Annotated in this window: 58 protein-coding genes (2 of these 58 running past the window's edge); 13 read left to right on the top strand and 45 right to left on the bottom strand. The window is 35.8% G+C overall.

Going from position 1 to position 57,671, the window contains the following annotated elements; genetic code table 11:
- The 3 genes in view from nusG to rpmG are tightly spaced (at most 15 nt apart) and all read right to left on the bottom strand, a layout consistent with a single transcriptional unit that may run on beyond the window.
- Positions 1 to 483, bottom strand: the 5' portion of a protein-coding gene (gene nusG / locus RWM19_RS02235) for a transcription termination/antitermination protein NusG (protein ID WP_294020505.1). It extends 108 nt beyond the left edge of the window; 483 of the gene's 591 nt are visible here — the first part of the coding sequence; it begins with the start codon at positions 481 to 483; its stop codon lies beyond the left edge, outside the window.
- A 6-nt stretch (positions 484 to 489) separates the two neighbouring features.
- Positions 490 to 786, bottom strand: a complete 297-nt coding sequence (gene secE / locus RWM19_RS02230; protein ID WP_294026351.1) for a preprotein translocase subunit SecE — start codon at positions 784 to 786, stop codon at positions 490 to 492.
- A 15-nt stretch (positions 787 to 801) separates the two neighbouring features.
- Positions 802 to 957 (bottom strand): 50S ribosomal protein L33, encoded by a 156-nt coding sequence (rpmG, locus tag RWM19_RS02225; RefSeq protein ID WP_028078588.1) that lies wholly within the window; start codon positions 955 to 957, stop codon positions 802 to 804.
- Between the two features lie 110 nt (positions 958 to 1,067).
- Here rpmG and RWM19_RS09000 point away from each other — a divergent pair, with 110 nt between their 5' ends.
- The gene (locus RWM19_RS09000) at positions 1,068 to 1,664 is read left to right on the top strand and encodes a VanZ family protein (RefSeq protein ID WP_399553434.1); all 597 of its coding nucleotides are present in this window, start codon (positions 1,068 to 1,070) and stop codon (positions 1,662 to 1,664) included.
- 41 nt (positions 1,665 to 1,705) lie between these two features.
- The gene (locus RWM19_RS02220) at positions 1,706 to 2,311 is read left to right on the top strand and encodes a hypothetical protein (protein WP_294020502.1); all 606 of its coding nucleotides are present in this window, start codon (positions 1,706 to 1,708) and stop codon (positions 2,309 to 2,311) included.
- Positions 2,312 to 2,336: 25 nt separating this feature from the next.
- Here the strand turns inward: RWM19_RS02220 and RWM19_RS02215 are convergent, their stop codons facing one another.
- The 10 genes from RWM19_RS02215 to RWM19_RS02170 all read right to left on the bottom strand — a co-directional run bounded on the left by RWM19_RS02215 (position 2,337) and on the right by RWM19_RS02170 (position 10,131).
- Positions 2,337 to 2,795 (bottom strand): hypothetical protein, encoded by a 459-nt coding sequence (locus RWM19_RS02215; protein ID WP_313983140.1) that lies wholly within the window; start codon positions 2,793 to 2,795, stop codon positions 2,337 to 2,339.
- Between the two features lie 6 nt (positions 2,796 to 2,801).
- A complete protein-coding gene (locus RWM19_RS02210; RefSeq protein WP_294020499.1) occupies positions 2,802 to 3,638 on the bottom strand; it encodes a metal ABC transporter permease in 837 nt (278 codons plus the stop codon).
- Positions 3,632 to 4,315 (bottom strand): metal ABC transporter ATP-binding protein, encoded by a 684-nt coding sequence (locus tag RWM19_RS02205; RefSeq protein ID WP_294020498.1) that lies wholly within the window; start codon positions 4,313 to 4,315, stop codon positions 3,632 to 3,634. Before RWM19_RS02205 ends, RWM19_RS02210 begins: the two co-directional genes overlap by 7 nt.
- Position 4,316: 1 nt before the next feature.
- Complete coding sequence (locus RWM19_RS02200) at positions 4,317 to 5,318, bottom strand: metal ABC transporter substrate-binding protein (protein ID WP_313983136.1); 1,002 nt, start codon at positions 5,316 to 5,318, stop codon at positions 4,317 to 4,319.
- Positions 5,319 to 5,496: 178 nt separating this feature from the next.
- Positions 5,497 to 6,105, bottom strand: coding sequence for a sigma factor (locus RWM19_RS02195; protein ID WP_294020494.1), 609 nt, complete (start codon positions 6,103 to 6,105; stop codon positions 5,497 to 5,499).
- Positions 6,106 to 6,117: 12 nt separating this feature from the next.
- Positions 6,118 to 6,834, bottom strand: a complete 717-nt coding sequence (gene rlmB, locus RWM19_RS02190) for a 23S rRNA (guanosine(2251)-2'-O)-methyltransferase RlmB (RefSeq protein WP_294022627.1) — start codon at positions 6,832 to 6,834, stop codon at positions 6,118 to 6,120.
- 11 nt (positions 6,835 to 6,845) lie between these two features.
- Entirely contained in the window at positions 6,846 to 7,220 is a 375-nt protein-coding gene (locus RWM19_RS02185) for a Mini-ribonuclease 3 (protein ID WP_294020492.1), read from the bottom strand.
- Positions 7,220 to 8,551, bottom strand: a complete 1,332-nt coding sequence (cysS, locus tag RWM19_RS02180; RefSeq protein WP_313983161.1) for a cysteine--tRNA ligase — start codon at positions 8,549 to 8,551, stop codon at positions 7,220 to 7,222. Before cysS ends, RWM19_RS02185 begins: the two co-directional genes overlap by 1 nt.
- 278 nt (positions 8,552 to 8,829) lie before the next feature.
- On the bottom strand, positions 8,830 to 9,015 hold the full coding sequence (locus RWM19_RS02175) for a hypothetical protein (RefSeq protein ID WP_313983132.1): 186 nt from the start codon (positions 9,013 to 9,015) through the stop codon (positions 8,830 to 8,832).
- Between the two features lie 3 nt (positions 9,016 to 9,018).
- Positions 9,019 to 10,131, bottom strand: a complete 1,113-nt coding sequence (locus tag RWM19_RS02170) for a ribonuclease III domain-containing protein (protein ID WP_313983129.1) — start codon at positions 10,129 to 10,131, stop codon at positions 9,019 to 9,021.
- 517 nt (positions 10,132 to 10,648) lie between these two features.
- On the opposite strand from RWM19_RS02170, the gene RWM19_RS02165 reads away from it, so the two are divergent.
- Positions 10,649 to 11,488, top strand: coding sequence for a YdcF family protein (locus RWM19_RS02165; RefSeq protein WP_313983127.1), 840 nt, complete (start codon positions 10,649 to 10,651; stop codon positions 11,486 to 11,488).
- A 66-nt stretch (positions 11,489 to 11,554) separates the two neighbouring features.
- Here the strand turns inward: RWM19_RS02165 and RWM19_RS02160 are convergent, their stop codons facing one another.
- On the bottom strand, positions 11,555 to 12,193 hold the full coding sequence (locus RWM19_RS02160) for a cupin domain-containing protein (RefSeq protein ID WP_313983125.1): 639 nt from the start codon (positions 12,191 to 12,193) through the stop codon (positions 11,555 to 11,557).
- A 120-nt stretch (positions 12,194 to 12,313) separates the two neighbouring features.
- Here RWM19_RS02160 and RWM19_RS02155 point away from each other — a divergent pair, with 120 nt between their 5' ends.
- Both RWM19_RS02155 and RWM19_RS02150 read left to right on the top strand, forming a co-directional pair.
- The gene (locus RWM19_RS02155; RefSeq protein ID WP_313983123.1) at positions 12,314 to 13,093 is read left to right on the top strand and encodes a threonine/serine exporter family protein; all 780 of its coding nucleotides are present in this window, start codon (positions 12,314 to 12,316) and stop codon (positions 13,091 to 13,093) included.
- Positions 13,087 to 13,518, top strand: coding sequence for a threonine/serine exporter family protein (locus RWM19_RS02150; RefSeq protein ID WP_313983121.1), 432 nt, complete (start codon positions 13,087 to 13,089; stop codon positions 13,516 to 13,518). Before RWM19_RS02155 ends, RWM19_RS02150 begins: the two co-directional genes overlap by 7 nt.
- Positions 13,519 to 13,575: 57 nt before the next feature.
- Here RWM19_RS02150 and RWM19_RS02145 read toward each other — a convergent pair whose 3' ends face one another.
- The 4 genes from RWM19_RS02145 to RWM19_RS02130 form a co-directional block, all read right to left on the bottom strand.
- Positions 13,576 to 13,782 carry a DUF4339 domain-containing protein gene (locus RWM19_RS02145; protein ID WP_006525750.1) on the bottom strand — a complete coding sequence of 69 codons (207 nt, stop codon included), beginning with the start codon at positions 13,780 to 13,782 and terminating at the stop codon, positions 13,576 to 13,578.
- 15 nt (positions 13,783 to 13,797) lie between these two features.
- On the bottom strand, positions 13,798 to 15,867 hold the full coding sequence (locus RWM19_RS02140; RefSeq protein WP_313983118.1) for a helix-turn-helix domain-containing protein: 2,070 nt from the start codon (positions 15,865 to 15,867) through the stop codon (positions 13,798 to 13,800).
- A gap of 111 nt (positions 15,868 to 15,978) precedes the next feature.
- The gene (locus tag RWM19_RS02135) at positions 15,979 to 16,785 is read right to left on the bottom strand and encodes an alpha/beta hydrolase (protein ID WP_313983117.1); all 807 of its coding nucleotides are present in this window, start codon (positions 16,783 to 16,785) and stop codon (positions 15,979 to 15,981) included.
- A 105-nt stretch (positions 16,786 to 16,890) separates the two neighbouring features.
- Positions 16,891 to 19,032 (bottom strand): hypothetical protein, encoded by a 2,142-nt coding sequence (locus RWM19_RS02130; protein ID WP_313983116.1) that lies wholly within the window; start codon positions 19,030 to 19,032, stop codon positions 16,891 to 16,893.
- Positions 19,033 to 19,229: 197 nt separating this feature from the next.
- Here RWM19_RS02130 and RWM19_RS02125 point away from each other — a divergent pair, with 197 nt between their 5' ends.
- Complete coding sequence (locus tag RWM19_RS02125; protein ID WP_313983114.1) at positions 19,230 to 19,886, top strand: YoaK family protein; 657 nt, start codon at positions 19,230 to 19,232, stop codon at positions 19,884 to 19,886.
- Positions 19,887 to 19,915: 29 nt separating this feature from the next.
- Here RWM19_RS02125 and RWM19_RS02120 read toward each other — a convergent pair whose 3' ends face one another.
- The 10 genes from RWM19_RS02120 to RWM19_RS02075 all read right to left on the bottom strand — a co-directional run bounded on the left by RWM19_RS02120 (position 19,916) and on the right by RWM19_RS02075 (position 29,959).
- Positions 19,916 to 21,499, bottom strand: a complete 1,584-nt coding sequence (locus RWM19_RS02120; RefSeq protein ID WP_313983112.1) for an alpha-amylase family glycosyl hydrolase — start codon at positions 21,497 to 21,499, stop codon at positions 19,916 to 19,918.
- A 104-nt stretch (positions 21,500 to 21,603) separates the two neighbouring features.
- A complete protein-coding gene (locus RWM19_RS02115; protein WP_294020479.1) occupies positions 21,604 to 22,044 on the bottom strand; it encodes a DUF3021 domain-containing protein in 441 nt (146 codons plus the stop codon).
- Between the two features lie 11 nt (positions 22,045 to 22,055).
- On the bottom strand, positions 22,056 to 22,490 hold the full coding sequence (locus tag RWM19_RS02110; RefSeq protein WP_313983109.1) for a LytTR family DNA-binding domain-containing protein: 435 nt from the start codon (positions 22,488 to 22,490) through the stop codon (positions 22,056 to 22,058).
- 171 nt (positions 22,491 to 22,661) lie between these two features.
- The gene (locus tag RWM19_RS02105; protein ID WP_313983107.1) at positions 22,662 to 24,191 is read right to left on the bottom strand and encodes an FGGY-family carbohydrate kinase; all 1,530 of its coding nucleotides are present in this window, start codon (positions 24,189 to 24,191) and stop codon (positions 22,662 to 22,664) included.
- A gap of 7 nt (positions 24,192 to 24,198) precedes the next feature.
- Positions 24,199 to 25,023, bottom strand: coding sequence for a BtpA/SgcQ family protein (locus RWM19_RS02100; protein WP_313983105.1), 825 nt, complete (start codon positions 25,021 to 25,023; stop codon positions 24,199 to 24,201).
- A gap of 2 nt (positions 25,024 to 25,025) precedes the next feature.
- Positions 25,026 to 25,838 (bottom strand): fructoselysine 3-epimerase, encoded by an 813-nt coding sequence (gene frlC, locus RWM19_RS02095; RefSeq protein ID WP_313983103.1) that lies wholly within the window; start codon positions 25,836 to 25,838, stop codon positions 25,026 to 25,028.
- A 121-nt stretch (positions 25,839 to 25,959) separates the two neighbouring features.
- The gene (locus tag RWM19_RS02090) at positions 25,960 to 27,021 is read right to left on the bottom strand and encodes an SIS domain-containing protein (protein WP_313983101.1); all 1,062 of its coding nucleotides are present in this window, start codon (positions 27,019 to 27,021) and stop codon (positions 25,960 to 25,962) included.
- An 18-nt stretch (positions 27,022 to 27,039) separates the two neighbouring features.
- Complete coding sequence (locus RWM19_RS02085; protein ID WP_313983099.1) at positions 27,040 to 27,819, bottom strand: alpha/beta hydrolase family protein; 780 nt, start codon at positions 27,817 to 27,819, stop codon at positions 27,040 to 27,042.
- The gene (gene frlD, locus RWM19_RS02080; RefSeq protein WP_313983097.1) at positions 27,819 to 28,613 is read right to left on the bottom strand and encodes a fructoselysine 6-kinase; all 795 of its coding nucleotides are present in this window, start codon (positions 28,611 to 28,613) and stop codon (positions 27,819 to 27,821) included. Before frlD ends, RWM19_RS02085 begins: the two co-directional genes overlap by 1 nt.
- Complete coding sequence (locus tag RWM19_RS02075; protein ID WP_313983095.1) at positions 28,610 to 29,959, bottom strand: amino acid permease; 1,350 nt, start codon at positions 29,957 to 29,959, stop codon at positions 28,610 to 28,612. Before RWM19_RS02075 ends, frlD begins: the two co-directional genes overlap by 4 nt.
- Before the next feature lie 196 nt (positions 29,960 to 30,155).
- Here RWM19_RS02075 and RWM19_RS02070 point away from each other — a divergent pair, with 196 nt between their 5' ends.
- The 3 genes from RWM19_RS02070 (at position 30,156) to RWM19_RS02060 (ending at position 33,236) form a co-directional block, all read left to right on the top strand.
- Entirely contained in the window at positions 30,156 to 30,836 is a 681-nt protein-coding gene (locus tag RWM19_RS02070; protein WP_313983093.1) for a GntR family transcriptional regulator, read from the top strand.
- Positions 30,837 to 30,845: 9 nt separating this feature from the next.
- Positions 30,846 to 31,586 (top strand): GntR family transcriptional regulator, encoded by a 741-nt coding sequence (locus RWM19_RS02065; protein ID WP_294020468.1) that lies wholly within the window; start codon positions 30,846 to 30,848, stop codon positions 31,584 to 31,586.
- Between the two features lie 117 nt (positions 31,587 to 31,703).
- A complete protein-coding gene (locus RWM19_RS02060; RefSeq protein ID WP_313983091.1) occupies positions 31,704 to 33,236 on the top strand; it encodes an amidohydrolase family protein in 1,533 nt (510 codons plus the stop codon).
- A gap of 57 nt (positions 33,237 to 33,293) precedes the next feature.
- Here RWM19_RS02060 and gap read toward each other — a convergent pair whose 3' ends face one another.
- From gap to rapZ, 8 genes are all read right to left on the bottom strand, one after another.
- Positions 33,294 to 34,313, bottom strand: coding sequence for a type I glyceraldehyde-3-phosphate dehydrogenase (gene gap, locus RWM19_RS02055; RefSeq protein WP_294022713.1), 1,020 nt, complete (start codon positions 34,311 to 34,313; stop codon positions 33,294 to 33,296).
- A gap of 173 nt (positions 34,314 to 34,486) precedes the next feature.
- Entirely contained in the window at positions 34,487 to 35,137 is a 651-nt protein-coding gene (locus RWM19_RS02050) for a hypothetical protein (RefSeq protein ID WP_313983089.1), read from the bottom strand.
- 75 nt (positions 35,138 to 35,212) lie between these two features.
- A complete protein-coding gene (locus RWM19_RS02045) occupies positions 35,213 to 36,127 on the bottom strand; it encodes a GNAT family N-acetyltransferase (RefSeq protein ID WP_313983087.1) in 915 nt (304 codons plus the stop codon).
- Entirely contained in the window at positions 36,124 to 37,044 is a 921-nt protein-coding gene (locus tag RWM19_RS02040) for a phosphatidylglycerol lysyltransferase domain-containing protein (RefSeq protein WP_313983085.1), read from the bottom strand. Before RWM19_RS02040 ends, RWM19_RS02045 begins: the two co-directional genes overlap by 4 nt.
- Before the next feature lie 4 nt (positions 37,045 to 37,048).
- Entirely contained in the window at positions 37,049 to 37,336 is a 288-nt protein-coding gene (locus RWM19_RS02035) for a hypothetical protein (protein WP_313983083.1), read from the bottom strand.
- Positions 37,329 to 38,273, bottom strand: a complete 945-nt coding sequence (gene whiA / locus RWM19_RS02030) for a DNA-binding protein WhiA (RefSeq protein WP_294020461.1) — start codon at positions 38,271 to 38,273, stop codon at positions 37,329 to 37,331. Before whiA ends, RWM19_RS02035 begins: the two co-directional genes overlap by 8 nt.
- Positions 38,273 to 39,223, bottom strand: a complete 951-nt coding sequence (gene yvcK, locus RWM19_RS02025; protein ID WP_313983080.1) for a uridine diphosphate-N-acetylglucosamine-binding protein YvcK — start codon at positions 39,221 to 39,223, stop codon at positions 38,273 to 38,275. The genes whiA and yvcK overlap by 1 nt, the downstream gene beginning before the upstream one ends.
- Positions 39,210 to 40,085 (bottom strand): RNase adapter RapZ, encoded by an 876-nt coding sequence (gene rapZ, locus RWM19_RS02020; protein ID WP_313983078.1) that lies wholly within the window; start codon positions 40,083 to 40,085, stop codon positions 39,210 to 39,212. Before rapZ ends, yvcK begins: the two co-directional genes overlap by 14 nt.
- A 134-nt stretch (positions 40,086 to 40,219) precedes the next feature.
- On the opposite strand from rapZ, the gene RWM19_RS02015 reads away from it, so the two are divergent.
- Complete coding sequence (locus RWM19_RS02015; protein ID WP_313983076.1) at positions 40,220 to 41,542, top strand: glycosyltransferase family 2 protein; 1,323 nt, start codon at positions 40,220 to 40,222, stop codon at positions 41,540 to 41,542.
- 59 nt (positions 41,543 to 41,601) lie between these two features.
- Here the strand turns inward: RWM19_RS02015 and RWM19_RS02010 are convergent, their stop codons facing one another.
- The 4 genes from RWM19_RS02010 to hprK all read right to left on the bottom strand — a co-directional run bounded on the left by RWM19_RS02010 (position 41,602) and on the right by hprK (position 45,378).
- Entirely contained in the window at positions 41,602 to 42,180 is a 579-nt protein-coding gene (locus tag RWM19_RS02010; RefSeq protein ID WP_313983074.1) for a hypothetical protein, read from the bottom strand.
- 54 nt (positions 42,181 to 42,234) lie between these two features.
- Positions 42,235 to 42,831 carry a helix-turn-helix transcriptional regulator gene (locus tag RWM19_RS02005; protein ID WP_313983072.1) on the bottom strand — a complete coding sequence of 199 codons (597 nt, stop codon included), beginning with the start codon at positions 42,829 to 42,831 and terminating at the stop codon, positions 42,235 to 42,237.
- Positions 42,832 to 43,058: 227 nt separating this feature from the next.
- Positions 43,059 to 44,432, bottom strand: coding sequence for a prolipoprotein diacylglyceryl transferase family protein (locus tag RWM19_RS02000; RefSeq protein WP_294022661.1), 1,374 nt, complete (start codon positions 44,430 to 44,432; stop codon positions 43,059 to 43,061).
- A gap of 1 nt (position 44,433) precedes the next feature.
- A complete protein-coding gene (hprK, locus tag RWM19_RS01995) occupies positions 44,434 to 45,378 on the bottom strand; it encodes an HPr(Ser) kinase/phosphatase (protein ID WP_313983069.1) in 945 nt (314 codons plus the stop codon).
- Positions 45,379 to 45,725: 347 nt separating this feature from the next.
- Between hprK and RWM19_RS01990 the strand changes: the two genes are divergently transcribed.
- The 3 genes from RWM19_RS01990 (at position 45,726) to RWM19_RS01980 (ending at position 47,944) form a co-directional block, all read left to right on the top strand.
- On the top strand, positions 45,726 to 47,363 hold the full coding sequence (locus RWM19_RS01990) for a hypothetical protein (RefSeq protein ID WP_294022663.1): 1,638 nt from the start codon (positions 45,726 to 45,728) through the stop codon (positions 47,361 to 47,363).
- Between the two features lie 209 nt (positions 47,364 to 47,572).
- Positions 47,573 to 47,737 (top strand): hypothetical protein, encoded by a 165-nt coding sequence (locus RWM19_RS01985; RefSeq protein ID WP_294022664.1) that lies wholly within the window; start codon positions 47,573 to 47,575, stop codon positions 47,735 to 47,737.
- Between the two features lie 3 nt (positions 47,738 to 47,740).
- Positions 47,741 to 47,944 (top strand): hypothetical protein, encoded by a 204-nt coding sequence (locus RWM19_RS01980; RefSeq protein WP_294021644.1) that lies wholly within the window; start codon positions 47,741 to 47,743, stop codon positions 47,942 to 47,944.
- Between the two features lie 80 nt (positions 47,945 to 48,024).
- Here RWM19_RS01980 and RWM19_RS01975 read toward each other — a convergent pair whose 3' ends face one another.
- The 5 genes from RWM19_RS01975 to RWM19_RS01955 all read right to left on the bottom strand — a co-directional run.
- Positions 48,025 to 49,761 (bottom strand): ABC transporter ATP-binding protein, encoded by a 1,737-nt coding sequence (locus RWM19_RS01975; protein WP_313983065.1) that lies wholly within the window; start codon positions 49,759 to 49,761, stop codon positions 48,025 to 48,027.
- Between the two features lie 124 nt (positions 49,762 to 49,885).
- Positions 49,886 to 52,726: an excinuclease ABC subunit UvrA gene (gene uvrA / locus RWM19_RS01970; RefSeq protein ID WP_313983063.1), complete on the bottom strand. Its 2,841-nt coding sequence runs from the start codon at positions 52,724 to 52,726 to the stop codon at positions 49,886 to 49,888.
- A complete protein-coding gene (gene mutS, locus RWM19_RS01965; protein WP_313983061.1) occupies positions 52,726 to 55,245 on the bottom strand; it encodes a DNA mismatch repair protein MutS in 2,520 nt (839 codons plus the stop codon). The genes uvrA and mutS overlap by 1 nt, the downstream gene beginning before the upstream one ends.
- A 263-nt stretch (positions 55,246 to 55,508) precedes the next feature.
- Positions 55,509 to 57,041, bottom strand: coding sequence for a PTS transporter subunit EIIB (locus tag RWM19_RS01960; RefSeq protein WP_313983059.1), 1,533 nt, complete (start codon positions 57,039 to 57,041; stop codon positions 55,509 to 55,511).
- A 12-nt stretch (positions 57,042 to 57,053) separates the two neighbouring features.
- Positions 57,054 to 57,671: the 3' portion of an NAD(+)/NADH kinase gene (locus tag RWM19_RS01955; RefSeq protein ID WP_313983057.1), read on the bottom strand. Its footprint extends 156 nt past the window's final position; only the last 618 of its 774 coding nucleotides appear in the window; the start codon falls outside the window, past its right edge — the gene reads right to left on this strand; the stop codon is at positions 57,054 to 57,056.

Genomic DNA, 57,671 nt, shown 5'->3' with positions numbered 1-57,671 from the left:
GGCAACTCTTCCTTCCATTCCACTGAATGGACCAGCAAGAATCTTCACTGTATCACCAATCTCGAAATCAATTGAAATCTTCTTATCGCTTTGACCAATACGGCGTAAGATAGCTTCCATTTCATCTGGTGCAACTGGGAATGGCTTCGCACCACCACCAGAGGAACCGATAAATCCTGTAACACCTGGAGTATTACGTACAACGTACCAAGCTTCATCTGTCATCTTCATTTCAACGAAGAGATAACCCGGGAATACATTTGTCTTAACATCCTTTGGCTTTCCATCCTTACCAATAACAGTCTCTGTTTCTTCTGCTACTACAATACGAAATAGAGAATCCTGAATACCCATTGTTTCAACACGCTTTTCAAGATTTTCCTTAACTCTATTTTCATGACCAGCGTATGTATTTACAACATACCATCTAGTTTCATGTTCATCATCAATTGCAGAAATTACTGCTTTATCATTTGTTGTCATATATTGTTACGCTCCAATCCCGAAAAATTTCATTAGATATGCAACACCTAAATCACACAACACAAAGAATAGTGCAAAGAAGATTGTAAACACCAATACTTCACCAGTATTTTGTAGTGTTCCTTCTTCGCTGCCTTGGTTAGTCCAATGTGGCCAACGAACACGCTTTGCTTCTTTTGTAATACCACTGATTGTAAACCAATGGTCTTTTGCCGGTTTATTCTTCTTGGCTAACTTCTTAGCTTCTTTAGCCTGCTGCTTCTCAGACTTCGCAGCTTTTTTATCCTTCATCTCTTCAGACATCGCCTTGCCTACTTTCTATTTTGTTTCTTTATGGAGCGTCATCTTGCCACATTTTGGGCAGAACTTTTTAAGCTCCAATCTCTTTGTGCTGTTTTTCGAACCATTTGTTGTATAGTTGCGTGCAAGACATTCTTCACACGCAAGAATAATTTTTCTCGCCTCTTTTGCCATTACGAAAAACTCCTTCAAAGTCTTGATTACAATAGCACATAATTCGCAAACTCGCAACGAGCCAACCGCCTGTTTCATATTAAAATCACAAATCAGTTTCATTTTGATATATGATAATAATAGTTAAGGATATTAATATGAGAAAATCATCCCGAATACTACATATCATTTTAACTTGTATCATTAGTTTCCTAGTTTTCTATTATGTTACTAGTAATTTTTTGGACTTTCACTTCCAAGGATTATATGTAATCGAGCCCCTTTTATATCTTTTGATTTTGTTTGGTCAAACTCTCATATTTTATGGCAGTAGCTATTTATTATTGAATCCATCTCATCGTATTCCAACATTTGTATTGCGACTACTCTGGGTAATTTATTTTCTTGTGATGATTTTATTACTATTTTTTAGAGTCTATCATGACAACAACATTAACCTAAATATTCTTGAACTATTTAATTTTGAAACAACAAATCTTTCTCAAACTATATTAAATTTGATCTTATTTATTCCTATCGGATACTGGCTCAAACATTTAAAGATTAGTTCTGTACTACTTCTATCCTTATTACTGATAACTTCTATTGAATTATTACAATTCGTTAGTCATCGAGGAATCTTTGATGTTGTAGACATTTTGATTAATACAATAGGAATTATGATTGGATATATCATATTCAAAACGGTTCACATCAAATTACATTAGTATTTCTGATTGCTGTTGAATAATTAAATCATGGGGGTATTATGCGTAAATTTAGAAAGTTATTTTATCTTCTAGTATCATCTACACTATTACTTGGCTGTAAACCCACACCAGAAAGTCAAAACTCTAATACTAAAAAGATATTCAACTTAGAGTATGTTGATCAAAAAGATTCCGATATAAAAGAATATTCATTATTGACGGATGACAACCCTGCATTTAAGGAAATCACATTTGAAAGTTCAATCAAGTTTTTTACAGAAGGATATTCAGGAATTCTATACTATGGAAAAGTTGGCTGTCCGTGGTGTGAACGAGCTGTACCTATTTTGAATGCCGTGGCAAAAGACAATAATATTTCGATTTATTATATTGACGCAAACAAAGGTATGGGAGAAACAAAAATAGAAAGAGAAGAAAACTACGCAAATCTTTCAAAGTATATTTCAGACAGTTTCCAAGAAGATGACAATGGTAAAAAAGGCATGTTTGTTCCTGATGTAATTGCCGTAAAGAATGGAAAAATGCTAGCCTATCACGTATCTTTAGTAGATGATTACGACATTCACAAAAATGACCAACTATCCGAAAGTCAAAAACAGGAACTGTATAATATTTATCAGGAAATGATAAATCAAATAAAATAATATCTTCACACGAAAAGGTGGGCTATTAACCCACCTTCATTTCTGCATTCTTTAATAATAAGGAAACGATGTTTCCATCCTTTTGATAACTGAAAGTTCCTACAACTGTAATTTCTGTTCCGAGATCTGGATAATCATCTGGATATTTATGATTTCCTTCCCATTGGAATTGAATACCCTGTTGGCAACAACCCAATGCATCTTTGATAATACAACCATACATCGTATTACCATCTTTATCTTTTCCTAACGCAAAGATACCAGAGATTTTAAATGTTTTATCTACATACTCTTCTGGGTTTGTCATCATCGCATATACTTGCGAATACACAACATTTCCACTGAGCTTAGATAAGTCATAATCTACTTCGGTCTCTTTACTCTGCTCTGGTTTTACCGCGTTTGGTTGGTGTGTATATAGAAAAGCTAATGTAATAATTCCTACACTTAGAAAGATTAGGATAAATTTCTTGATATATTTCATTACTACTTACGCTTTCATCGCACGAATCAACCAACAGATAATAAACGCAATAATATCAACCGTTACAATTGTAGCACCTACAGGTGTACTGCAAAGTATCGCTACAAGCATACCAGTAACTGTACAAATTTCTGATAGAACTGCTGCACCGATCAATACAGCTTTAAAACTCTTAAATAACTGCATTACCGATAATGCAGGGAAGATTACGAGTGCAGAAATCAACAAAGAACCTACAAGATTCATTGCTAGTACGACGATAACTGCAATGATAACTGCCAAGATTAAATTAATCTGATCTGCTTTTAGACCAGTTGCCTTGGAAAAGTTTTCATCAAACGTTACCGCAAAAATCTTTGGATATAACATCACAAATATAATTAGAACGATAATTGATGCGATGACACATAACCAAACCTCTGCTTTGGAGAGTGTAAGGATTGATGTAGATCCAAAGAGTGTACTACATACATCTCCACTGATATTAGCAGTCGGTGGAAATAGATTCATCAAGAGATAGCCAAGTGCGAGTGCACCGGTAGAAACCATTCCAACTATCGCATCACCTTGGACTCTTTTATTTTGTCCTGATTTGAGAATTAAGATAGCTGCTACGGTTGTAATCGGAAAGACGAGATACATCTTCTGTTGAATCATCCCAAGTACAAGTGCGATTGACATTGCGCCAAAGGCAACGTGTGATAATCCATCCCCAATATAAGAATATCTCTTTAATACAAGGATAACTCCCACAAGGGCAGAGCACAGGGATATTAACATCGCCGCAACGATGGCATATCGTACAAAGGGATATTCAAGATAGCGTAATAATTCAGCTAGCATTTTTCCACCACCTTTCGATATTCATCTGTGGATACTTCTTTCACTGTTCCATCCACAAAGCGAACGATGCGGTTTGCATACTGCACCACTGCAGGCACATCATGTGTAATCATCACAATTGTCATGCCTTCTTTGTTTAGTTTAGCAATCAAATCATACATATACTGCATCGCTTCTGGATCAAGTCCTGCTGCAGGCTCATCTAATAGAATCATCTTATCTGCAGCACAGAGTGCTCTTGCGAGTAATGTTCGCTGTTGTTGGCCACCAGATAAATCTCGATAACACTGTTTCGCAAGTTTATCGACACCCGTCTTTGCCATGTACTCCTTCGCGAGTTCTTTTTCTTTCTTGTTATAGAACCAGCGATGGCCAAGATGACCTACAAAGCCAGATAAAACAACTTCTTCAACTGAAGATGGGAAATCTTTTTGAACTTGTGTCTGTTGTGCAAGGTAACCAATTTCTTTTGCGTTGAAGGAATCATCATGTTCAATACTTCCTTCAATAGGAGTAATTAAACCTAAGATGGTTTTCATGAATGTGGATTTGCCAGATCCATTCTCTCCGATTACACATAAATAATCCCCATTGTTGATTTCCAAGCTAAAAGGTCCCGCAACTTTATTGCGTTCATGTCCAACGGATAGATTTTTACATGTAATCAAATGTGTCATCTTATTTAACCTCCGTGTTAAAGCTTTGTGCTAGTACCTTTAGATTCTCTTCCATTGCGCCATAGTATGTTAAGCCCTTATCGATATCTGATTGGCTAACGGACTGTAGGGAATTCAATGTTAGTATATCTTGATTCTTATCTGTTGTGTTTTCAATGACTGCTTTTGCGAGTTTCTTATCAGAGCCTTCAATTGTCATAATATGTTTGATACCCAACTCATCTGCGTATTTTGCTAGACTAACGATAGTTTCAAAACTAGCATTTGTTTCTGTTGAACAACCATTGAATGCAGCGTATGTAGTAATGCCATAATCTTTTGCTAAATAGTGGAAAGGCATACGGTCTGCGAAGATCCACGTCTTATTTTCAACTGTATCAACTGTAGCTTGATAAGACTTATCTAATGTTGAAAGTTTTGTGATGTACGCTTCCGCATTTGCCTGATACTCTTTGGCATTTGTTGGATCTAGTTCTGCCAATTCATCCGTAATTGCTTTTACGATTTTCTGTGCACGTTTGAGTGATAACCAAACATGTTCATCGTATTCGATTTCTTCATGGTCATGGTCGTGATCTTTATCATCATGATCGTGGTCATGGTCTTCGCTTTCTTTTTCTAAGCCTTCCTCTTCTTCGTCGATGTCATCTCCAAGCGTCTGCATCATATTTACAACCTTCATATCCTTGTTGGTCTTTTCTTCTAATGCATCATCTACCCATTCATCAGACTCACCACCAACGTATACAAATAGATTTGCATCAGAGATGTTTGCGATATCACCTGCTGTTGGTTGATAACTGTGCAAGTCCCCACCATTCTTCATCAATAATTGTAGGTCTACATTTGGATTGTCTTTTCCAACAATCTCACGAATCCAATCATACTGTGGGAATGTTGTAGCTACGATCTTTAATTTTGTCTGATTCTTTTGTTGTTTTGGAGCGCAACCTGCAAGCATGAATGCCGCAAGTACTCCTGTAATAATTTTTTTGAGTTTCATACTATTCTCCTTTTCAAACTCTACTGAAGCAGTTTGTTTTTATAAGCGCACACTTGAGCGAATATTCAAATCTTCTATAAAACAACAAAATGCATGCCACCGACAAATCATCGCTGACATGCATTTACTATTTCTGTTTCAGTTTACTTTATTATCATACACTATCTGTCAAGTATTATCATTGATTATGATATATGTAATCTTTAATTTTGGCTCGTACTCTCTGCAAACGACCATCGTATGCCTTTACAGTACAGTTCTGATTACGGGCTGCTTCTTCATAACAATCCCCATCATACCAAGAACGCATAACATCTACCTCTCGATGAGATAGCGACATGATACCTTGTGTCATTTGTTTAAATGCATCGACATACTGATAATAATATTCTGGATTAAACATCTTATTTTGTTGTTCGACAATATCATAGAATGTTTCATCCTCATTCATCATCGCATCTAATGCCAGTACATCTGTACCTTCATTTCTTCCGATTGTTGAAAGCTGGCGTAGGACATTCCAAACTCTTCTCTTTGCGATGATACACAAGAAGGTCTTAAAACTAGCTTGATTATCTTCCCGATAACAATGTATCGCCACAAGTAACCCAAGACGCGCCTCCTGCAATAAATCATCTTTATAGTTCTTCACTGGCGGATACACCTGTATCGTTTGATTCACCAACGATGTAAGTAAACCTTCATACTGTGCAAATAAGCGATATTGCGCATGCGCATCGCCCATCCTGCACATATATAATAGTTCACTCGGATTGTCCTTTTCCATACAACACTCCCCCTATAGTGGGAAACGCATGTTGTAAATCGAATACATCAGAATACCAGCAGATACTGCCGCATTCAACGATTCAATCTTTCCTCTCATTGGTAGTGATACCACAAAGTCACACTTCTCACGCAGGAGTCTTGAGATACCCTTACCTTCATTTCCAATAATCAACACTGTATTGAAATCATACTTTACAGAACGATAGTCCTGTCCATCCATATCTGTCCCAACAGCCCACCAACCTTTTTTCTGAAGGTCTTCTAGTGTCCTGGAAAGATTGGTTACAGACGCACATTTCACTGTATCAATTGCGCCAGCACTAACCTTTGCAACGGTAGGCGTTAAGCCTACTGCATTGGTCTTCTTAAAGATGACACCAGTAGCACCGATTGCATCAGCTGTACGCAATATCGCCCCCAAGTTATGTGGATCTTCTAATTCATCTAACATGATGATAAGACCCTTACCATCCTCGGAAACACTCTGCACGATTTCATCTACACTATATAGACGATATGGATCAACTTCAGCCACAACACCTTGATGACGGTCTGTCTTTGTCATCTGGGTTAATGTCTTCTTATCCACTCTTTTGAGTTGTACTCGTTGTTTTCTAGCCAACTGTTCTACATCCCTATCGTCTACTGACATGTAAATTTGTTTGATCTTGGAGTTATCCATCAACATCTGTTTTACAACATTTTTCCCGTACACAAATTGTGCCATAGAAGTCCTCCCTAAAGTGTCCGTACTTTGTCCCAAATCTGTCTTATTCTTTCTTGATTATTCTCAAGATATAAAGCACCTAAGATTGCCTCAAATCCTGTCGACATCCGATATGTCACAACATCTGTATTGTTTGGAACACTACCTGTATTACCATTGCGTCCACGGTGATACGTCGCTTCTTCCTCTTCGGTAAAGAAGTTTTCTTCGTGAAGAAGCGAATAGAATCTTGCTTGTGATTTTGCGGAAACATAAGAAATACTAAGTTTTTGTAGCATCTTTCCTTTGCCTTGTCCTTCTTGAACCAAGAAGTCACGTACCGCAAGAGACCAAACCGCATCACCAAGAAAGGCTAGTGTTCTACCATTACATTCTAATGGGTTCATTACAATAAGCCCTTTTCCACTAATTCATTACGGTATTTATCAGCACTATCGAAGTCTTTATCTGCCTTAGCTTGATTCCACTTCGCAAATAATTCTTTCTCAGTTTCACCTATCACCGGTTTATCCACAACAATACCCAATACATTCAACATTTTTTCCACAGCGTTGCGGTAAAGAGTTACTTGCGCAAAGTCAATCTCTCTTTGGCGTAGTGTCTGATTTAATTTCTTAACCGTCTCAAAGATAACTGCGTACGCATTTGGTGTATTCATATCATCATCTAGGCAATCCAAGAATGCACGATAAGATTCCTTGTCATAATCATCGCCCATGACATAATTTGCGAGTGCAGCCTTGATATATGCTTGCTTGAGTGGTGTTAACACCTTATCTAATTCCTTGCGAGCAGTTTCGATTGTCTCATCAGAGAAGTTTAATTCCTTACGATAATGTACAGAGGATACTAACCATCTTGTTAGGTTTGTACCTAAAGATAACACAACATCCTTTGCCCACATTGTATTACCTAACGACTTAGACATCTTCTGTCCATCGATATTTACCATGGCATTATGTACCCAATAGTTAGCCAGTGTATTGCCATGCATAGCTTCTTGTTGAGCTGCTTCATTTTCATGGTGAGGGAACTTCAAGTCCATACCACCACCGTGAATATCGATGCAATCACCGATATTGTCATTGATCATGACAACACATTCCGTATGCCAGCCTGGACGACCTTCTCCCCATGGAGAATTCCACTTGATACCCATATCTGTCTTCTTCCATAGCGCAAAATCATATGGATTTTTCTTTTGGTCATTTGTTTCAATACGTGCACCAGCCTCTAGTTGATCCAAGTGCTGATGAGAAATCTCACCATATGTTGGTACAGATTCAACCGAGAAGTATACATCCCCATTTGCTTCATAGGCATGACCTGTCTTAACAAGTTTGTCGATGAAGTCAATAATCTTATCCATTGTTTCTGTAACACGTGGTGTAATATCTGGCAATTCTGTATTGAGTAATGTACGTACTTCCTGATACGCATCAATGTAACGCTGTGCAATCACTGCTTCTGTTGTATTTTCTTCAGCAGCTTTCTTAATGATCTTGTCATCAACATCCGTGAAGTTAGATACATACGTAACGCTATATCCTTCTGCTTCAAATAAACGCTTCAATACATCAAACACAATCATTGGTCTTGCATTGCCGATATGTGCATAGTTATACACAGTTGGTCCACACACATACATGTCCACATGTCCCTCATGAATTGGCTTGAACTCTTCGATTTGTAAAGTCTTTGTATTATACAGTCTGATCATTTTCTTCCTCCTGTTAAAAAAGCGTCTTTCTTAAAAAGACGCTATGCGTATCCACTCTTTAGAATTTCACTGATAACATTAGTGCAACGTTCTTCTCTACATATCAAGAAGACCCTCTCGGAGGCATTCCCATCAACACCATCTGCCAAAGCACTCTCACCAAATGTGCCTCTCTCTTAAGCCGGTATATTGTAGTACTATTTCCGATCAACGGTTTATTTGATTATAGCGTAATTATAGGAAGCTTAAAAGGCATTGTATCTTGAAAATGGTGATTAATCGTCTTCATCACCCCAAATAGAGTGATGAAATCCCCAACGATTGAATTCCTCTTCCTCTTCCTCACGTCTAAACTCTGAGTCATCCCAATTAAACACGTATCTTCCTTGCGAAATACTAAATCCATCTCTATCAATTTCTTCATACTCACCAGATTCATAATTGAAGCACCACTTACTCATAACTTAGTTCTCCTCCATGTCCAATACATGTTTTAGCATTCCCCATGCTGCATCTTTTTTCGCATCCTTTTTCGAGGATGATGTTGCCCAATAATAAATATCCTCTTCTTCTATATGACATTCACATCTCCAAATAGGATTTCCGTCCTCATCATAATCTTCATAATAATTATATGTTGGAAGAGAAAAATAACCTCTTCTAGCAAGTGTCTCCAGTTGATTAATAGCCATTTTCTTACATGGGTTCTCAATTTCATCTTGAATTGTCCACAAACGATTCTGGTCATCTAAATATTCATATGCAAGTCTAGAAGCTTCTTCTTTTGCTTGATTTTTAGAGTGTCCATAACCAATAAACCAACATGGAACATCCTCTAATGCAAGTAAACTTGCATATCTTGTATTTGAATCAAATACTCCTCGTTTAAATTGATTTATAAGAGACCACATTGGTTTAGCCCACTCTGGAGCCCCAACATTCATTTCGTTTGGTAAATATTTACAAACCGAATAATCAGGCAATACATCGTAATGCTTTAATGACCACTTTTGGATATCCGATATATAACTATCTTCATCAGCACCCAGCATCTCATCTATATCAATCATATTTGTCACAACTTCTTGAATTGTACTAATATTCCATTCTGAATCAAGCGCGATAGCACCGATGATTGCTTCAAAAAGGTCTTCTTTTGTTGAGTTAGATCTTTCAACATGTCTCTTTCTGTCACCTTTTCCCATGACTAAGTAGTACTGTAGTTCAAGATTATCAATGGCATTGGATAGTGTTGATTTCCTAACAAGTCTTTTCTTAATTTCTGTCAATTCACCTTCATCCTTATTAGACGAGAAAGTACCGTCATAGACTTTAGTCGAATAATAGTAAGCAATTCTTTTCTCAATCTTGTTGAAATACCCAAATTCTTCACTAAGGATTTTCACCATTACCATGTTTAAGGCTGAATCACCAATGAATTCTAAGACTTCATTGTCTTCGCCGCCATTTTCCATGCTGTAAGAACGACGAGTAAAAGCCTGCTCTAGTAATTCTTGATTCTTAAATGTATATCCAATCATGTTTTGGATATCGTTGATTCTTTCTTGATCAAACACAAAAAACCTCCTATCTCTTCCTTTTCAAAATGATATGAAGGTGCAATCATCAATATCTAACACAAAAACTGTAGACCTAATTAGATTAAATTAAACTCATTGTTCCAACATATTTATATGTATTCACTTTCATAAATACAAATAAATGAAATATAAACAATGTACTCAATTTAAAATCATTACACCTTACGAGTAGATTATATTCCTATCCAATTAAACTTTACAATACAAGTATGAGAACTATTTGTTTTATATCACTATGATTCTTATACTCTCAGAAACATATTCATGTTACTATTTTGCTATGTTTACATTCATGAATTATATTCTTACACCAGAATTTATGGTGATCATATCACTAGCGATATTCTTATACTCCTTTTTCAAGGATTCTAGACGTTTTCGAAATGCAGTATTTTTATTAATCCTACTATTTGCACTCTTTGTTTTCTCTGTGCAGTATTCAGGTATATCCAGGATTGCGACTATATATTCAAGTATATTTGTCACCACCTTTATGTTCTTGATATTTATCATTCCATTCTTATTGATGGTAAATAGTGTACAGATGCTTCTTAAGGAAGGGTTTCATATTACAAGTTTCCTATCCATAGCGTTTGGAATCTTTATCTTAGTTGGCGAATTTTATTTCATAACTTCAATGATAGTGGCTGTTAACAACTATATAGATCATTCGATTCATCTAATACAAGATTTTCCAACTCTGCTTAAAATGGGATTTGGATTTAGTGTCTTATATATCTCACTTGTATTCGTCGCATTTATGTTCTATTCCATATTCATCCAAGTACTCCCAAGACATGTTGATTTTGACTACATTGTTGTATTAGGTGCTGGATTAATTGATGGTTTAACACCAACAAAACTGCTTGCCAATCGTCTTGATAAAGCAATTCGTGTATTTAACAAATCAGTATCATCTTGTTATATCGTTGTTTCTGGTGGCCAAGGTTCTGATGAAAAAGTATCTGAAGCGGAAGCCATGCGTACATACCTAATTGATAAAGGGATTAAGAATCATCAAATTATCATGGAAGATAAGAGTGTTAATACATTTGAAAACATGCGTAATTCCTATGAAATTATCAAGCGTAGAGGTGGTCGAATGCGTATTGCGGTAGTCACTTCCAACTTTCACGTCTATCGTGCATTACTCCTTTGTCGATCATTAGATATTCCAGCAATTGGTATCGGCGCTCCTATTGCACTCTACTTCTGGCCTAGCGCAATGATTCGTGAATATGTTGCATTATGCAAGCATTATCTTAAGAGTTATCTATTAGGTTGGTTTATATTTGTAGGTTTCTTCCTCACTGTACTTTCTGTATTTCTATAATAGAAAGTACAGTTTTCTTTTTTTCAAAAATAAAAATGCCTCTATCACAGAGACATTTTACTATTCTTATAAAGTTAATAATAAAGCCATCTTGAACTTTTCGTTTGCTTTTACTGCGTGTAAGCCACCCTTTGCAAAGCAGAATTGTTCGCCAGCATGAATTTCATGTGCTACACCTTCATAGATAATTGTTGCACTACCGTCTAACGCAAATACTAGCGCTTCGCCTGGTGCTGCATGTTCAGATAAGCCTGTTCCTGCATCGAATGCCATCACAACAAACTTCATCTTTTCGTTGTGTGCAACATCCATGTTTACAATCTTACCGTCTTGATATGGTACTAAATCCTTTAAGCCAAATACTTCACCTGGTTTTACTGCGCTGTTCATCATACTATTTTCTCCTATCATGATTTCAGTATAAATGGTTCCTTGATCTGTTTTGATTCCTACAGGGATATTAATATGTGCGATAATTGCTTCACCGACATTAACAGCTTTCTCATCGTCGTTTGTATAGACGATTGCTCTTCCTGTATGAACATAGATCAATTTGTAATATGGGTAGATTTCTGCACTGATATCTGTATTCTCCGCAAGTGAGTAATAACTGACCTGACTCATTACTTCTTTTGAGACAGTACAGCTTGTCACCCGTGGATTATCTTGTGCAATTGAATAAACTGAACCAACTTTTTCTTTCATATTTATCACCCCGTTTTACTATAACATCGTTCGAACAATAACTATGAAATTACTATCTCTAAACTTCCTCTTGCTAATAAGTGAATGTTGAATTTATACTAAAAGCCAAATAAGGAGAACATGATGAATACTCGTTTAGAAATGGAACAGATATTAAATTATCTGACAAAACTAGCACATGCACTACTATCGAACGGTTCAACCCTTGAACATGTAGAGTATGCCATCGAAAAGAATGCACATGCATATCAGTTAACTGAACTTAGCACTGTTATGACACATCAGTATGTAAGTATTTGTTTCCGTGGTACTGATGGAAATACATATATGAAGCAGTTAGATATTTCTACAATATCTATCAACTTGGAAAAGTTACGCATTTTAAACAATATTATGCACCAAGTTAGTAATCACCCTATCCCTACTGAACAACTGCAGAATATACTAGCCCAAGTTCAAAACGTAAAGAAGTATAGTGTTGCAACAACTCTATTATGCCAAGTACTTGCCATCACTTGTGTTTGTTTTATTCTAGGTGGCAAACCAACTGATATGATAGCGACTGCACTTGTTTCATTTTGTCTATACTGGATAAACCTTGGCCTTTCTAAATTACGTACTGATAAGATTATTAACAATATTATTAGTATGTTCTTAGGCACAATTCTATCCTTTCTATTAGTTAGAGTAGGATTGATTGCAGATACACAGTGGACTTTGATTTCTATCAGCTTACTCATGATTCCAGGTATCCCTTTAGTCAATGCATTTCGTAATTTAATCTGTGGCCATGAGTTCAATGGTATCCTACAATTACTAAATGTATTCTTAGAAAGTGCCTCTCTAGCAGCTGGCATGTACTTTGCTGTAATTCTAATGGGAGGTACAGGCGCATGGTAAACAACATATTGATTCTACTATTTTCCTTTATTGCTTCACTAGCTTTTAGTGTTACCTTTGGGATTCACAGCAAAGATAAATTACTATATGCAGGTCTTGGTGGATTCTTAGTGCGTTTAGTAAATATCTCACTTTCTAGTTTTCTGGATAATCGCTTTATCATCATTTTAATTTCTGCACTTGCTGCTTCACTTTACGGTGAATTTATGTCTCGTAAGCTTCAGGTTCCTACTGCTTACTTTATCTACCCATCCATTATTCCATTGATTCCCGGAGACATGTTCCACTATATGATCGCATCACTAGTAACTGGCAATATCCGACTAGCAGAAGTACAAGCATTTGATTGTATTCTATCTCTTGTCGCACTTAGTCTTGGTACAATCATTGGTACAACAACACTTCAAAGCATTCGTAGAAAATAATGCATGTATACAAAAAGAATGTATTTATAGGGCTTTCCTACAAACACATTCTTTTCTTTATATTTCTACTGTTGTATCTGAAGCTGGTAAATAGATTGCATAGATTGAATTTGATATTTCCAACCAATTCTTCAAATCAGGCATCCAGATATAATCATCCTTGCAAAGAATTTCTTGTTTGATGAACTGCACTAATTCAGCGTCTGTAAATGGGCCAAATTTTTCTGTGCTACCTCGTTTTGTATAATACCAAAGTCTGTCCATGTGTTTCTCCTTGCCTTAGTTTGCTTCTAATTTAATCGTTACTTCTGTCGTCTGACCATTCATAACTTCCGCAGAAACTGGTTCTTGCGGTAGTTTATATCCATTTGGAATATCACTAGGTTTGATAATATTTTGAACATAGTATGAACCTACATTGAGTTCATATGTCTTAGAACCAACGCCACTACCATCTGGCTTTTCAAGATTAACCTTAATCTTACCTTTGCTGATAGTATACTTCATCTTTGCCTTCGTTGGCACACTTTCAGTGTATGCAGGGTTAGATGAGAGTGCTGTAATACTAATCTCATGCTCGGAGCCTTCCGCAAATGAGATACCATCAATTGTAACGGATGTTCCATCAACATTTGATGCCGCTACTGTTCCATCGATTGAGATATTATACTTATCCGCATTCTCTACTGGTGACCACGCAAAGTGCCATGCATTCTGCAATCCTGTCGCAGTAATATCTGTTGGTGAGTTGAGCTGTACTGTCTTTGCATTATAGGCAAAGTTGATAGATGTCTTCTCACTTGTCTTATACTTATCTTCCTTCTTAGAATGTGCCGTGATTGTTACAACATATGTCTCTCCATCCTTTAAAGATGAGGATGCGATACTATCACTATTAGAAATAATATTCTTATGTTCAGTAATTGGATTTGTATTAACTGTTAATTCATAGTAATCCGCATTTTCAACTGGATCCCAAGCAATATTTACGTTTGCTGTTGTAACTGTGAATGTAATGTTCTTCACTTGTGATAGTTTCTTAGCATCTGACTTGAGCGAATTATCATACTGGTTACTAGAGTTATCACCATAACCATACATCTTACCAGAACGATTGAACGCAACGAGTGTATCGTCGTAGGCTGCGATATACTTCACATCTGTCCAAGTTTCAACAGCTTCCTTTAAATCTTTATCATCTGAAACAACACTCACCGTACCATCTTCATGTACACCAACTACATAGTTTTTACCAACTGCAATGGATGAAATCTTTGTCCAACTAGACACATCACTTGTACTGTTTCCCTTTAGGGATACAGCAGATACACTGCCATCTTTCTTTAATACTAGTACTTGTGAATATCCAACAGCTAACTTCTTCGCATCACTAACTGCACTGAAGTTTGCAGAATTACCAGATACTTTTACCTGTCCATTTACAATCGCAAATGTCACATCATCGCCAGCGTAAATACTATCCACATCTGACCAATCACTGACCTGACATGCAAGATCACTACCTGCACAAACAACCTTACCATCATTTGTTAGACCAACCGTATGGTCTTTGCCAGCAGCGATAGCTTTGATATTCTTCCACTTCGCAACTTCCTCATTCTTATCGGTTGTTACGACTGTACCGTCTTTCTTAAGGCCAACCGCATGACTTCCATAAGCACTGACCTGTACAACATCCTGGAATTCATTCTTATATTGGAAATCACCATAGACTTCTAAAGAATTATTCTTATCAATAAATAATGTAAAGGTATCACCTTCCGCTATACGGTTTAACTCTGAAGTTTCAACTGTAAAGCCTGACTTTCCACCGGTTGTAAAACGAAGGATAATTGCGATAACCACCACTACCGCAACCAAGCATCCCGCCATAATGGCATAAGAAATCTTCTTGCGATTCTTTTGGTTATCTTCTTTCTTAGTTTCCTTTGGTTCTGTTACCTTAGCGGCTGTCTTGATTTTACCTGCATCCATTACACGTGTACTGCCTAAGTCATTTTTAACAGAATTGACTCTTTGCGTATGGATTGTATCAGCTTTAACTGTTTCATCTGGCTTTTGTTCGATTGTTGGTTGTTGCGGTTGTACTTGTGGCACCACCTTTACCTCAGGTAATTCAATTACCTTTCGATTATCGATAAATGTTTCAACCGGAACACCAAATAATACTGATAACTTACGAATATTTGATATTGATGGGATACTGTTGCCATTTTCCCAGTTCATATAATCGGTAAATTTCACATTGATTTTTGTTGCGACATCACCCTGTGAAAGACCGTAATGCTTTCGAAGAAGTGTTAATTTTTCTGGAAATTTATTTAGCATTCGTATTTACCTCCTGCCTTTCTATTTTAATGGTTACAAGTATAGTTTTCAATATACTCCACCCAAAGGGTTAGTGAATGCTACGCCATGCGCAAGTGAAAAGTTAAATTCTTAATTACTACTTATCAAAAAATTTAAAACTGTTCTATTAAAATCAGAAACTTCTTGATGTACTGCATGACCAGAGTTTTCAAAAATAATTTTCTGACAATTAATTTTTTCAGCAAGTTCATTAGAAAATTCTACTGGTATAACTTGATCCAATGCAGCACCTATAACCAGAGTTTTAGATTGAATTTTATCTAATTTATCAAAAGTATTAAATTTCAAGCATGATCTAGCTAAAATAATAAATCTATTAAGCTGATCTAATCTTGGCTTAAATAGAAATTGTACTAAAATAGATAACCACTTATTTTTTGCTATATATCTTTTTGAATAAACAGTTTCAAGCATATTTTCTTGCAGTTCTTGTAACTCACCATTTTCAGCTAAAACAATCCATCTATCTACGACCTTGTTTGTTGTAGGATTATTTCTTGATGTAGTTGCCACTAAAACTAGTTTTCTAACAATGTCAGGGTAATTTATAGCTAATAGTTGAGCAATCATTCCCCCTTGAGATACCCCTACAACATCAACTTTATCTAAATTCAACTTTTTGATACAATAAGCAATCTCTTCCACCATATCGCTAATCTCATAATTCTCATTGAGATGTTCTTTATGATCAAATATAAAAACTTTATAATCTCTCAAAAAATTTCTATAGTAAAAAGCAAGTTGTAAAGCTTTTCCTTTTATTCGCTCGGTATTCAAACCTGGTATCAATAATAAATTCTTGTTTCCATAACCAAATGAAACATAATTGATTGTGTCATCGTAGAATTTAATTTGACTATTTTTTGCATTATACATAATGTATCTCTCAATAATTTATTTATACAACAAATTGTATCATATTGATAAACTCTAAAATAGTAACCGTATCCTAAGCTGTACGTTTAGCCATGATTAAGATTATCACTCATTTTGATTTGCGATTGTGATGATGTAGTCACGATTGCTAAAGGTCACTTCACTTGCTGTACCATTTTGATTCCATTTTGGAGGATTTAGTTTTGGTTTTAGATATTTACCATTTTGCCCATATTTACAATAACCGATAAATACTGCATTCTGTTGTGCTAGCTTCGCAGCTAGCGTTGGAAGGTCAATCTTCTCTTTTATATTCTTCTGATTCTCAACGTCAAGATATTTAAATGCTTTGTGTAAATAGATTTCTGATCCACTCCAATCTAAAATCTCATAGAAGATACGATGCAATTCTCTTGCCTGAGAAATTTGTGTCATAACAGACGCAGCCACATTACTACCCACTATATAATCCTCTGCTCCTGTACGTTCCGCAAGATTCTTGTTTTCGTCATAATTCATTTCGCAGGTGATAAATAGCTCTGGCAATAAATCTGCTCGTATCTTTCGTAAGGATAACAGACGAGAGATTGTAAGGTTATCTGCGTACTCTTTCTGCTGCTGTCTAGATAAATTCTCATCCACAAAAATATTATCTGAAAGAATCATTGCGCTACGAATTTCTCTATGTTCTGGTGCACTCATAAATTCGTATAAACTATTATAGTGGTCAATATCCAATGGAATCCACTCTAGACGGACATTTGTAATCTTCTGGATTTCCTCTTGTATCTCTTCATATGCTAGATACGTATCTAATTTCTCTTGTGTTTCAAGAATGTATACAGGCGTATCTTCATGCAAGAATGTTTCAAGTTCCTTTAATACTTGTATTAATAAGGTACTTACACCGATAATCGCATCTGGTCTTGTGTGTGGACTAAAGTTTTTCTCTTTAACCTCTTTGCAAGAAACGGTACATGTTTTTTTTGTAACTTCAATCGGATTATCATCCATCTGTAATACATAGAAGTGATCTACATCTTTGACTAGCTTACTCTTCATCGTTGGTAATAGACATGATTCCATTCCCTCCCAACGATTGCCATTGAGTCGTCCCTGCTCAACTTTATTATTGATCTTACCATGCGAGCCTCCAATAATAGTCGCATTGGTTAAATACTGATTTAACTCATAGAGTGTCAAATCATTTATATGTTTCTTACTTCCATCTGAGTCAATTACTCTTTTACCAGATAGTTTTATTGAATTCTTATCTACATAGTAGATGTCACTTCCTTCATAGTTAAATAAGGTAGTGAATACATGTGATAATCCTGCAGCTCTACTAGAGTTTGCCATAATACGTGACATTAGCTCCGGATAACAGATTACTTCCAAATCTTTTCCACCCGCAAGTCTTGCAGTATTCATATTTTTCTTATCATGAATGACAGCAGTAATATAAGGAAGTTTCTTTCCCTTTACCCCACTCATACGTAGCTCATGAATGATTCCACTACATGCAAGAATAACTTTGATTGTTTCATCGTCATCATCTTCATTTACAATAATTGACTTACAGTTTTGAATATTACAGTTTTCTAAATTACTAGAATGTACTGTCGTTCCGTAACGGCATAATACCTGTGTATGCTTTGCATAAGGAACAAATACTTCATGATTCTTTTTTGCAATTCTTTCACGCTCTTTATCTTTTTCAGTGATAAAAGCATGCACTTGATCATCCATCTCAGCCTTTTCACATGCATCATCAAGTACCACAACTGTTTGCATCTCTCGATTCAGATTAGACTCCATAATCTCCGCAAGTATCGCAAATGTTGTATCATTCCATCCAAGTATCAAAGTATGATTATTTTCCAACACTTCCGCATTACCATTTCTAAGCCGCTGTAGTTTTGTCTCTATACCAGTTGTAATAATACCAATCAAGATACTCGTAAAGAAAAGACCAATGATTGCCGCAATTCCATTAATGATAATAAAAAGTAGCGAGCCATCACCAGAAGAAGGAATTTCCGCATTGATTGCGGTCGCAAAACTATCCCATATTGCATGTAATGGTGAGCATTCATCACTTGCCCCAAATAAGATCAAAATACTCGCCAAAAACAAAATCATAAAAATAGTCGCAAATAATAGAGCACGAATCATACTACCCGTACCCCTTGCCATTCGCTTATCTAGCCAATAGCGAAAACGTTGAAATAAATTATTCTTTTTCATGTTCCCTTACCCACTTTAAAAATAATTTGGCTGAAATCGATGATGTGCGTAAAAAATAATAACCAGTATTATCATAACACCTTTACATATTTCTTACATAGGTTCCTTCACATTCCATCTAAGAGACTTGTATTCATAAATAATTAAGCCTAATATAAGACTTGAACTTTCTAGGAATGATTTAAGGATGGTGAACCATGAAAGAACAACAAATGTCAGATGCATTTATCACTTCTACTTTTCTCGCTTTTAGCGGCGGATTACAAGATGCCTATACTTTTAATACTAGAGACCATGTATTCGCAAATGCACAAACCGGTAACCTAGTCTTAATGACGCAGAATTTGATGGAGGGCAATATCGCACATAGCCTAAATTATCTATTGCCTATCTTCGCTTTTATCGTCGGTGTATTTGTCGCTGAACAACTACAAGGTCGACTAAAAGAAAAGAAATCTCTTCACTGGAGACAATTTATTGTACTCATTGAGATTATCACGTTATTACTTGTTGGTTTTATCCCTGGTAGTCTTAACAATATCGCAAATATGCTTGTTTCATTCTCTTGCGCCTTACAAGTACAATCTTTCCGTAAGGTAAACGGAAACACATATGCTAGTACCATGTGCATCGGTAATATCAAGAGTGCCACCGCAAGATTATCCGCTTTCTTTCGTACAAATGATAAAACATACTTTCACCAATCCATGCATTACTTCGGAATTATCGTAATATTCGCAATTGGTGCTGGTCTTGGTGGTGTAATATCCAAACAGTTAGGTTATCCAACTATCTGGATTTCTTGTGCTGTTCTATTGATTCCATTTATTCTAATGCATGAACGTAAAGCCTAAATATTAAAAATACCGCAGCTGCGGTATTTTTAATTTTGAAAGCTCTTTACCCAGTTAATCAATGAATCATGATAAACATTATTTGCGACATCACGTTTCATTTGTTCTGTTACAGGACCATTCTTCGCAAGTTTTTCTAGAACACATGCTTGTAGTTCTTCAATACTCATTTCTTCATAAGATTTACTATGATCGACAGTTACCTGCTTGATTGTTTCCTCTTTTACTGCAACTTGCTTGATTTCCGGAATCTTAACTTCTCTTTTCCTGGTTACTGTTTCATCATAGTCTTCCATCCAGATTTGTCCTGAACATGCATGCAGATGAACATGTAGATTTCCATCAACACTCTGAATTTCTCCACTCAGCAGTTCCGTATAAGTTCCAGTTGCCGGAATATCTAACGATGAATCTACTTCATCGTTATTCACTACAACGATTGCCTGTGTTATCTCGTTTGTACGTGAGAAAGCATACTGACGATTTGTTAATCGTAGTTCTTGATATATACCATCTGAAAATACAGAATTCTTCTGTCGAATTTCACCAAGTCTTGCGATGATATTGGTACAGCCATTCTCATCTAGTGCATTTGGATAATCTTCCAAGTTAATTGCAGGACGTAAAACCACATCGGAATGTTTCTCTTTTCTTCCTTCAATACCAAACTCACTTCCATAATAAACAGAAGGAATACCCGGTAGTGTATACATCAAAATATGTACTGGTACAAATTCGTGTTTGTTGAGTAGTCTTGTATAAATACGTTCCACATCATGATTATCCACAAAGTTATAAAGATGATATGGTAGATTACCTTTATCTAATAGATAACGCACTGTATGGGCAATCTCAAAATAGTTATGTTCATTATGCCCAGAATATAACGCTTTATATAATTGATAGTTTGTCACAGAATGTAACATATCAGAATTTACCCAACGACTATAGTCGCCATGAATCACTTCCCCCATCAACCAGAATTCAGGCTTGATTTCATTTGCCAGCATACGTAACTCATGCATAAAACCAAAGTCTAATACATCTGCCGCATCTAATCGAATTCCATCCACATCAAACTCACTCACCCAATATTTCACCACATCCAATAGGTATTTTCTAACCGCAGGATTGTGTTGATTGAGTTTTACAAGTAAGTTATAACCACCCCAGTTATCATAGGAGAAGCCATCATTATATTCATTATTCCCCTGGAAATTCACATTACAATACCAATCTCTATATTGAGAGCTTTCACGATTGTGTTGAATATCCTTAAACGCAAAGAAATCTCTTCCCGTATGATTAAAGACACCATCAAAGATTACGTGAATACCTTGATGATGACACTCTTTTACAAACTTCTTTAGATCCTCATTATCACCAAGTCTAGAATCCAACTTATAGTAATCTGTTGTTTCATATCCATGTCCAACTGATTCAAATAATGGTCCAATATACAACGCATTACAGCCAATTTCCTTGATATGTTTGATCCAAGGGCCCAATTGATTCAAACGATGTTCTGTAATTTGATAATCATTATTCTTCGGTGCATCTGTTAATCCTAATGGATAAATATGATAGAACACCGCATTCTCATACCACTTCATAATAAATCTCCTTAAAAGCACCTCTCTATCTTAATACGTTAATTATAATTTATCATCCCAAACCAAAAAAATAACGGCCTACTTATGATAGACCGTTAAACTATTCATAATTTATTTATTTCTTTCACTCGTTGATTCATCTGTTTTACCAGTTTCTTTTGTTGTAGATAAAATAGAAACCAAATAACAAATGCAAGTGCAATCTCTTCTAAAAGTATCGCAATCATCAGTAGTGGTCCACGATGCATAGGAATCCAACCTACAAGGAAAGCTGTAACTGTCATAATAATACAACCAGTCCCCATATGAATAATTGTCTGTGTAAAAAGAGATAACTTCTCATTGTCATAAACTATTGCAGGTAGCCCAAAGCCAAGTCCAATTACCACTGTTGCGATAGCCATCTTAGAAAATGCGTAATTTGTCATTTGGATATTTCCATGGAAGATACGATCAATGATAACTCCAACGATAATAAATATTATTGCGGCAACGCCCATTGATACAAATATGTTAAATAGTAGTGTTTGTTTCTTTGTTTTCATGTTTAGCCTCCTTAAATTCCTAGATATCTTTTTAGATCAGGTAAATACTTTCTTGATACATAATCAGAAGAACCATTCTTTAACTTTAGTAATAAAGTGCCACCAAAGCCTGTCTCTATACTTTTTATACAAGAAAGATTAATGACTGTTTGTTTCGATATTTGCATGAAGCAAGTCCCGATCTGCTCAAGCATCTCATACAAACGTCTTCGGGAATAATACTTCTCGTTTTCAGTATAGATAACAGTATCTCCACCCTCCACGCGTATCATATATATCTCTTCCGCCTTCAAGACTATCATCCGATCTTCACTCTGCACGATTAGCGGTATATCCTTAGAGTCGAGTACATCAATAACTCTCTGTATTTCATCCGTAATCGCATCCGTATAAATCGTTACATGTGGAGGGGAAAATTCTTTTGATAGTTCTACATTTACTTTCATCTTCGATTCTCCTTTCGTATCTTTTCTACTGTGATATTATCGCAAGTATTTCATACTGTCTCGCCATTTTCGCTAAGATGCATAATTTACAATGTAAGATACATATATTCAATATCAAAAAGAGAAAACGTAAAAAATCACACCTCATGCGAAGTGTGATTTTTAGGTAAGTTAATTTATTTCATCCATCATAGTCATTAATTCCTTATTCTGTTTATACAGCTCAATGTATATCCTATAATAAGGTTCATATTTTTTGGTGTTTTCCAAATTTGGATAATATACTTTGCCTGTCTCAATTAGCTTTTTTGCTTCTGCAAAATCATTAATATGCTTAACTCCTATCATGGCCATAAGTGCATCACCATAACTTGCACCGATAGTCACAGATGGTGTCTGTAGTTTGATTCCTAGTACATCAGATAACATTTGTATCCATACTTCATTTTTTGTGCCACCACCTGTTACCATAATCTGATTTATAGGAATCCCTAACTCCTTAAATATTTCAAAGTGATGTTTAATCGAATAACATACAGATTCATATGCTGCCCTCATAATATGTTTACGAGTATGTGCTAGATTCAATCCAAAGATGATTCCTTTTGCATGCGCATCATTAATTGGTGTTCTCTCTCCAGCAAAATAAGGTAATACAACCAACCCTTCACTGCCAATAGGAATTTCCTTTAAATCCTCCATCATAGCTTGGTATGCATTAATACCACCTTGTTTTTGTTCTTGAACTTTATCCGGATAGAAAGTATCTCTAATCCATTTTGTTAAAGCACCTGATGTATTTGTTCCGGCAGATATATCATATGTATTAGGAACTATAAATTCTTCCCGCCAGAGGCGATTATCATCATACAATTTATCCGTACATAAAATTATATATGCTGTCGAACCCATTTGTACTAACATATCGCCAGGCGTCATAACACCACTACTAATAGCCTCTGCTCCAGAATCATCTCCACCAGTAATAACTGCTGTTCCTATTGCCAATCCAGTATCTTTCGAAGCTTCATCTGTAATATACCCAGCAATATCTGTTGTTTTTTTGAGTACTGCAAGCTGGCTTGCAGTACATATTCCATCTATATATTGCTCATTAATGGAGCCATCGCGTCTATACAGAGGATTAAAACTTGCTAGGCCTAAGAAGTTATCGATTGTATAATTTCCCGTTAGTTTAAAAGTTATGTAAGAGGAGGCCGTTAAAAACTTATGTGTTTTTCTATACACATCCGGCTCATTATTTTTTATCCACAAGATCTTTGGGGCGATATCACTTGATCCTAACGGTCTTCCAAAAAGTTCAATAACTTTATCTCTTCCCCATTTCTCTGTTAATTCTTGACATTCGGATATTGCACGTGCATCAATTCCATAGAGAATTGCTTTGCGTAATGGTTTTCCTTCAATATCTACAGGTAGACAATCTGAACTCAGTGCACTAATTCCAATACTCTTAATATCTTTAGGATCAACTTGCGATTGATTTATTAGTTTTTGAGAGATAATGCAAACATCCTTATACCAAACTTTATCCGCATCGTGCTCGAAATAATTTGGTTTTGGATTCTCAACACCATGTGTTGTAGATGCTGATACAACTTCACGCCCCAGTTCATCAATCAAAATACCCTTTGTCTCATTTGTTCCTACATCAATTCCAACAAAATATTTTGATGCCATAATCTTATTATTCCTTTCTAATTCGATTAACAACATCCATAAATTCTTTAACTCTATTTACATCTACTCTTAAATTATTTCCATTACTATCTTGTAATTTACCGTCTATCTTAAAATATGTCCCAACAACTGCAGCATCTGCATACTTTAATTTAGATTCTATTGTTTCAGGTCTACATCCTGTATTCGCTAACACTGCAACATTTGGACATGCATCTTTAACGCATTGAATTAAATTTTCATTAACATCTTGTCCTGCCGCACTAGCAGATATACATAATCCATCTGCTCCAGTTTTGAACACTGTCGATTTTGCGATTTCAGCCAGTTCTCTTGTATCTAAATTCTTGTCAGATTCTGGATTAATAAAATAAAGCATCTTTAGATTAGCTAAATGTAGTTCCGTTTTTCTTCTTAAGAGTTTAGAAATGTCATTATTATAAAAGCCACCATCCCCAACATACACACCCGAGAACGTACCTCTACAAAAATCAGCATCTACAGCTCTAGCAAGTTCCAATGTCGCGGTTCCGTCAGATATAGCATCAACTCCAAAAGGAACTATAATATCTTTTTTCAGTTCTCCAATAATTCTTGCCATACATGCAACAGTAACATAATCCATTTTTCTTTGATATGGAAAACTAAACTCATTTGATATTAATATTGCATCTATTCCACCATCAATTAGTGATTTTAGGTCCATTCTTGCATGTTCAACAATTATATCTAGACTATCACTAGAAGTATATCTTGGATCTCCAGGCAATGCGTCTAGATGAAGCATCCCTATAATGACTTTGTCTTTGTGCCATAAATCATTCATCCACATATTTATAGTCCTTCTTTTAAGTTATCAATTGCTAGTTTTGCGTAAATACTAGGTTCATTTAGATATTTTGTTACTAACTCAATTGTTACTGTCCTATCATATCCACTCTGACTTAGTTCTTGCATAAAATTCTTTAACGGCAAATTACCGTAGCCCGGACAATAATGATCTTCGGATTGTCCGTCACTATCAACAATATGCATATGTACTAATTTGCTTCCTAATTTTTTATTAAATGCAATAATATTTTCTCCTTGTATATACGGTACAACAATATCATTCATTGCAAAGAAATAAGGAGAATTAAAGTGATTGCATAATTCCAGTAGTTGATTGGATGTAGTTGTTACATTTGATTCATATATTGTTAATGGTTCATACACAATTTTTATACCAACTTTTTCTGCATACGCTATTATCTTCTCTAAACTATCATATAAACGTTCTTTTATTATTTCTTCAGTAGCTTCAAAACCAGCATGCCCAGCTGAGATTAAGGTGTATTCTGCCCCAATGGCTTTTGCAAAATCTAAAGATTTATATACATATTCCAAAGAATTATCACGCATGCTTTCATCTTCCCACATCAAATTAAATGGATATGCGTTTAATTCTGGTGTATATACGGTTACAGGCATATTATATTTTTTTATTAATTCATTGATTCTATTTGCACATATTTCAAGATCATAAGGATATGCATGTGGTCTTGCACCCCATAATTCAATATAGTCATATCCAAATCTCTGTGCATCTTGAAATGCCTTTTCAATATCAAATCTTTGATATCCGCATGTAAATAACCCAAATTTCATAAAATTCTCTCCTATCTTTCTTTATGAAAACTGATGTTTCTCTACCTATTAAAAATATGATATAAAACATAAATATTACCGGTTAAACCGATAATATTTATTGTTTATCTCAAAAATTATGTTAATAATCAAACTGACGGTAATATCTTCTAATACTTAAAGGATGTCTTAAGAACTTTTCCATATATGCATCTATACGATTGTTAACTGCATGCATAACAAGATGCGATATACTGCCCCTATATTCTTGCTTAATTCCTCCCAATTCAAATTCTTTTGTATCAATAATAATGTAATTTGAATTTACTTGAGGTAAGAATCTTGCTACTCTTTCTGATAATGGTCTTTGTTCATCTTCGCCAATGAATAAGGTAATTGGTGTATCCTTTACTATGATTTCTTGCATTCCGTGAAAAAATTCAGGAGAACTAATAGACTTTGTTCGTATCCACATTTGCTCTTCCCAATAGCACATTGCATAGGAATATGTTGCACCATACTGATTACCTGCACCTATAAAATAGTGTGGTAAATCTGGATGTTTATCCAAAAATTCTACTTTTTGTTTAGCATAGTGATATGCCCATGCATCTACTTGCTTTTCTACATTAACTAATACCTTTGCCAAATTTTCTTCCATGTTTTGGTTATAGTCTTCATATTCGGAAAACTCACCATTTTTAAACATAAAATAATTTGCTGTCATATAAAATTTTAACTGCTCATTTTTCGGATATAAAATTAGGTAATCTTGTTTATCCGGCTGCGTTAAAACTGTATTTGGGGTATCAATAAAACTAAATACCTTTCCACCAATTTCATGTACCTTATCTACAAGTTCAATCATTTCTAGTGTATTACCAGATACAGATGATAAAATTGCAATTGACTTGTTAGTAAACCGCTTATTCCCCGTTGTTAAAAATTCTGCTGCATTTTCTACATAGACAGGCAATTTGCTCCTACCACGCATATATACTTCAACCTGCATTGCGGAAGCATATGTTCCTCCTATACCAATATAGAAAATATTATCAAATCCTTCATTCCAAATTTGATCAATAATTTTTTCAATATCTTTTCGTAGTGCTAAAGCACCATTTACACTTTTTAAATCTTCATTTTCATGAAAGTTACGGAGATTAGCACCTTCGTCTTCTTTCCATAAATTTGTTGTTATCATATCTAATCTCTCCCTTTCTCAATATAGTTTAAAGTGATCAATATCATATTTTTCAAAATATTGTAGAGCTTTCTGTATTGCAATATCCCATACAGGCCACTCATGATCACCACTTAACTCTCGATAAGTAATATCTATCTTATTCTTTGCAAATCCATAAAACTTACGATTGCTCTCAATCAAGAAATCCTCTGTTCCACAGAGCTGAATAAGAGATGGGTAAATACTATTTGAATCATGGTCTAGATATTTATAAATATCAAAATAATCTTTTTGATTAATTATTCTATCTATTTCCGTCGTATCCATCTCTTCGAATATCTTATCCTCAACCATGCAACGTAATTCTTCTAAATGAATCACAGGAGACAAAGCCGCAATTGATGTGTATTGACTTGGATAAGTCATACCAATCTTTAGCGCTCCATAGCCACCCATACTTTCTCCTGCAATAAAAGTATTTTCTTTTTGTGTAGGTATCTTAAACCACTGCTTTAGATAATTAGGAAGTTCTTCGGCAATATATGTTGCGTATTGAATCCCATCTATATTTGTATAAAAACTTCTACCTACCTCAGGCAAAACGATGATATAGCCAAACTTCTTTGCATAATATTCTAATTTTGTAAAACGCAGCCACTCCTCAGCATTACCGGATAAACCATGTAATAGATATAAGGTTTTATACTGACCATTACATATTGGTGTTACATCATTTGAATTATCAGGCATTAAAATATTGCAGTTTGTTGTCACCTTTAACGCAGTGGAATAAAATGTCATTCTGATAACTGCCATTACCAAGCTCCAAAATATTTTATTGTTTCAGTTGCATTTTCTGCACCTGCATGCATACTTTCAATAATAGACTCACCATGTATGATTGCATTTAGGAAGCCTGCAATATAACTATCTCCTGCCCCCATTGTATCCACCACGTCATCGCAATGAACAATGCCCATTTCATGATAATCTATCCCATCAAAGCACAGACTACCTTTTTCTCCACGCATTGCTATAACAAGTTTAGGACCTCTATTATAGATTTCCTTCATCTGTTCTTTTAGCTGATCCATTGAACTTTCATCATTAGAGAAGAATACGTAATCACTATGTGGAATTGCAACTTTACATGCTTCATCATCTGGTCTTGTTGCACAATCAAAAGCTGTTAGAATTCCTTTACGGTGTAACTCCTCAAAATAGCCTTCAACCTTCCCCCAGAGATCGCATATTACGATGTCATGTTTACATATGAATGAAATATCATCTTCTGACAAATGATAGTCTGATAGAACCCCTTCATCATAGTCGCCAAAAACTCGTTCCCCATCAATAAGTTCAACCTGTGTAACTGCTGTTTTTCCTTCTTTAAATTGCAAGTGACTTACATCAACCCCTTTACTTTTGATTGCATTGTACATTACATGTCCAAATTCATCATTTCCTACGGGACCAATATATGAGGCTTTTCCTCCTAATCGTACTGTATACACAGCCATATTAACGGGGCCACCACCAGGAAAGGCGGTACCCCCATTCATATTTTGATAATAGTCAACACAGTTACTTCCAATTGCTGCTAATTTCATATAGCAGCCTCATTTTTTCTTTGTTTGTTTTGATTTTCCCAGAAATAATAAACTGGCAATCCTGTTCCTACAGCTAAACCTGCGCAAATCAAACCAGGAATTGGAGCCCAGATGAATGTTGACCAAATGAGAGTGCCTGTCATAAACATTGCAATGATTGGCATTAATACTCCACCCGGCATACGGTATACTGGTTTGTAATGTTCCTTTTTACGTAATACGAAGATTGTTCCAAATGTTAAGAAATTCTTTAATAGTGCAACCAATGTAAAGTAGCCTAATAGATCAGATAAATTTGTTGCAAAAATCAAGATAATAGCAACGATACACTGTACAACGATTGAGAATGCTGGTGTTTCATATTTTGGGTGTACCTGTGCAAAATGTTTAAAGAATAAACCATCTTTTGCCATTGCATATTCAATTCTAGGTTGGAACATAATACAACTTGAAAGTGACCCAATTACAACGATAATAGCCATAATAGCTACAACGACACCTGCTGCGTTACCAATTAATGGAATCTTAGATGCTAGTAAAGCAATTGGCGCTTCTGAAGCAGCTAGTTCCTCAACTGATAATAAACCAGAGGAGACTACTGTTAAGCTAACATATAACGCAAGTACGATTACAGCAGTTAAAATTAATCCCTTTGGCAAGTTCTTACCTGGATCCTTTATTTCACCAGACATATAGCAAGCTGCACCCATACCATCATAAGACCATGTTGTTGCAGAAATTCCTGCTAACAATGCTGCAAACCCTGTTGCGGCACCTTCTAATGGTTTACTTGATAAGAATAAATTAGAGTTAATATTGAATAATCCAATTCCAATAATTAATGCAAAAGGAAGAATCTTTAATGCAGTAATGATTGTCTGGAATTTTCCTCCGCCTTCAACACTACGAATATGGATAATCATGAATACAATTACTAATGCAACTGCAACTAATTTTAGAATTAGACCATGAACTGGCAAGAAGAATCCTAGGTAGTTTGCAATTGCTAAAGCCATAATTGAGATTGATGGAGGGTCAGTTGCCCAGAAGCTAATCCATCCGCATAGGAAAGCTAACGGACGAGAACCAGCTTCACGGAAATAGACGTATTGTCCACCATCTTCAGGAAACGCCGATGCAAGTTCTGCATAACAAAAATTTGCTGGAATCTGTAACAAACCACCAATCAAAAATGCTAATACTAGCGTTAAACTACTTCCCGCTGCACCAGCTACTTCTGATAAGGATGAGAAAATACCAGATCCTACTGTTGTTCCAACACCAAGTGCAATAACTGCACCTAATCCAAGTTTGCGTTTCAAATCTTGGGTGTTCTGATTAGACATATTATGTGTCCTCCTTTTTCTTGTGGCATATCTACACTTTAAAACCCATCTCTGCCTTTTTGGTTTACATATATACCACTATTTAACTTTATTATACCAGTATGTTTTACCTTTGCAACCCCTTACATATATGTATTTGATAAAAAGTATATAAAGTTGTTAAAATAAGTTCATGAAAGTTATGACTTTGGATATTATGATCAGTAATGAACTTCGGCAATATATCGCTGATCACCATTTGAAATATAGAGATAAACTTCCAAGCGAACGTGAACTATGCGAATTATTCTCAATTCAGCGTTTGACCCTACGGTCTGCCATGAAAATTTTAGAAGAAATGGGAATTATTTATGTGGTACCTAAAATTGGTTATTTTGTAGCTAAACAGCGTATTACAAAAAATGTTAATACTATTCGTCTAATGTCAGAAATAATTAAAGATAATGCATCCACATACGAAACGAAATTATTGAAGTTTATTGAGATTGAAGCTGATAAGTATTTATGTCGAGAGACAAATTTACCACTTGGTACTAAGTTTTTTGAAATTAAGCGTTTACTGATTGCCGATCATGAGCCAATATGTATGGATTACTGTTTCATTCCTACAAATTTAGCACCCGAGTTGATAGATTATAAATCTTATATTGAAAATTTAAATGATATCTTAGTAGAAAAATTTAACATTAAATTCTTTAGAACCACGCAAAGAATTCGTGTTATCGAGGCAGAAAGTAGCTATCGCGATGCATTAGAACTTTCTAGTAATGCACATGTAGCATTATTATCCGGATGCATCTATGATAATCACAATCATGTTGTTGCATTTACCGAAAGCTATATGAAATATGAACGTTTTTCATTTGAATTATTTTAGGTGATATTTATGAACTACCAAATTCCTTTGTATATCCAATTAAAAAATTTAATCATCCAACGTATTAAAGATGGTGAATATTTACCAGGAGAAAAAATACCTAGTGAGCGTGAAATGTCTTCCCTCTATCATATTAACCGCATGACAGTTAAACATGCTATCAATGCTTTAATTGACGAAGGATATTTATTTCGAGTAAAAAACAATGGTACTTTTGTTACAAAAAAAATTGCAAATAAAATTTTATATTTAAATGATCATTCTACAGGTAAAAGTATCGGCCTGGGGGCTTTTATAAATAAACATGGCTTAACACTAAAAAACACTATCTTAGAAGAGGGTATCATTAAAGACCAAACTTATATTGAAAAGAAACTTAATTTAAAGCACGGTGAACAAATATATGCATTACATCGTTTGCGTAAAATTGATAATGAAAGTATTGCTCTTGAATACTGTTATCTTCCCTTCAAATATTTTGATGATATCCAAGATCATGATTTTTCAAAAGCCTCACTCTATGACTACATGAAACAAAAGGAACATTTCCCAATTTCATTTGAGCAAAAACTAACTATTCAGAAAGCCTTCCACCCAATCACTAAAATTATGGATATATCTTCTGATAGTTACATCTATAACCTTGAATATATTGGTCATGATACAAGTGGAAATGTTGTTGAGTTTACGACATCCTATATGCCATGCGATAAAGCTGAGTATGGATTCGAAACTTTTAAATCAGAATAATCTGTAATTTATTTATTTTTTATGCTATATTCAAGTCAGCATATACACTTTAAACAAATTTCTCTGCACTAAGCATATATATTTATATGCTTTTTTGGCTTTTACCCAGGAGGAGAAATGTCTATTAACAACTATATCTTAAAATCAGATCAAATTTTTTGTGCTAATCAACAAGATGTTATTAACGGCTATATTATTATTCATGACAATAGAATTCATGCTGTCGAAAAAGGTTATATTCCTTCTTCATTAGAAAATCAATATAAGGTTTATGACCTTTCCGGGAAAACTATTTTGCCTGGTTTCTTTGATGCACACACATTCTTTACCGGTTGGTCTTTGCGATACATCGGTATCGATCTTTCAAATGCAAAAACGGAAAAAGATGTTATTGAGGTTCTAAAAACATGCTATTCCCATCAAGATCATATCTTTGGTCATGGAATATCCGATAATTTTAACACCCCAAGCCCTGAAGAATTAGAAGGATTATTCCCAAATTGTCGTATTGTCCTATTTTCTACAAGTGGCGAACATTTTTGGCTAAATACAACCGCAATCAATCACTATGGATTTGATTTAACTGCAGATTGTAATGAAGTATTCTGGAAATTATTAGACGAAATACTTAAAGATAAGAATTTTATTAAACCCTTATTCAAAAAATATATGGCTATGCTAAATGCGCGCGGTATTACTTCCGTCAAAGAAATTGGGTTTGATAAATTTAGTGGCTTCCAAAATATCTTGTCTGAGCTTGAATCTGAGGAAGATTTAAATTTACGTGTACATTTTATGTCCCAACCAGTAGGCGTGAATGCAAACTTTGAATATGCTAAAAAGATGATGGCCAATTACAATTCTGATTTTATTCGGTTTTCAGGTTTTAATCGTATGACAGATGGTTCTATTTCTCAGGGAAATGGTTTATTAAAGCAACCATACGAGAATCAAAATTATAAATGTAAACTTGATATTAATTGGGAGTTAATTCAGGATGAAGTACTTGAAGCCGATAAAATTGGTACTCGATTCTCACTAAATGCTCAAGGTGATGGAGCAGTCGAAAAAGCTGTTAATATCTTTAATTTATGCAAAAAAGATAATAACGGAAAATTAGTGAATCGACATGCTATAACGGAAGCAGAATTTAGTGATCCAGTTGATTTAAAACGAATGGCAGACCTTGGTATTATTTGCGAATATTATCCACAAATTCAATCAATCACTAGCTACGATGACAAAGTCGGAATGATAAAAAAACAGATTGGCTTAGAACGTGGAAAAAATTATTGGAATCGCCGTAAGATGAAAGACTATGGTGTTCCGCTATGCTGTGGTACTGACCTCCCTCTCGTTATTGATCATATACCCGAATCTGTTTATTACTCTGTAACAGGTCTATTCCCTGAAGGTGGAAATCCCTTCAATCAGGAAAATTGCTTAACTATACCAGAGGTGCTGGAAAGTTGGACATTTGGTGGAGCATATGATTTCTACCGTGAAGATGATTTGGGATCAATTACAGTTGGAAAACTTGCAGACTTTGCAGTTATCGATGGTGATATTTTGCATACCAATCCAAAAGATTGTCGCTCATTAGATGTATACATGACAATAGTTAATGGTAAAATTGTATATCAAAAATAAAGAGATCAAAAAAATCACACCTCATAAGAAGTGTGATTTTTAGATTGCTTAGGTTAATTACTTAACGTTTGCGAAGTACTTGATTGTACGAACCATCTGAGAAGTATATGAGTTCTCATTGTCATACCAAGAAACTGTCTGTACCTGGTATGTGTCGTCATCAATCTTAGCTACCATTGTCTGTGTAGCGTCGAAGATAGAACCATGTGTTTCATCAACGATGTCAGAAGAAACGATTTCTTCTTCATTGTAGCCGAAGCTTTCAGAAGCAGCAGCCTTCATTGCAGCGTTGATAGAAGCAACAGTTACATCCTTACCCTTAACTACAGAGACTAAGAGTGTTGTTGAACCTGTAGGAACAGGAACACGCTGAGCAGCACCGATTAACTTACCATTTAACTCAGGAATTACAAGACCGATAGCCTTAGCAGCACCTGTTGAGTTAGGAACGATATTGCAAGCACCAGCACGGGAACGACGTAAGTCACCCTTACGCTGTGGTCCATCCAAGATCATCTGATCGCCTGTGTAAGCATGAACTGTTGTCATGATACCAGATTGGATTGGATATAAATCATTTAATGCCTTAGCCATTGGAGCTAAGCAGTTTGTTGTACATGAAGCAGCAGAGATAATCTTGTCTTCAGCTGTTACAACATGTTCGTTTACACCGTAAACTACTGTTGGTAAGTCGTTTCCTGCAGGAGCAGAGATAACAACCTTCTTAGCACCAGCCTTGATGTGTGCTTCAGACTTAGCTTTGCTTGTGTAGAAGCCTGTGCATTCTAGAACTACATCGATGTCTAATTGACCCCAAGGTAGGTTGCTAGCATCAGCTTCCTTATAAATTGTAATTTCCTTACCATCTACAGTGATTGTTCCCTTTTCATCATCTGCAGAGATTTCATGATCCCACTTACCGTGTGTTGTATCATGCTTTAATAAGTAAGCTAGCATGTGAGGTGTTGTTAAGTCGTTGATTGCAACAACTTCATAACCTTCAGCTACAAACATTTGTCTAAAAGCTAGACGGCCAATACGGCCAAAACCGTTAATAGCAACTCTTACATCTGTCATATTGTCTTTCAAAGACCTCCTTTTGTTGCATTTATATTATATGTTTTTATATGTTTTCGGTCAATTAAGACCATTTGAATGTAAGCGCTAACGTGATGAATTTCACTAAAAATTCTTCTAACTTTTTATATAAATTAGCACCATGTGAATTTAAAGACTTTTTATACTTATTTTCAATGGTCCTTTAATAACTTTTCAAGAATCTCTTGAATATCCGATGTACTATCCGCAATTGTTTCTTGGTTTTCATAAACGATAAGTCCCATAAGTTTATAGCCATACCAATCGTCACTAGTCAGATAAAAATTCAGTGCTTTATCTCCCTCGTCAGATAACTTCTGTACCGTTACGATTCTCCCTCCTATGGTGTACTCTTCTCTTTCCAAATCGACAGGATGTAAATTTGTAAATTGATGCGGTAAATTTTCCTTCGTGACATACAATCGAAAGGTATATCCCTTCTTATTTCGATATGAATTTACAATATATTCAAAATATTTCCCAATATACTGCTTATGTGCAAAATAATTTCTTTGAACATAAATATTTGTAATTTGTAGGTTCTCTATCCCACAATCCCAAGGAGGAACCCCTGTTTTACAACCAATGACATCACTATAATTAAATTTTAAATGAAACTCTTCTAGTTTTGTCCCTTTGATTTCTTTGATTGTATCTTGATCTGTAGAGTTAATAATTTGTTCACTAAAGTATTCTGGATATTGTGGTAATCTCAATAACGCCCCACGTACCAAAGCTCTTACAACTATAACGGATAAGATTATGATTGCAATAATCAAAAATGGATTTCGATCTCTTCTCATAACAATCACCTCAATGATATAGATTTCTGTTTTTATTTATTATATAGCACAGAAAAAGAAGGATATACACCCTTCTTATGCAAATTCATTTAGATTAAGTGGCTTGATACTTGTCGCAAATGCTTGTTCAACCGTAGAGATATCTCTACCTACAAGTTTTGAGAATAGCTTTGCGTCATTGAGTCTTGCCATTGTAGAACCGTATGTCTCAACTTTTGTCTCTGGGAATACAAGTGTTAAGTCTTCTGCTTCTGATACATGTAATTCCACAACATCCTTTTCAAATAGCGCTGCGTTACATAGTTTCATTAGGGCCGTGGAATCAAGATAGATTAGTTCTTCAATTTCTAGAACATCTCCCTTTGGCAACATTGTCGCATATCCTCTGATTTGGTCCTTGCCATTGTAGTAGGCTACAATCTTGCCACCTTGTGCGTTGATTTCCTTCTTATACTTTACAAAGTATTCTAGGTCTCTTGCATAGTAACCATTAAATCGACGGATAAATGCAGAGTATACCTTTAGTAAATCAATCGCTGTTGGTTCATAGGAACAGCCAAAGTTTGTGCTACGCTTTACATCATCTCGTGTTAAACGATAGGTAGAGCGATTGTAGATATTACGGAACCCATATGGTTCATATAGTTTCTGATCATATGCCTGAATGAGCGTAATCAGTTCAGTATGCTCGCATGCGTCTAATACAATTTCCATTAAACGCTTCATATATCCGCGCTTGCGGTATGCAGGTAATGTGCAAACACCTAAAATCATGCTAGTACGTAAAACTTTATCATTAAACATCATCGCATGTGGGGCGCGAATGATTGCCGAGACAACATGCCCCTCTTCTACGTATACAAAGCAATTTTCTGGCACAAATAGATTCTTAAAATAGTAATCGATGTAACCTTCATCCTCTTGTGGAAAACATACTTTCCAAAGATTCTTTACTTCGGTAGCTTGTTCTTTCGTTGCTTTTGTAATCATGATTCAACACCTTTCTTAATACGATACTTCTCAATAATACTGACTGGGTGATAGGACAGTTTAGCAGCTCTTAGATTTTCACGACCTGTATCATCTTCACGATTCACGAGTTCAATGCCAGGAAATTCATGACTCAACATCTCTTTCATGATGCATTGGTAAAGGCCTCTAACATCTCCATCTGCCTTCTCGATATTCTCTTGACACATACGGTCTGATAACATTGATCCAATCGCAAAAGCACGTACCTTGCCATCGATTCGAATCAAACCGCCCTTACAAGGTAATTCATCATACAAGTCTAAGATGCGGAATGTACCAATTCTCTCACTCTGTAAGAAATCATCTGGATCTTCTGATTTCCAATCCTTCAAATATCCAATACAATCATCGATATTGGTCTCATCAAGAGTTTCGTATGACCATCTACCCTCAAAGTCTTTATAGAACGCATTCAAATGATTGCGCTTTTTTTGCATCTTCTTACCAGCATAGGTACGTAAACGTTCTCCATCATAGACATAATCATCTGCCCAACTTTCATGAATGGCTGTATATTCTGGATAAAGTTTAATGACTTCATCTACCATCTCTTTTGTAAAACAGCTGAGTGTAAAGTCATGTCCATAGTGGTCAAAGATTTCCTTACCCTTTTTTATCGCTTCAGCGATATATTGTTTTTCACATAGTGGCATATACATGAAGAAACATCCTTCATGTATACCCAACAGCAATACGTACTCTTCTCTTTTATAGTAAAACAGCGGATATGTCTGTAACCACATAATCATATTAATAATATTGTGATTTGATTCTTCATATTTACAACGCTGTAAATATTCTTGAACCATAGGCCAATCCATCACTTGTAAAGTTGTAAAATCATTTTCTAATATTTCAGTGGTTACGTTTTCCATAGTCTTATTCTCCGTCTGTATGTTCCTCATATTCGACATCAATGATATCACTTTGATTTTTCTTAGGGTTTGAATATGACTGATAGAAAGTACGATCAATATCCAATTCTTCTGCAGTAGTGTTTTCCATCTGCTTATTTAATCTTCTGGCTTGTATCAGCCCATAAATCACAAATCCTACAATAGGTAATAGTAATAATAGGATAAGCCACCATAGGTAGCGGAAAATCAGTGCAACGATAACCATTAAAATAATTGTGGATACCGCTGTCTGTAGTTGTGTTCTATTCATCTTGTTTTACCTCTTTCATCGCTAGCTCATGAATCTTTACAAAGCGATGTTTCATGCCTGATTTCGATACAATTTCTCCAGTCTGACGTTCATAGATACTACACAGCTCCATTAAGGAAGCTTCTGGGTTTGCCTTACGGAGTGCGATGATATCTTGTAGTTTACGGTCTAATGTTTCTATCTTCTGATTTTCTTCTAAGATTCGAATATCATCCAGTTGTCCACTCGCAGCCGCAACCGCCTTTACTTCATTGGCTAAATCCATATTGTTCATGCGTTGAAGAGAGTTGCTAAAGTCTCTCGAGATACGAATATTTTCAAATTTCAAGACTGCTTGGTCAGCTTCGATTAAACGCAAGAAATCCGCAATTTTTTCAGCTGACTTCACATACAGAATAACTTTCTTTCTACGTGTTGTAATCTTTGCATGAATGTTAAATCGCTCTAACAGGGATACCATAAATAATGCATGTTCTTCACTGGTAGCTGTAATCTCCAAGTGATAAGATGATTTTTCTGGCGAGTTGATAGAGCCACCTGCCATAAACGCTCCTGCCAAATAGGCACGTGCATTATTGTTTGTCTGTACGATTTTTGCAAGTGGCTTATCTAGTAAACCACGTGTACTATAAATTCCTAAATCCTCCAAAATCTTTGGAGCAGCACTCATAATACGCATACCATAAATACGATTCTTGCGAAGATTCATCTTTCTTTTTACAAACAAGCTAATTTCTACGCCATATCTTTCTTTCACCAAACGATAAATCGTACGTGAAACAGCCGCATTTTCTAGACTCACTAATAAAGTCATACCACGATTAGATAAGGAAAGTGATGACGTCATTTGAATGAGTGCAGATAGTTCTGCACGTATATCATTACCCTCCATAATCTTCTGGGCTACTTCTTGTTTTACCTCTGCCGCAAATGACATTACCTCACCTCCAGCAATTCTTGAATCACTGCTTTAATTTTTTCTGGATCATGGTGAATAAATCCATTACGGAAGCTTAGTAATTTCTTTGTTACAATCTGATATGGATGGTCTTGCTTCACAAGATTGACCTTTGTACTTCCATTTACAGAATAACGTTCTAATATCTTCTCTGGTATTTCATCACACGCTACAATCACTTTATCAACTGGAGCATGGTGATATAACAACGCATCTACGTGATCTTCTACAGTATATCCATCTGTTTCACCTGGTTGTGTCATTGCATTACAGAAGTATACTAACTCTGCCTTTGTACTACATAACGCTTCTTGAATTTCTGGAATGATAACATTCGGCAAAATACTTGTATAAACAGAACCGATACCATAGATTACAAGGTCTGCATTTTGTATCGCCTCAACCGCTTCTTTACATGCATGTACTTCATCCTGATAGAACACACGTGTAATGTGGTGATTATGATTTGGGATATTCGCTTCTCCACGCACAATGACTCCATCTTCCATGCGTGCATACAAAGTGATTACATCCGTACTTGCAGGAATGATATTACCCTTTACATTTAAGATGTGACTCACTTCCTGAATGGCTGTCATAAAAGAACCAGTCTGTTGTGTAAGTGCAGTTAGGATAAGATTTCCTAGGTTGTGGCCAAGAATATCATCTTCTTTTCCATCCGGATCATCAAAGCGATAATCCATCAAGGAACTTAACATATTTTCACTTTCTGCCATACTAATCATGACATTTCGAATATCACCCATCGCAGGAATATGAAAGTTCTTACGTAACCGTCCCGTACTACCGCCATCATCGGCGACTGTAACAATTGCGTTTAAATCAATATTTGAAATGGTCTTAACACCACGACAGATTAATGACTGTCCATGTCCACCACCGATAATGACAACTTTATGCTTCTTCATGCGTTAGCCATTCCTTCTGATCACGGTGATCTAAATAACAGTTATATCTTTCCTTATATACATCATATAAGAAATTTGCGATAGTAACAGAACGATGTTGTCCACCTGTGCATCCAATCGCAACAGTAAAATGATTCTTACCTTCCTTTGTATACTGTTCAAATGCATAATCTGTAAATGCTAATAAACGCTGAATAAATTCCTGTGTCTCAGGTTTATCCATGACATAGTCATATACTTCTTTATCATTTCCTGAGAAATAACGAAGTTTCTCATCCCAGAATGGATTTGGCAAGAAACGTACATCAATCATCAAATCTGCATCGAGTGGTACACCATACTTATAACCAAAGGAAATAAAAGAAATCGAGAATGAAGGTATCTGCTTCTTAGCAAAATATGATTCTAGCTTTTTCTTAAACTCCTTTTCAGATGAGAAGGATGTATCGATTGTAATCACATTATTATCAAGATTCTGTTTGAATCTATGTCTTTCTTCTGTGATAGCTTCTTCAAGGGTATTTGCGGTATTACTTAATAATAATGGGTGAATACGTCTTGTACTCTTATATCGATTTAATAGTACGCTATCACTGGCATCGATAAAAAGTACACTAACGGACGCATTTATTCCATTTAACTTACGAGAGAAAATTGGGAAGTCTTCTGCCGATGTACTTAACGCAATATAACTATATCTTGGGTCAGTTGAGGCCTCTATCATATCCACGAACTGGTCCACGAGCACGACTGGATAGTTATCAATAATGTGATACCCCATATCCTCTAAAATACGGGTTGCTGTACTCTTGCCAGCACCGCTCATTCCACTTACAAGTATGATTCTCTTACTAACTTCCATATCCAATTACCTCGTTCCTATTTTATCATCCGAGTTTAACCTTCTCAATTTTGTGAAAGTCATAACTGTTCTTCTCATTTTATACCATTCTTATTATACTATTTATAATAGTAACGTTAATAGGAGAGTTATATATGAACACACCAATTGTTAGTATTATTGTCCCTGTATATAATGCCGCAAAACCACTCGATAGAGATAAAACTGTATTACATCGCTGTATCGATAGTATTTTGAATCAAGAATATCGCGACTACGAACTAATCATCGTAGATGATGGAAGTAAGGATGAATCCGGAAAGATTCTCGATGAATACGCCGCAAAAGATAGTCGTATCAAAGTCATCCACAAAGAAAACTCAGGTGTATCAAATACCCGTAATCTCGCAATACAAAATGCACGAGGAAAATATATACAATTCCTCGATGCGGATGATTGGATTACAACTGACGCCACTAAATCACTTGTCCGTACAATGGAAGAGTCAAAGGCAGATCTAGTTATCGCAGACTTCTATCGTGTCGTAGGAGAAAACACATCCCATAAAGGAAGAATTGACTCTGACAAAGTCCTTACAAGAGATGAATTTGCGGACTACATGATTCAAAATCCAGCGGATTATTATTACGGTGTACTTTGGAATAAGCTATATAAGAAATCCATCATTGATGCCTATCATCTCAAGATGGATGCTAGCCTTTCTTGGTCAGAGGATTTTATCTTCAACCTTGAATATCTACTCCACGTAAAACATGTCGCTCCATTACAGTTACCAATCTATTATTATGTAAAAACAGAAGGTTCTCTTGTGTCCCAAAGCCGCTTCGATATTCGTAACATCGTAGACATGAAACTATCTGTCATTAAATACTATGATAACTTCTATAAATCCATCTACGATGAGAAAGAATATACTCGCAAACGCCCAGAAATTATGAGCTTCTTAGTAGGCTTTGCGACAGATGACTCAGCCATCTCCTTCTCTACAAAGAAACTTGGAGAAGAAATCGTTCCAGTCGCAAAACTAAGTGACCATAAACAAGATGCGATACTACATAACTACTACACCACAAAACTCTTAGAGCGTTTATTACAACGTATCTCAACGGAAACAGGCTTAAGTCCCAATGAACTCATTGTCATTCATTATCTAAATTGTTTCCCACATTCAAATGTTACAAAAGATATGTCTCTATTTACAGATGTTAACCAATTACTTTTGGTGCCATTACTAGAAAAACTTGTATTTAATGAATATGTCACAAGGGAAAAGTCTAGTGATTTTGAAACATACTACTCTCTGAGCCAAAAAGCAGAATCTATCACAAAGCAACTCAATCAGTTAACGCAAGATTTCGACTCTATTCGCTTTGCAGGTATTGATCCATCAACACAAGAATTACTACAAACCACAGAAGAGACAATCTACGAAAATATTCGCAAGAAATTACTATAACCAAATATACAATGGGTTCTAACCACATATGTGATATAGAACCCATTTTTAACTGTTAATTAGTTTGTTTCTATCTCAATAAAAGACTGCTTTACTTCGGTTAGTTCTTTTAACTTTTTCTCTAAGACACTTGAATCCATTCCGTTTTGAACCGCAATTTCATAATACTTATCAAATTCAGGATGATTATTCTGTTTTACTACTGCTAGAATTTCCGCAAAGAATCCCCAAACATTGTTGTAACTTCTTGTGGAGCGATAGTCTTCTCGTTTAGGCATCCATTGTAATTTGATAAAGAATTTATATAAGATCTTACTCCAAGTTTCCGCATCATCGTCATAACAGAAAAACTTCGCTTCTAACAGGCTCCCAAAACGTCTATCCCAGAACTTTACAGTATCGGGTAAATACCAAGTATTACGAGTATCTCTACATATCATTTCAATTGCGATTTGTTCCAGTATTACACTTGGATCACCACCAGCACAGCTATAACTTCCAGCTACCATGCTTTGAGCTGCCTCTTCCTTTAATTCTTCATAGGCTGTTTTGCTATCTAGTAAAGCCATCGCAATTTTTGCACGGTCACCAAACGCTTTTCCTACACTCAACATCCGATATTTCTCAAGTTCACTCATACTTCCTCCTAGATTTCTTTCTACTCTTTTTGTGTGTTCTTATCACCTATGGAATTATCGTGTTAATTTACGATTCATATACTTAGGATTCACAAGAAAGATGTATACATTTGTATTTATGATTATCATCAATGTAGACCATAAACCTATATGTAATGTATAACCCAAAACAAACACAACAGTTTGGATTAAACAATACAATGATTCAATCTTCGTGTTCTTCGCTCTTTGTTTTAGATCTTTTTCATATCGATGATTACTTGCCATCCATATCGAACATGCAAGTAACGGGCATAATTTCATAACTGTCTCTAAGACGATTGTATTCGAATCACCCCATGGATAGATACATGCATTTAAAAAGGCAGCCTGAAAAATGATTGCAAGTCTAGTTAGATTTGCATGCAGTATTTTATTATTCTCTTTTATCTTTGGTGAATCTTCATCGCTTTCATATGAATCCATTAATAGATAGTCTGTTGTGACACCGAATAACTTACTCAGTTGAACAATATTATCTGCATCTGGTAAAGCTGTACCATTTTCCCAACGTGAAACCGCTTGGCGAGATATATTAACTTGCCCTGCTAGTTCTTCTTGAGACATTCCCTTTGACTTACGTAGGGTTCTAATCTTCTCTGAGATGTTCATTTGTGATTTTCCCCTCTCATTTACAACTTCATTCTATTATCCTTATTAGTTTACTTCCATCACAAGAACTTTATATATACGCAACATATGTTTACATTTATCTTTTAAATTTTGAGATGGCTATTCTTTATTCAAATTATATCATTTTCTATCAACCATCTTTAGGGAAAGTATAACAACACATATAAAAAACCAAGCCAGATTATTCATCCGACTTGGTACATTTTTTATAACTTTTCGTAAGTCCAACCGTGTGTCTCTTTTAAAATCTCTTTTAGTTCAGATAAATCTCCGATAATTGCATTTGGTTGTGCAGATTCTAATTCTCCAAGTTTTAACTTGTCACGTTCGTCTGCTGTTGGATCATTACGCTTTGGATAGAAACCAATCGCATAACATCCAGCTGCCTTGGCTGCTAAGATATCTGACTTACTATCACCGATGTAGATACAGTTATCATGACCTTCTTTTAATCTCTTACATGCATATAGGATACCTGCAGGAGATGGCTTTGCCTTATTGTACTGATCACGGCCAACCACCACATCGAAATAAGATAACTTAAACTGTCTTAGCCATGAATCACAAGATTCTGTTAAACGTGAAGACACAATACCTAACTTATAACCATCTTCCCACAAGTCATGTAAAACCTCTTCTGTATGTGGAAATAGTGTTACGTCATTGGACCATGAGAATGATCCTTGGTATGTACGGTATTCTTCAGCTAGCTTGGCATCATCCTGTTCAGGGAAGAATTCCTTGAAGGATGTCCGCAAAGGCTGAATGAATACCTTTCTTTGTTTATCAATCGTAAAGTTTTTTATGTTGCTGTATTTTTTGAAGAAATATCCAAAGCACAACAATACCATACGACGGCTATCCATCAGTGTTCCATCTAAATCAAATAAGATAACTGGCTTATCTAATGGGTGTGTATGTAGATAGATATAGCCAAGTAAGGCAACCACTACACTAAGACCCGCCATGATGACATCATGTGTACCACGTACATCCCACTTGAATACGGTAGCCAAGAATGAAATTAAGCCGAACCACATAAATGTAGTAGCTGCTGTTTCACCACGTCTTCTACCTTCACGGTAACGGTGAATTTCAAACCAAATAATCAAGAAACCAATAAAGTCTAGTGCGATTACAAACCATAATGTATGTGCGGATATTGCTCGACCTATTCTTGTAATCGTAATCATCAACATCGCAAGCGGTGCCGTCATATCGAGTGCACGGCGCCAACTCATATAGTGTTCGCGTGTATAAACCCATGTGCCTAACGCTACACCAATCAATCCACCGGTCGCATCATAGCCTCCGTCAGTAATCAAGAAGATGTATGGCGTATATTTCATATACTCAGAAAGATTACCTAGTACCCAGAATAAACGGCTAAAGATAAAGCCACCAGCAGCGCAGAACAAGAATAATTCAACTGCTACGATACGTTTATAACCATGTTTCTTGTTTTCTTTTAATAAGAATATAAATACTACAATTACAGCGAATAGCGCTGCCACGAGATATGTTGGAATGCGAAAATTCCCTATCTTCAATAAAGTTATATCATCGGGGAAAAATGTCATTTTATTCATCCTTTCCTACAAAACGAGAAAATCGTTCGTTGATTTCGGCAGCTCCACTATAGCCTGCCTCTTGCAATCTAAAGTTTCTAACTGCTGATTCAACCAAAATAAAGGTATTACGACCTGCACTGACTGGAATCACAATTGTCGGTACAAGAACACCAAGAATCTTTGTATAGCATTGTGTTTCATCACCAATACGGTTATATTCCGCATCTCTTTCAAATGGTACCATGCGTATAACAAGTTTTACTTCAGCACGATCTGCGACCGCAGAAGCACCGAACATCTTTTCAACGTTAATAACACCGATACCACGGATTTCTAGTAAACCCTTTGTGATTGCTGGTGCGTGTCCATAAATACTATTTTGGATATGCTGTACATCTACACGGTCATCTGAAATGAGTACCTGACCATCACGAATCAGGTCTAGAGCAGTTTCAGATTTACCCATACCGCTCTCACCAAGAATCATGACACCTAGACCATATACAGACATCAAAACACCAGACATTGTATCGATAGGTGCTAACTTTTCATCCAAGAATGTGATTAAATCCGCAGTTAAGCGGTACGTTTCTAGATTTGTACGTAACACAGGGAAGTTGTTATGTATTGCGACTTCTCTTAGTATAGGTGGAATCTCATTTCCACTCGTAATAATAATACATGGAGTTAGACCATCCATTAAGAACTGGAATCTAGCTCGCTGGTCCTCCTCACTCATCGTTCGAATAAACTCTGATTCTTTATTACCGATGATAACGATACGACGAGGTTCCGTACTCTTAAACACACCGGCAAGTTCAAATCCAGGGCGATTTAAGTCCTGAATAACTGTCCATCTATTTAAAGAAGAATCATCTCCTGTTAGTTGTTCTAACTGAAAGAAAGATACAATATCACGAATTCCTACTTTTTTCTCATAAGTTTTTTCTGACATATCGTCCTCCATCAATATTACTTATTATAACATGACTTATAAATCATGTAGATATGTTAGTTTTATACAAACATATACATCTATAACCACCAAAATCCCTCAAATAGCCCCTAATAGTAACCATGATTTACTCCTTAAACAGGTCATAGTACATTTCTTTCATATGTAGAATTTAGGTATATACTGTAACTTGTTTATTCTTTTAAATTGGTATGCGTTATGATAGTTGCGTTTTTCAACATATCTTGTGTAATGTAATCTATTTTAAATCTAAAGAAATTATTAATTTGTTATTATCAATTCGAGATTATATAATAAGTCGTTGGAAAGGTGGCTATAGTTATCTGATGAATGCATGTAAACTTTTGCGTAAATCAATATTCTATGGATTGTTATGTACTATATTTGTTGGTACATCTTTTAGTCGTCCATTATCTGTACAAGCAGAAACAATTACGGCATATACAAGTGATACTCCTAATGGGTTACCAGAAGATGCGTTTAGCGACTATTGGAAGATGGCCACCAAAACATATACCTATACACCACAAGTGGATGACTATACAACTGTACAGGGAGATCATTCATCACTTACAAGCCCAAACCAAATCAAACCATATGAATCCTTTGTGGAAAATCCAACCACTGCACTTTTTCAGAAAGTATCTGATTTTACAGTTTTAGATTCTCAAGAATATGATAGTTCTTTATTCTCTGATTATACTTTGAAATATACAACGGATGAAGATGCCGTAACAAACTATATCAACGCGCATCCGGAACTATCTACCGTCACAGACCATCGCATCTTACTACCAGTTTTTGAGTTTGATACCGATAATGATTTAGCGACTTTCCAAAATAATTTTGACACCGACCTTGCTAACGGCCTAATTCCTGCAGGCGCAGTTGGTCGTGATAATCAAGCTGTCATTGACCCAAGCCAACCACTTGGTCAATATTCACTAGAAAAGACATTGACATATGATGCTGTACATGGCTTCTATTACATCTACCAATTACATGTAGGTATCGCTGATGTGGACCGCCAAATCACTACCTTTGTGGATAGTAATGGAAATGAAACAGAAATGAATGGACTCTACACAGCACCTGCAGTATTGGGTAACGATATCCTAGACCACAAGAAAGTTTTCCACTATCTCATCCCAGAAGGAAAAGAGGGCGATGGTAATCTGGTACGCCCTGCCATACATATCACACGTACTTACTATTATTACAAGTTAGCCCATACTGCTTATGTTAGTGATGATGGCACAACCCTTAAGACAATGGATGAAGGTCTTCAACCAGCACCAGCCACAATTTCATCCTATACATATAACCATACAGACGAAGCGGCAGCCGTCCCTACTTTAGATGTAGATAAAGTAACACAACGCTTATTAAATCAACTCAAAGCACAAGATGTAACTCAACTATTCTCTGGCGCTAACGCTACGCAAGTTGGTGATATTGTCATTGAGAAAGACGCAAATAATATTCCAAGTGTTTTTGTCTTGGAACCTAGTGGACTTTCTTATAATATTTCTTATGACGAAAATGGTAATCTTCGTGTAATCGACCATGATGGAAACCCTGTCTACTACGATAACACTTACCAAGATATCTTATATACAACAGCTACAGATGATTCCTTAGCAGTTGGTGAATATCGGGTTACTTACTCGCTTTCACCTCTTATCCATGATTTATATCGCATGGATTCTGTACAACATCTCTTTGTAAATCTTGTTGTAGGTACACGCGATGATAGTCGCATGGAGAATCCTGTTGATCGAACCCATGTATATACTAGAGTTCCTACCCCAACAACACCTACTTCACCAAATACACTAGAACACACACCAAATACAGCGGACTACAGTCATACTTCACGTGATGCGTTTGTTTTAGGAATTTCTTTATTCCTTGCGGTATGTATTTCCTTGTTTAGAAACCATATTGAAAATTCTCCATGTTAGTTTTGCCATATCCAATGTGTACCCAAGTATTCTTAGAATACTTGGGTATTTTTTATCTTTTTATTGATTTTTGATAAAACGGCTCGAAAAAACAATCAATAAAACATACAATAGATAATGAATTATTTTAGAAGAGGTGAATGATTCAGTGAATAGCGTCCGTCAACATTTCAAATATTTTATTTATACTTATATTATCTTTTTTATTTATGATTCTAGAGATTCTATTAAAGAAACCTGTTGATACTTTCTTTAAGAAACATCAGATTGATGAGAAACAGATTGGCTTACGTCTCTTTCGATTTATAAAGTTATTTATTATCGTCATCATTGGCGAGCTATTCTTCAGAGCTCAGACTTTAGCAGTTGGATGAACGATGTTTAGCAGTATCTTTACAAACTTCAATCTATCCACATTTACGGAAACATTACCCTTCTTACGTTTGGATACGATTGACTGGATCATTGTGATTGTCGGAACAATCATTACATTCCTTGTGGATATCTATAAGGAATTCCACGGCTCTATCCGTAGTGCCATCGCACAAAAACCAATATGGTTACGATGGCCCTGGATATGATATTGTTGCGATGATATACGCAGAATTCTAATTGTAAATACCTTATATAAAGGATGGCAATTTTCAGCCATCCTTTATCACTATTTGTATTTTTCAGCCTGTGTATTCCACATTTGGTAGTACAGTCCTTTTGTATCCATTAGTTGGTTATGATTACCTTCCTCTATAATCATTCCATTATCCACAACTAAGATACGATCCATATCACGAATGCTTGATAGTCGATGTGCAATTACAATCGTAGTTGTAGTACTTGCCATATTATATATTAGTTTCATAACTTGCTCTTCTGCTATTGGATCTAATGCCGAACTTGGCTCGTCAAATAATAGTAATCCAAATTCACCATCCAATATACGAGCAATCGCAAGTTTTTGTATCTCACCAACTGACAATACAATTCCATTATCAGAAAATTCTTTTGTTAGTTCATTTTCATGATTTTTTAATTGTTGCATGAGGTGAACTTTATCTATAGTAAAGGATATGCCATCTTTTTGATGTTCTGAATAAATATCTAAATTTTCTTTTATAGAAAATGCATATACATTTGAGTCTTGAAATACTGTTCCAATATACTTTCTATACTCTTTGGTATCATACTTTTTGATGTCTATGCCATTTACTTTAATATACCCATCTGTTGGATCGTATAGTCTAAGTAATAATTTTATCAGTGTAGATTTACCTACACCATTTTTACCAACAATCGCAATCTTTTCTCCGGCATTAATATGAATGTTTACATTATTTAATACCGGTTTCCCTTTATCATATTCAAACTTCACATTTTGAAATGTAATTTCATATGGAATTTGTACTGTACTTCCTACACAATCCTCAATTACCGGTTTCAATTGATAAAACTCTTGGATTCGCTTTGCATAGATATCAATCTGATGAATATCTTTAACTTGATCAAATAATTCTGTTAAACAATCACTAATCTTGTTGATAGATAAGATTGCAGTTATCCAGACGGCACTGGCAAGTAACGAATTTTCTATTATACTCTTCAATAAGAAAAGCATGGACAATAACATCATAAAATGATATGCAAAGCCACTGAATACAGCCCATTTACAAAGGCTCTTTGCATAATCTTTCATATAACTTTCCTGTTGTGAGATATTTCTATCATATTGTTTTAGAATAATATCTTTTAATCTTGTTGTACGAATATCTGCACTATACTCTTTTAAATAAAATAAACGCTGTATATAAGAGAATTTTCGATTGGTATGTACAACTTTCTTCTGCCTTTCAATATAGTACTCATTATATTTAAAATATCCATATGTTCTTAATATTGTCCCAATTAGAATTAAAACCAAGATAATAGGATTAATTGTAAATAAAAGTACTGCTAAGGATAGTATTTGCCCTATTGACGCAATACATCTGGTTAGTACCGAGAATGCTTTACTCGATTGTTCTGCAGTATGTTCTATTGCCCAGGTATAGTTTTCATAAAACTCTGACTTATCTAAATGACAATAATCTACTTTCGCAGAAAATTCATAAATTTCTCTATTGATATGCGCCTCTACAAGGGCTTCTGATACATCTTTAAAATAAATATTATATAAATCTTCAATTGCTGGAATCAAAAAATCAATTAGCTGAAATCCAATAATACCAATAATAATTTTTACAGCAGGACTCTTTGTATCGATAGAAGAAATAATAAATTCAGGAAAGATAACATCACAAAAATTTAGAAAAGGCACTAATATTCCAAAGAATACTAGCGAAAAAACAAAATATTTTTTTGCATATCTTATATAAGGTTTTAATAACCATAGCCAATTTTTCATGTAATAACTCTTTGGCATTGATGTGCCAATCCTTATATTATTTATAACATTATTTTGTAGAATCAAAAAGCAGGCTAGTTATAATAGTGCATCTGCTCTAATTAACTATATCCTGCTTTTTAATTTATTTTTGGTGTTCTTTTGTCCACTCAATTGTTTTCTTTAAATACTGACCTGTCCAGCTTTCTTTGACTTTGATGATGTCTTCAGGTGTTCCTTGGGCAACGATTGTTCCACCACCATCGCCACCTTCAGGGCCTAAATCAATAATCCAGTCAGCACACTTAATTACATCTAGGTTATGTTCAATGATGATAACTGTATCCCCGTTGTCCACAATTCTTTCAAGCACTGCGATTAAACGATTCACATCATCTGTATGTAGACCGGTTGTAGGTTCATCTAAAATATAGATAGTTTTACCAGTTGGACGCTTCTGTAATTCACTGGCGAGTTTAACACGTTGTGCTTCACCACCAGAAAGTGTTGTAGAGGACTGTCCAAGCTTGATGTAATTTAATCCTACATCAGAGAGTGTTTGTAATTTATTCTTGATCTTTGGATGATTTGCGAAGAAATCTAAAGAATCTTCAACTGTCATCTCTAATACATCATAGATATTCTTACCCTTATAAGTACACTGTAATGTTTCTTCGTTATATCTCTTACCATGACATACTTCACATGGCACATAAACATCTGGCAAGAAGTTCATTGAGATTACCTTTACACCATCCCCTTGGCAAGCTTCACAACGTCCACCCTTGACATTGAAGGAGAATCTTCCTTTTTCATAACCGCGTAATCTCGCCTCTGGTGTCTTAGCGAATATATCACGAATATCATCGAATACTCCTGTGTATGTAGCAGGGTTTGAACGTGGTGTACGTCCAATCGGATCTTGGTCAATCTGTACTAATTTATCGATGTTCTCAAGTCCCTTGATAGACTTATACTTACCTGGGTTCGCTTTTTGTTTTCCAAGGTTTTGTTGGACGGCTTTCATGAATACATCATTAACTAATGTACTCTTACCAGAACCAGATACACCTGTTACAAGTACCATCTTCCCTAGCGGGAATTTTACATTAATATTCTTCAGGTTATGTTCAGATACACCCTTCAGTTCTACAACCTTTCCACTACCTTTACGACGTGTTTCAGGCATAGAAATGACTTTTCTACCAGATAAATATTGTCCTGTAATGGAGTTTGGAGAATTCTTGATTTCTTCTGGTGTGCCATTCGCAATGACTTCGCCACCATGGATACCTGCACCAGGTCCAATATCCACAATCCAATCTGAATGTAACATCGTATCTTCGTCGTGTTCCACGATAATAAGTGAGTTTCCAAGATCTCGCATATTTTGAAGAGTCTTGATTAACTTACTATTATCACGTTGGTGTAAGCCAATGGATGGCTCATCCAATACATATAGAACTCCTGATAGTCTTGAACCAATTTGAGTTGCTAGACGAATACGTTGTGCTTCACCACCAGAAAGTGTTCCTGCCAAACGATCAAGTGATAGGTACTCTAGACCTACATCCTTCAAGAAGGATAAACGGTTACGAATTTCTTTGAGTACTAACTCCGCAATCTTTGTCTTTTCAACATCTAGCTTTAGATTGTTAATCCAATCTAGTGCTTTGCCTACGGATAGTTGTGTAAACTCACAGATATTTTTATCTCCAACACGTACACTGAGTGCTTCTGGATTGAGTCTTTGTCCATGACACTTCGGACATACTGACTCTACCATGAAAGAGTGATACCACTCTTTACTCATAGAGCTGGTTGTTTCTACGTAACGACGTTCAATCATATTCTTAATTCCTTCGATGAAGTCATTACGATTATAACTATTACCACCTGAGGATGTGATGGTATAACGAATAGGCGCATCACTACCGTAGAGAATAACTTCTAACTGTTTCTTTGTAAAATCTTTGATTGGTGTATCCAAATCAATCTTGTAATGCTTTAGCAGGACTGCGAATGTCTGCCATTCGATATTATCTGTACCGATAATGTTCTTGTAGTAGCGAATACCACCTTGACGGATAGACTTAGAGCGATCTGGAATTAAGTTATCCACATCGACTTCTTCTGTAATACCCAAACCATGACAGTTATCACAGGCACCGATTGGCGCATTAAATGAGAATAAGCGCGGTTCTAGTTTTGGCACTGTAAAGCCACAGATATGACAAGAAAAGTGCGTAGAGAAATCCATTTCTTCTTCCCCATTAAGGACAATCGCATGTCCATCCGCAAGATTTAGTGCTGTTTCTATGGAATCATATACACGTGATCTAGATTCATCTGTCTTAACGATACGGTCAATTACCACATCAATATCATGACGTTTGTTCTTTTCTAATTCCGGTTCATCCTCTAACATCACAACTTCGCCATCGATACGCACACGGATATAACCATCTTTCAATAGCTTCGCAAATACATCTTTAAAGCTACCTTTTTTATTTCTAACCGTAGGCGCAAGTACAGTTAACTTACTACGATCTGGTAAGTCCATCACCTGATTAACCATTTCTGTAATAGTTTGCCCTGTGATTGGAATATTGTGATTAGGACAGTATGGTACACCTGTTCTTGCGTATAGAAGACGCAAGTAGTCATAGATTTCTGTTACAGTTCCAACCGTAGAACGTGGGTTGTTGGACGTAGTTTTCTGGTCGATGGAAATTGCCGGAGATAATCCTTCAATTAACTCAACATTTGGTTTTTCAACACCACCTAAGAACTGTCTTGCGTATGCGGAAAGGGATTCTACATAGCGTCTTTGTCCTTCGGCGTAAATCGTATCAAAGGCAAGTGAGGTCTTTCCACTTCCTGAAAGACCTGTCATCACTACCATTTTATTGCGAGGTATTTCCAAGGAAATATTCTTTAGGTTATTCTCCTTGGCACCTCGTATTGTAATCTTATCTAATTCCATTACTTCTTTACCTCCTCACAAAGGTCACTTAACATCACCCAAGCCTCACGCGGGGAAAGATTATCTGGGTCAACTTGTTTGAGTTTCTCCATTAAAGCTTCTGTACGTGGATCTTCTTTATGCATTTCTACCAATTGATAGTTTTGTTGTACAACTCTCTTGGTTGACTCTAATTCCTTCTGTAAGTCTTTTGCCCGATTTAATACTGCATCTGGTAATCCCGCAAGTCTTGCGACATTAATACCATAAGAATGACCAGCTGGGCCATCTGCCATCTTATATAAGAATGTGACTTCATCGTTATTTTCTTTGACGACTACATGCATATTCTTCACATTTGGAAGATTATCCGAAATCACGGTTAATTCATGATAGTGTGTACTAAACATTGTTTTAGCGTGAATACAAGTTGCGATATATTCAATCATTGCCTGTGCTAATGCCATACCATCATAGGTAGATGTGCCTCGACCAATCTCATCAAATAAGATTAAAGATGCGGAGGTCGCCTCCTGCAAGGCAAGGTTAGCTTCTGACATCTCTACCATGAATGTAGATTGTCCACTAAGGATATCATCCGAAGCACCAATACGTGTAAAAATCTTATCGAAGATAGGCATGATACAACTCTTCGCCGGAGCGAAACATCCCATCTGTGCCATGATAACGATTAATGCAGTTTGACGCATATAGGTTGATTTACCACCCATGTTTGGACCAGTAATCAGTAAGATATCCTGGTCTTTATGCATATCCGTGGAGTTTGCGACATACTTTGGATTCTTCATCATATCATCCAAGATTGGATGCTTCCCATTTTCAATGAAGAGACGGTCCTCATCAAACTGTGGACGTACATAACCGTACTTGGCAGATACTTCTGCCATGGCAACCTGTGCATCAACCTCTGCCAAAAACTTACTTAACTTCTGTAATCTTGGTAAGTATGCACGGATTTCATCTAATATCATTTGGAATAATTGTTTCTCAATTCGAATCGCATTTTCTTCCGCATGTAAAATTGCGTCTTCTTTCTCCTTTAATTCTGGAGAGATAAAACGCTCGTTATTTGTTAATGTTTGACGACGGATATAACCCCAATCATCCTGTACAGCTTGTGCGGCTGCTTTGGAGATTTCAATATAATAACCAAAGACTTTGTTGTAGCCGATTTTGAGTGTCTTAATACCGGTTCTTTCTCTTTCTTTGGCTTCTAATTCCGCAATGAAAGTTCTACCGCTATGTTGAATCTTACGTGCCTCATCGAGCTCGGCATTATAACCATCTCTAAACATTCCACCATCACTAATTTGTACAGGTGGATTATCCACAAACGCATCTTTCAACTTCTGGTAAAGCTCTTGTAACGGATCAACTTTACGCTTTTCATCAAAGACAGTCTCATCTAATGCATGCATGATAGATGGCACTTCTGCTAAGGTCTTTGTCAAACGTTGACAATCTACCGCATTTGCCGTATTCATCGCACATCTAGCAATTAGTCTTTGTAAGTCATAAATATTACTGAAACTATCACGTAATTGTTGTCTTTGCATGAAGTTTTGAATTAACCATTCTGTCTTATTAAAGCGTGCTTCAATCTTCTCTCTTGAAACAAGTGGCTTTTCAATCCATTTACGTAACTGTCTTGAGCCCATCGATGACTTACACGCATCTAAAAATGACCATAGTGTAATTGCCTTACCATTTTCATGTAAAGACTGGACGAGCTCTAGATTCTGACGTGTCGCAAAGTCCATATATAACACTTCATCTTCACGTTCGATGCGTGTAACCTGTAAGTGACCTAACATGTGCTTCTGGGTATTTTCCAGATAGTTTAGCATACGTCCATATGCTTGCATGTCATAATCTTTGAGGATACCTTCCGTCAATGGTAGATACTCCTCTTTGATACGTGTTTCATCACAATAAGAAATGACAATCTGCAGCTCTCTAAAACTCTTGAGCGTCTTTTCTTTAAAATCACTAGGTACTACAACTTCACGTACATTTGAACGCAGTAGTGTCTGCATTAACAACACATCTTTATGCTCGATATTCTGTACATAGTTTTCACCAGTACTCATTTCTACAATCGCAAGAGAATACCCATATCCATAATCAGTAATCGCAGCTAAATATACAGAGGCTTTTTCATCAGAGATTTCTTGCATCACAGTACCTGGTGTAATCACACGAATGACATCACGTGTAACTAGACCAACCGCTTCTTTTGGATCTTGTGTCTGTTCACAAATCGCAACTTTAAAACCACGGGATACAAGTCTTGGGATATACGCAGCTGCCGCATGATGTGGAATACCACACATCGGTACACGTTCCTCAACACCCGCATTCTTTCCTGTTAGTACAAGGTCTAATTCTTTCGAAGCAATCTTCGCATCATCAAAGAACATCTCATAGAAATCGCCTATGCGATAGAACAAGATTGCGTCTTCATATTCTTTTTTGACTGCAAGATACTGCTGCATCATCGGTGTATAATTTTCTGCCATATTCGCCTCTCAAAACATATGTATTATAGCATAGTTATGTACATTCCTTATGGTCCAAGACCAATGTAAAACTGGCATTTATCGTTTGCATTGTGTTATTTCGACTATAATCGAAATAACATTAATTATTTCTTATAGTTTCGAGTATAGTCGAAATAGAAGTCAAAATCGTTATATGTTTCGACTATACTCGAAACATATTTATAAAATCCAATATAAATAAAACTCTACAGTTAAAATTCACTGTAGAGAAATATATTTATTTACATCACTGTACGTAAGGAGTTAATAATCCCCTTCTGCAAGAAATATGATTTTGCGCCATAGAGTAATGTATATACATTTTCATCTCGTGTGATACTAATTGAACCTAGATCCATTAGTTCTTTTTCATGTACAATCTCTTTATCATAGACCGTAATCACAAGTGAAGTGACATCAGCCTCAACATGTTTGATGTTCTCTTGTCCGCCAATATGTTTGATGATTTGTTTTACCATCTTTTCACCTTCATCACGAACAATTAGACCTGTAGATAGATGTCGGAAGTATAATCTTGTAGCTAAGAAGTATACGATTGCGGAAATCACACCAATAATTACAACGATAATCAAATTACGATATAAACTTGTAAATTTTAAATAGCTTAATAATTCTGGTAGTGTTCCTATCGTTGCGGTTACTGCATTGGTATCACTTGTAACATAACCTAGATTGACATGTAGTGTTGAAAATAATCCGTATAAAAATCCGTTATATCCAAGATGGAAAAAGAACAGTAATGGACTTACCATAAACATCATAATTTGTAGAGGAATTGTTGTACCTGAGATTAAAGAAATTAGTGTACCTACAATGCAGAGTCTTTTGACTTTTGCACGTTGCCTTTTTGAAGTACCAATACTATACATCCCCCAAATCATTGCTGGAAGCGCAAAGATATTCATAACATAATACGGCGCGAATAATCTTCCTACCCCGGATGTAAGGGTTCCTGCAGCTAACTGTGCTGTCCATACATTTGCGTCGCCCACTACCGTAGCACCTGCAATATTTGTCCATGACCCACCCGATGCCGTATACCATAGTGGTTGTCGAATGAGCGCATTCAAGTGAAATAGTTGTAGGAAACGATCTGTGATTCCATAAAGAATCATATTGAATGGGCTACCTAAATCAGAAGAAATGTAGTTAACTAACCGTACAATAAATAGGATACAGTATGGCCATATTACACCAAATACTGCACCTGCCAATAAACAATATACAACTGTTTTCAATAGCGCATCAGACTGTTTAATTGGAGATGATTGTCCAATCCCATGATGATTTGTTTGGCATGCGATATACGTTATCATCGTTACGATAATCGTTCCAATCATACCTGTTAATATTGGATAATGGGCAGAACCAGATAAGTAACTAACTGACGAAGTAGCTGTACCAATATTGAAAACCGCATTATATGCATATGATGGTAGAACCGGTGCTGGCACAAACATTGTTGCGATATGGAATGCAAAATAACCAACTACACCTGTAGCGACTGTTACAGAACTATTTTTCTTCTGTGTTAATAGTCTTAATAAAATAAATAATGGCGCATACATTAAGATCGTACGAGCGATAATTCCTAATGATTCCCCCACCAAGAAAACACCATCATTTGCGATGATAGTGACTAATCCATATGTAGGATGAAGAATCAAATTTGATACACCACACAGGAAACAAGCAAATGCAATTACAATGAGTGGAAATTTCAAGATTTGAAAATATGAATGCATGTATTGCATACTAGCCTCCTATTAAAATAGTGAATTTAATTTTTTAAAATAAGAAATCTTCTTTCCTTTGATCATGCGTACACGCTTTTGATCACAAACACGAATCTCAAACTCTTTCATATCATCAATTGGATAAACATCAGAATCTACACCAAGAATTGCTTTTTCAAAGCTTTCAGAACTTAACTTTACTTTCGTATCTTTACTTAATACAATCGGCGCATACAGTGAACGCGATTTACTATGATGGATACCTGCAATCTCGGAAAGCTCGATTAAATCTAAACCCTCTTGAATTACTGCTCCACCTAGAGAGCGATTATATGCAGTAGAGCCAAGTTGTGTACATACACACATACCCGTACCACGGAATGTCTCTAAATATTCATCACTGAGATAAACATCTAAGATTTGTGTACGTGCAATATTCTCAACACGGATTTCATTTACCGCATGGTAAACATTTCCATTTACTTCTGTGACAAGTAGTGGATATTCGCTAATTTCATATTCCCCAGATAAATACATCTTTAGTAATTCATCAACTTCATTATCATGATAATCCGTAAAAAAACCTAGCGTTCCTGTGTGTAGACCTAAGAACTTCACATCTGGTATGCGTTCCATGTAATCATGAAT

This window comes from uncultured Solobacterium sp., from assembly GCF_963517755.1.
Classification (GTDB): domain Bacteria; phylum Bacillota_I; class Bacilli_A; order Erysipelotrichales; family Erysipelotrichaceae; genus Bulleidia.
The sequence above is the reverse complement of the archived record's forward strand: the minus strand, read 5'-3'. Positions and strand labels throughout refer to the sequence as shown.

Coding starts and splice junctions, on each gene's coding strand:
- secE (WP_294026351.1), bottom strand. CDS start 786: ATGTCTGAAGAGATGAAGGATAAAAAAGCTGCGAAGTCTGAGAAGCAG.
- rpmG (WP_028078588.1), bottom strand. CDS start 957: ATGGCAAAAGAGGCGAGAAAAATTATTCTTGCGTGTGAAGAATGTCTT.
- RWM19_RS09000 (WP_399553434.1), top strand. CDS start 1,068: ATGATAATAATAGTTAAGGATATTAATATGAGAAAATCATCCCGAATA.
- RWM19_RS02220 (WP_294020502.1), top strand. CDS start 1,706: ATGCGTAAATTTAGAAAGTTATTTTATCTTCTAGTATCATCTACACTA.
- RWM19_RS02215 (WP_313983140.1), bottom strand. CDS start 2,795: ATGAAATATATCAAGAAATTTATCCTAATCTTTCTAAGTGTAGGAATT.
- RWM19_RS02210 (WP_294020499.1), bottom strand. CDS start 3,638: ATGCTAGCTGAATTATTACGCTATCTTGAATATCCCTTTGTACGATAT.
- RWM19_RS02205 (WP_294020498.1), bottom strand. CDS start 4,315: ATGACACATTTGATTACATGTAAAAATCTATCCGTTGGACATGAACGC.
- RWM19_RS02200 (WP_313983136.1), bottom strand. CDS start 5,318: ATGAAACTCAAAAAAATTATTACAGGAGTACTTGCGGCATTCATGCTT.
- RWM19_RS02195 (WP_294020494.1), bottom strand. CDS start 6,105: ATGGAAAAGGACAATCCGAGTGAACTATTATATATGTGCAGGATGGGC.
- rlmB (WP_294022627.1), bottom strand. CDS start 6,834: ATGGCACAATTTGTGTACGGGAAAAATGTTGTAAAACAGATGTTGATG.
- RWM19_RS02185 (WP_294020492.1), bottom strand. CDS start 7,220: ATGAACCCATTAGAATGTAATGGTAGAACACTAGCCTTTCTTGGTGAT.
- RWM19_RS02175 (WP_313983132.1), bottom strand. CDS start 9,015: ATGAGTAAGTGGTGCTTCAATTATGAATCTGGTGAGTATGAAGAAATT.
- RWM19_RS02165 (WP_313983127.1), top strand. CDS start 10,649: ATGTTCTTGATATTTATCATTCCATTCTTATTGATGGTAAATAGTGTA.
- RWM19_RS02160 (WP_313983125.1), bottom strand. CDS start 12,193: ATGAAAGAAAAAGTTGGTTCAGTTTATTCAATTGCACAAGATAATCCA.
- RWM19_RS02155 (WP_313983123.1), top strand. CDS start 12,314: ATGATGAATACTCGTTTAGAAATGGAACAGATATTAAATTATCTGACA.
- RWM19_RS02150 (WP_313983121.1), top strand. CDS start 13,087: ATGGTAAACAACATATTGATTCTACTATTTTCCTTTATTGCTTCACTA.
- RWM19_RS02145 (WP_006525750.1), bottom strand. CDS start 13,782: ATGGACAGACTTTGGTATTATACAAAACGAGGTAGCACAGAAAAATTT.
- RWM19_RS02140 (WP_313983118.1), bottom strand. CDS start 15,867: ATGCTAAATAAATTTCCAGAAAAATTAACACTTCTTCGAAAGCATTAC.
- RWM19_RS02135 (WP_313983117.1), bottom strand. CDS start 16,785: ATGTATAATGCAAAAAATAGTCAAATTAAATTCTACGATGACACAATC.
- RWM19_RS02130 (WP_313983116.1), bottom strand. CDS start 19,032: ATGAAAAAGAATAATTTATTTCAACGTTTTCGCTATTGGCTAGATAAG.
- RWM19_RS02125 (WP_313983114.1), top strand. CDS start 19,230: ATGAAAGAACAACAAATGTCAGATGCATTTATCACTTCTACTTTTCTC.
- RWM19_RS02120 (WP_313983112.1), bottom strand. CDS start 21,499: ATGAAGTGGTATGAGAATGCGGTGTTCTATCATATTTATCCATTAGGA.
- RWM19_RS02115 (WP_294020479.1), bottom strand. CDS start 22,044: ATGAAAACAAAGAAACAAACACTACTATTTAACATATTTGTATCAATG.
- RWM19_RS02110 (WP_313983109.1), bottom strand. CDS start 22,490: ATGAAAGTAAATGTAGAACTATCAAAAGAATTTTCCCCTCCACATGTA.
- RWM19_RS02105 (WP_313983107.1), bottom strand. CDS start 24,191: ATGGCATCAAAATATTTTGTTGGAATTGATGTAGGAACAAATGAGACA.
- RWM19_RS02100 (WP_313983105.1), bottom strand. CDS start 25,023: ATGTGGATGAATGATTTATGGCACAAAGACAAAGTCATTATAGGGATG.
- frlC (WP_313983103.1), bottom strand. CDS start 25,838: ATGAAATTTGGGTTATTTACATGCGGATATCAAAGATTTGATATTGAA.
- RWM19_RS02090 (WP_313983101.1), bottom strand. CDS start 27,021: ATGATAACAACAAATTTATGGAAAGAAGACGAAGGTGCTAATCTCCGT.
- RWM19_RS02085 (WP_313983099.1), bottom strand. CDS start 27,819: ATGGCAGTTATCAGAATGACATTTTATTCCACTGCGTTAAAGGTGACA.
- frlD (WP_313983097.1), bottom strand. CDS start 28,613: ATGAAATTAGCAGCAATTGGAAGTAACTGTGTTGACTATTATCAAAAT.
- RWM19_RS02075 (WP_313983095.1), bottom strand. CDS start 29,959: ATGTCTAATCAGAACACCCAAGATTTGAAACGCAAACTTGGATTAGGT.
- RWM19_RS02070 (WP_313983093.1), top strand. CDS start 30,156: ATGATCAGTAATGAACTTCGGCAATATATCGCTGATCACCATTTGAAA.
- RWM19_RS02065 (WP_294020468.1), top strand. CDS start 30,846: ATGAACTACCAAATTCCTTTGTATATCCAATTAAAAAATTTAATCATC.
- RWM19_RS02060 (WP_313983091.1), top strand. CDS start 31,704: ATGTCTATTAACAACTATATCTTAAAATCAGATCAAATTTTTTGTGCT.
- gap (WP_294022713.1), bottom strand. CDS start 34,313: ATGACAGATGTAAGAGTTGCTATTAACGGTTTTGGCCGTATTGGCCGT.
- RWM19_RS02050 (WP_313983089.1), bottom strand. CDS start 35,137: ATGAGAAGAGATCGAAATCCATTTTTGATTATTGCAATCATAATCTTA.
- RWM19_RS02045 (WP_313983087.1), bottom strand. CDS start 36,127: ATGATTACAAAAGCAACGAAAGAACAAGCTACCGAAGTAAAGAATCTT.
- RWM19_RS02040 (WP_313983085.1), bottom strand. CDS start 37,044: ATGGAAAACGTAACCACTGAAATATTAGAAAATGATTTTACAACTTTA.
- RWM19_RS02035 (WP_313983083.1), bottom strand. CDS start 37,336: ATGAATAGAACACAACTACAGACAGCGGTATCCACAATTATTTTAATG.
- whiA (WP_294020461.1), bottom strand. CDS start 38,273: ATGTCATTTGCGGCAGAGGTAAAACAAGAAGTAGCCCAGAAGATTATG.
- yvcK (WP_313983080.1), bottom strand. CDS start 39,223: ATGAAGAAGCATAAAGTTGTCATTATCGGTGGTGGACATGGACAGTCA.
- rapZ (WP_313983078.1), bottom strand. CDS start 40,085: ATGGAAGTTAGTAAGAGAATCATACTTGTAAGTGGAATGAGCGGTGCT.
- RWM19_RS02015 (WP_313983076.1), top strand. CDS start 40,220: ATGAACACACCAATTGTTAGTATTATTGTCCCTGTATATAATGCCGCA.
- RWM19_RS02010 (WP_313983074.1), bottom strand. CDS start 42,180: ATGAGTGAACTTGAGAAATATCGGATGTTGAGTGTAGGAAAAGCGTTT.
- RWM19_RS02005 (WP_313983072.1), bottom strand. CDS start 42,831: ATGAACATCTCAGAGAAGATTAGAACCCTACGTAAGTCAAAGGGAATG.
- RWM19_RS02000 (WP_294022661.1), bottom strand. CDS start 44,432: ATGACATTTTTCCCCGATGATATAACTTTATTGAAGATAGGGAATTTT.
- hprK (WP_313983069.1), bottom strand. CDS start 45,378: ATGTCAGAAAAAACTTATGAGAAAAAAGTAGGAATTCGTGATATTGTA.
- RWM19_RS01990 (WP_294022663.1), top strand. CDS start 45,726: ATGAATGCATGTAAACTTTTGCGTAAATCAATATTCTATGGATTGTTA.
- RWM19_RS01985 (WP_294022664.1), top strand. CDS start 47,573: ATGATTCTAGAGATTCTATTAAAGAAACCTGTTGATACTTTCTTTAAG.
- RWM19_RS01980 (WP_294021644.1), top strand. CDS start 47,741: ATGTTTAGCAGTATCTTTACAAACTTCAATCTATCCACATTTACGGAA.
- RWM19_RS01975 (WP_313983065.1), bottom strand. CDS start 49,761: ATGAAAAATTGGCTATGGTTATTAAAACCTTATATAAGATATGCAAAA.
- uvrA (WP_313983063.1), bottom strand. CDS start 52,726: ATGGAATTAGATAAGATTACAATACGAGGTGCCAAGGAGAATAACCTA.
- mutS (WP_313983061.1), bottom strand. CDS start 55,245: ATGGCAGAAAATTATACACCGATGATGCAGCAGTATCTTGCAGTCAAA.
- RWM19_RS01960 (WP_313983059.1), bottom strand. CDS start 57,041: ATGCAATACATGCATTCATATTTTCAAATCTTGAAATTTCCACTCATT.